At 38.3% G+C, this 57,671-nt stretch carries 45 protein-coding genes (1 of these 45 running past the window's edge); 17 read left to right on the plus strand and 28 right to left on the minus strand.

Translation table 11 applies throughout. The annotated features are described in order from the left end of the window. The first annotated feature begins 409 nt into the window (after positions 1-409). The 11 genes from HQN86_RS11290 (at position 410) to HQN86_RS11340 (ending at position 11,703) form a co-directional block, all read left to right on the plus strand. Entirely contained in the window at positions 410-778 is a 369-nt protein-coding gene (locus HQN86_RS11290) for a DUF5655 domain-containing protein (protein ID WP_172661097.1), read from the plus strand. Between the two features lie 87 nt (positions 779-865). Continuing rightward, entirely contained in the window at positions 866-1,804 is a 939-nt protein-coding gene (locus HQN86_RS11295; protein WP_172661098.1) for an outer membrane protein assembly factor BamD, read from the plus strand. Beyond that, on the plus strand, positions 1,804-2,130 hold the full coding sequence (locus tag HQN86_RS11300) for a DNA-directed RNA polymerase subunit omega (protein ID WP_172661099.1): 327 nt from the start codon (positions 1,804-1,806) through the stop codon (positions 2,128-2,130). The genes HQN86_RS11295 and HQN86_RS11300 overlap by 1 nt, the downstream gene beginning before the upstream one ends. 42 nt (positions 2,131-2,172) lie before the next feature. Beyond that, positions 2,173-3,366, plus strand: a complete 1,194-nt coding sequence (gene coaBC, locus HQN86_RS11305) for a bifunctional phosphopantothenoylcysteine decarboxylase/phosphopantothenate--cysteine ligase CoaBC (RefSeq protein WP_172661100.1) — start codon at positions 2,173-2,175, stop codon at positions 3,364-3,366. A gap of 2 nt (positions 3,367-3,368) precedes the next feature. Beyond that, a complete protein-coding gene (porD, locus tag HQN86_RS11310) occupies positions 3,369-4,310 on the plus strand; it encodes a type IX secretion system protein PorD (RefSeq protein WP_172661101.1) in 942 nt (313 codons plus the stop codon). A gap of 77 nt (positions 4,311-4,387) precedes the next feature. Further along, positions 4,388-4,768: a BlaI/MecI/CopY family transcriptional regulator gene (locus HQN86_RS11315; RefSeq protein ID WP_172661102.1), complete on the plus strand. Its 381-nt coding sequence runs from the start codon at positions 4,388-4,390 to the stop codon at positions 4,766-4,768. A 27-nt stretch (positions 4,769-4,795) separates the two neighbouring features. Then, positions 4,796-6,595, plus strand: a complete 1,800-nt coding sequence (locus HQN86_RS11320) for a M56 family metallopeptidase (protein WP_172661103.1) — start codon at positions 4,796-4,798, stop codon at positions 6,593-6,595. A gap of 153 nt (positions 6,596-6,748) precedes the next feature. Then, a complete protein-coding gene (gene recN, locus HQN86_RS11325) occupies positions 6,749-8,407 on the plus strand; it encodes a DNA repair protein RecN (protein ID WP_172661104.1) in 1,659 nt (552 codons plus the stop codon). 81 nt (positions 8,408-8,488) lie between these two features. Further along, positions 8,489-9,304 (plus strand): enoyl-ACP reductase FabI, encoded by an 816-nt coding sequence (locus HQN86_RS11330; RefSeq protein ID WP_172661105.1) that lies wholly within the window; start codon positions 8,489-8,491, stop codon positions 9,302-9,304. Positions 9,305-9,321: 17 nt separating this feature from the next. Further along, on the plus strand, positions 9,322-10,557 hold the full coding sequence (locus HQN86_RS11335) for a carboxypeptidase-like regulatory domain-containing protein (protein WP_172661106.1): 1,236 nt from the start codon (positions 9,322-9,324) through the stop codon (positions 10,555-10,557). Positions 10,558-10,629: 72 nt separating this feature from the next. Further along, positions 10,630-11,703, plus strand: coding sequence for a PA0069 family radical SAM protein (locus HQN86_RS11340; RefSeq protein ID WP_172661107.1), 1,074 nt, complete (start codon positions 10,630-10,632; stop codon positions 11,701-11,703). Between the two features lie 4 nt (positions 11,704-11,707). On the opposite strand, the gene HQN86_RS11345 is transcribed toward HQN86_RS11340, so the two are convergent. From HQN86_RS11345 to HQN86_RS11370, 6 genes are all read right to left on the minus strand, one after another. Then, positions 11,708-12,646: a hydroxypyruvate isomerase family protein gene (locus HQN86_RS11345; RefSeq protein WP_172661108.1), complete on the minus strand. Its 939-nt coding sequence runs from the start codon at positions 12,644-12,646 to the stop codon at positions 11,708-11,710. 39 nt (positions 12,647-12,685) lie between these two features. Continuing rightward, positions 12,686-13,693, minus strand: coding sequence for an FAD:protein FMN transferase (locus HQN86_RS11350; protein WP_172661109.1), 1,008 nt, complete (start codon positions 13,691-13,693; stop codon positions 12,686-12,688). Between the two features lie 14 nt (positions 13,694-13,707). Next, a complete protein-coding gene (locus tag HQN86_RS11355; protein ID WP_172661110.1) occupies positions 13,708-15,033 on the minus strand; it encodes a Gfo/Idh/MocA family protein in 1,326 nt (441 codons plus the stop codon). Positions 15,034-15,075: 42 nt separating this feature from the next. Continuing rightward, positions 15,076-16,044 (minus strand): formylglycine-generating enzyme family protein, encoded by a 969-nt coding sequence (locus HQN86_RS11360; RefSeq protein WP_172661111.1) that lies wholly within the window; start codon positions 16,042-16,044, stop codon positions 15,076-15,078. Between the two features lie 211 nt (positions 16,045-16,255). Beyond that, complete coding sequence (locus tag HQN86_RS11365; protein ID WP_048907160.1) at positions 16,256-18,796, minus strand: ATP-dependent Clp protease ATP-binding subunit; 2,541 nt, start codon at positions 18,794-18,796, stop codon at positions 16,256-16,258. Positions 18,797-19,162: 366 nt separating this feature from the next. Then, entirely contained in the window at positions 19,163-20,317 is a 1,155-nt protein-coding gene (locus HQN86_RS11370; protein WP_172661112.1) for a lactonase family protein, read from the minus strand. A gap of 157 nt (positions 20,318-20,474) precedes the next feature. Between HQN86_RS11370 and ettA the strand changes: the two genes are divergently transcribed. Beyond that, a complete protein-coding gene (gene ettA / locus HQN86_RS11375; RefSeq protein WP_172661113.1) occupies positions 20,475-22,154 on the plus strand; it encodes an energy-dependent translational throttle protein EttA in 1,680 nt (559 codons plus the stop codon). Between the two features lie 43 nt (positions 22,155-22,197). Here ettA and HQN86_RS11380 read toward each other — a convergent pair whose 3' ends face one another. From HQN86_RS11380 to HQN86_RS11405, 6 genes are all read right to left on the minus strand, one after another. Further along, positions 22,198-23,118: a TIM barrel protein gene (locus HQN86_RS11380; RefSeq protein WP_172661114.1), complete on the minus strand. Its 921-nt coding sequence runs from the start codon at positions 23,116-23,118 to the stop codon at positions 22,198-22,200. An 89-nt stretch (positions 23,119-23,207) separates the two neighbouring features. Continuing rightward, a complete protein-coding gene (locus HQN86_RS11385) occupies positions 23,208-24,026 on the minus strand; it encodes an alpha/beta hydrolase (RefSeq protein WP_172661115.1) in 819 nt (272 codons plus the stop codon). A 3-nt stretch (positions 24,027-24,029) separates the two neighbouring features. Continuing rightward, entirely contained in the window at positions 24,030-24,902 is an 873-nt protein-coding gene (locus tag HQN86_RS11390) for an ROK family protein (protein ID WP_172661116.1), read from the minus strand. Between the two features lie 152 nt (positions 24,903-25,054). Next, on the minus strand, positions 25,055-25,282 hold the full coding sequence (locus HQN86_RS11395) for a DUF1456 family protein (protein ID WP_048907167.1): 228 nt from the start codon (positions 25,280-25,282) through the stop codon (positions 25,055-25,057). A gap of 45 nt (positions 25,283-25,327) precedes the next feature. After that, positions 25,328-26,635 carry a DEAD/DEAH box helicase gene (locus HQN86_RS11400; RefSeq protein ID WP_172661117.1) on the minus strand — a complete coding sequence of 436 codons (1,308 nt, stop codon included), beginning with the start codon at positions 26,633-26,635 and terminating at the stop codon, positions 25,328-25,330. A 26-nt stretch (positions 26,636-26,661) separates the two neighbouring features. Further along, positions 26,662-26,880, minus strand: coding sequence for a hypothetical protein (locus tag HQN86_RS11405; RefSeq protein WP_172661118.1), 219 nt, complete (start codon positions 26,878-26,880; stop codon positions 26,662-26,664). 268 nt (positions 26,881-27,148) lie between these two features. Here HQN86_RS11405 and HQN86_RS11410 point away from each other — a divergent pair, with 268 nt between their 5' ends. Continuing rightward, on the plus strand, positions 27,149-27,622 hold the full coding sequence (locus HQN86_RS11410; protein WP_099436931.1) for a ribonuclease H-like YkuK family protein: 474 nt from the start codon (positions 27,149-27,151) through the stop codon (positions 27,620-27,622). 32 nt (positions 27,623-27,654) lie between these two features. Here HQN86_RS11410 and HQN86_RS11415 read toward each other — a convergent pair whose 3' ends face one another. The 14 genes from HQN86_RS11415 to HQN86_RS11475 all read right to left on the minus strand — a co-directional run bounded on the left by HQN86_RS11415 (position 27,655) and on the right by HQN86_RS11475 (position 52,417). Further along, positions 27,655-28,239, minus strand: a complete 585-nt coding sequence (locus tag HQN86_RS11415; RefSeq protein ID WP_172661119.1) for a hypothetical protein — start codon at positions 28,237-28,239, stop codon at positions 27,655-27,657. Positions 28,240-28,336: 97 nt separating this feature from the next. Next, positions 28,337-29,365 (minus strand): porin, encoded by a 1,029-nt coding sequence (locus tag HQN86_RS11420; protein WP_172661120.1) that lies wholly within the window; start codon positions 29,363-29,365, stop codon positions 28,337-28,339. Positions 29,366-29,408: 43 nt separating this feature from the next. Further along, the gene (locus HQN86_RS11425; RefSeq protein WP_172661121.1) at positions 29,409-30,776 is read right to left on the minus strand and encodes an ammonium transporter; all 1,368 of its coding nucleotides are present in this window, start codon (positions 30,774-30,776) and stop codon (positions 29,409-29,411) included. 545 nt (positions 30,777-31,321) lie between these two features. Then, positions 31,322-33,625: a family 20 glycosylhydrolase gene (locus tag HQN86_RS11430; RefSeq protein ID WP_172661122.1), complete on the minus strand. Its 2,304-nt coding sequence runs from the start codon at positions 33,623-33,625 to the stop codon at positions 31,322-31,324. A 15-nt stretch (positions 33,626-33,640) separates the two neighbouring features. Then, entirely contained in the window at positions 33,641-34,591 is a 951-nt protein-coding gene (locus tag HQN86_RS11435; RefSeq protein ID WP_172661123.1) for a TIGR01212 family radical SAM protein, read from the minus strand. A gap of 89 nt (positions 34,592-34,680) precedes the next feature. Further along, complete coding sequence (locus HQN86_RS11440; RefSeq protein ID WP_172661124.1) at positions 34,681-35,181, minus strand: hypothetical protein; 501 nt, start codon at positions 35,179-35,181, stop codon at positions 34,681-34,683. Further along, positions 35,174-36,442: a condensation domain-containing protein gene (locus HQN86_RS11445; RefSeq protein ID WP_172661125.1), complete on the minus strand. Its 1,269-nt coding sequence runs from the start codon at positions 36,440-36,442 to the stop codon at positions 35,174-35,176. Before HQN86_RS11445 ends, HQN86_RS11440 begins: the two co-directional genes overlap by 8 nt. Continuing rightward, positions 36,439-37,692 carry a condensation domain-containing protein gene (locus tag HQN86_RS11450; protein ID WP_172661126.1) on the minus strand — a complete coding sequence of 418 codons (1,254 nt, stop codon included), beginning with the start codon at positions 37,690-37,692 and terminating at the stop codon, positions 36,439-36,441. The genes HQN86_RS11445 and HQN86_RS11450 overlap by 4 nt, the downstream gene beginning before the upstream one ends. Then, positions 37,689-38,864 carry a glycosyltransferase gene (locus HQN86_RS26710; RefSeq protein ID WP_216854386.1) on the minus strand — a complete coding sequence of 392 codons (1,176 nt, stop codon included), beginning with the start codon at positions 38,862-38,864 and terminating at the stop codon, positions 37,689-37,691. The genes HQN86_RS11450 and HQN86_RS26710 overlap by 4 nt, the downstream gene beginning before the upstream one ends. A 9-nt stretch (positions 38,865-38,873) precedes the next feature. Beyond that, entirely contained in the window at positions 38,874-40,082 is a 1,209-nt protein-coding gene (locus HQN86_RS26715) for a glycosyltransferase (protein WP_216854387.1), read from the minus strand. Continuing rightward, complete coding sequence (locus tag HQN86_RS11460) at positions 40,075-40,839, minus strand: alpha/beta fold hydrolase (RefSeq protein WP_172661127.1); 765 nt, start codon at positions 40,837-40,839, stop codon at positions 40,075-40,077. Before HQN86_RS11460 ends, HQN86_RS26715 begins: the two co-directional genes overlap by 8 nt. After that, complete coding sequence (locus tag HQN86_RS11465; protein ID WP_048907178.1) at positions 40,830-41,129, minus strand: acyl carrier protein; 300 nt, start codon at positions 41,127-41,129, stop codon at positions 40,830-40,832. The genes HQN86_RS11460 and HQN86_RS11465 overlap by 10 nt, the downstream gene beginning before the upstream one ends. Continuing rightward, complete coding sequence (locus HQN86_RS11470) at positions 41,117-45,394, minus strand: type I polyketide synthase (RefSeq protein WP_172661128.1); 4,278 nt, start codon at positions 45,392-45,394, stop codon at positions 41,117-41,119. Before HQN86_RS11470 ends, HQN86_RS11465 begins: the two co-directional genes overlap by 13 nt. A gap of 12 nt (positions 45,395-45,406) precedes the next feature. Continuing rightward, a complete protein-coding gene (locus HQN86_RS11475; protein ID WP_172661129.1) occupies positions 45,407-52,417 on the minus strand; it encodes a type I polyketide synthase in 7,011 nt (2,336 codons plus the stop codon). Positions 52,418-52,965: 548 nt separating this feature from the next. Between HQN86_RS11475 and HQN86_RS11480 the strand changes: the two genes are divergently transcribed. Then, on the plus strand, positions 52,966-53,499 hold the full coding sequence (locus tag HQN86_RS11480; RefSeq protein WP_172661130.1) for an OmpA family protein: 534 nt from the start codon (positions 52,966-52,968) through the stop codon (positions 53,497-53,499). 40 nt (positions 53,500-53,539) lie between these two features. Here the strand turns inward: HQN86_RS11480 and HQN86_RS11485 are convergent, their stop codons facing one another. Together HQN86_RS11485 and HQN86_RS11490 are read right to left on the minus strand one after the other, a co-directional pair. Beyond that, positions 53,540-53,962 (minus strand): hypothetical protein, encoded by a 423-nt coding sequence (locus HQN86_RS11485; RefSeq protein ID WP_172661131.1) that lies wholly within the window; start codon positions 53,960-53,962, stop codon positions 53,540-53,542. Positions 53,963-54,023: 61 nt separating this feature from the next. Further along, complete coding sequence (locus HQN86_RS11490; RefSeq protein ID WP_172661132.1) at positions 54,024-54,581, minus strand: hypothetical protein; 558 nt, start codon at positions 54,579-54,581, stop codon at positions 54,024-54,026. A 137-nt stretch (positions 54,582-54,718) separates the two neighbouring features. On the opposite strand from HQN86_RS11490, the gene HQN86_RS11495 reads away from it, so the two are divergent. The 3 genes from HQN86_RS11495 to HQN86_RS11505 form a co-directional block, all read left to right on the plus strand. Beyond that, on the plus strand, positions 54,719-55,669 hold the full coding sequence (locus HQN86_RS11495) for a hypothetical protein (protein WP_172661133.1): 951 nt from the start codon (positions 54,719-54,721) through the stop codon (positions 55,667-55,669). Between the two features lie 94 nt (positions 55,670-55,763). Continuing rightward, a complete protein-coding gene (locus HQN86_RS11500) occupies positions 55,764-57,224 on the plus strand; it encodes a PP2C family protein-serine/threonine phosphatase (RefSeq protein ID WP_172661134.1) in 1,461 nt (486 codons plus the stop codon). A 1-nt stretch (position 57,225) separates the two neighbouring features. Continuing rightward, on the plus strand, positions 57,226-57,671 hold the start of the coding sequence (locus HQN86_RS11505) for an FtsW/RodA/SpoVE family cell cycle protein (RefSeq protein WP_172661135.1). It continues 3,580 nt past the right edge of the window; only the first 446 of its 4,026 coding nucleotides appear in the window; the start codon lies at positions 57,226-57,228; its stop codon lies beyond the right edge, outside the window.

Below are 57,671 nucleotides of genomic sequence, written 5' to 3' on the forward strand. Positions count from 1 at the left end.
TATCCCTAACTCGCTAAACCACAACCAGAAAAATTAACAGCAGGTTAAAATCAGGTTAATTCTTTATCTTAAAATACCACAGAAGGTAAAACAAGGCCGGCAAAAATGACTCCTCACATTATATATATACTATGTGCGTAATCACATCAAATTCTACACTATATATAGTATACATAACATTAGGTATAATACGCCATCGCCTGACACCTTACATCAAAAAGCCTTACAAACGACAAAATATCGTTCAGAGTCGTTTCAAAGTCGTTCAGAGTCATTGGAAGGTCGTTAAAAAATACACCTCAACTATTAAAATGTACTCCAATAAGCAAGAATCAAACAAGACAAATCAGAACCACGTAAACAGAAAATGAATTATCTTTATAGATTGGCACAAATACAATATGCTATTATGGATAACAACACATTGTCAGCATTCCTTCAAGGAAAATCACCTTCCTCGATTGAGCTTTTTAATCACTTGGTTTCATGTTACCAACAATTAGGCGAGGTGAAATTCCATACTACCAAAACAATGATAGCTTTCTCATCCCGCATCAACTTCGCGTACGTTATACAGTTTGGCAAAAACTTTATTGATGTTGTATTTCCATTTAAACAACCATATGAAGACAATATGTGTTTTCGAAAAATAAAACTTGTTCCAGGTAGCGATGATTACAATCACCACCTCCGAATATATTATAAAGAAGATATAAATGACGAGGTGTTAAAGTATATGTCTATGGCTTATAAAAATGGAAACGTTAAATTATGTTAAGCACTTGACAGGATGAATGCCTTTACATAGCTTAGCGTCCTATTATTTTTAATTGACGGTATCGTATTATTAACTTATCTTTGCAGAATGTTTAAAATTAAACACGTATTACTATTAAGTTTCACCATTATAGCCCTTACTATTGCTGGTTGTAAAAGTCAGTTTGAGAAGATCAGACTGAGCAACGACGTTGCAAAAAAGTACCAGGAGGCCATGAGGCTATATAACAAAAAGAATTATTCTAAGGCATTGATCTTATTCGAAGACTTGTCTCAAAAATACAGGGGAAGAGCTGAAGCCGAGGAACTGAATTATTATTACGCACTGACTCTCTTTAAACTAAGAGATTACACAACTGCAAGATATCAATTCAAATCGTTTGCAGATAGCTATCCAACTAGTAAATATGCTGAAGAGTGTAGATATATGAGCGCTTATTGCTATTATCTGGATTCTCCAAGACCTAGCTTAGATCAGGAAAATACCTATAAAGCTATTGATGCATTACAGCTCTTTATTAACTTCTATCCAAAAAGTGAACGTGCTGTAGAGGCTGCAAAATACATTGGTATTCTGCGTACTAAACTTGAAGACAAAGCGTATGCAAATGCAAAAATGTATTACGAAATAGGTGGCAATGGTGGTGAAGCATCTAACTACAGAGCAGCTGTTATAGCACTAAAAAATGCACAAATCGATTATCCTGATATTAAATATTCAGAGGAAATGGATTTATTAATGATCAAATCACAGTACGCTTTTGCTAAAAACAGTATTGAGGAGCGTCAGGAAGACCGCTTCACAGAAGCAATTACTTATGCCAATGAATTTGCAGAAGCGCATCCTGAAAGTAAATACTTAAAGGAAGCAAACGCCTTAAAGAAAGATAGTGAATCTGGAATAGAAAGTGCTAAACGCTTTATAGCTGAACGCCTTGCTAATTATGAAAAATATAAATCTCAATTAACAAAAGAAGCTAAAAGAGATAGTTCTGCAATTAATACAATTAAAACCCCCAACAGATAATGAGTACGAATAAACCCGCAATACCAAATACTACGGTTACTAGAAATGTTAATGATCTGGATCAAAAAACCGGAAACATCTATGAGTCTTTAGTAATTATTTCTAAAAGGGCTAATCAGATTTCTAATAACATGAAAGAAGAGCTTCATGGCAAATTAGCCGAGTTTGCATCTTCTAATGATAATCTTGAAGAGATTTTTGAGAACAGAGAGCAAATTGAGATCAGTAAGCATTATGAGCGTTTACCAAAACCTTCATTAATTGCTATTGATGAATTTCTGAACGACAAAATTTATTACAGAAATCCCGCTAAAGAGCAACAATAATATCACGCATAGGTATTAAATTGCATCAATGCATTATAAACCATGCTAAAAGATAAAAATATTATTCTAGGCGTTTGCGGCAGCATTGCAGCATACAAATCAGCAACCCTGGTAAGGCTACTGGTAAAGGCTGGCGCAAACGTCAAAGTAATTCTCACTGCAGATGCGGCAAACTTCATCACTCCGCTCACACTTGCAACACTATCAAAACATCCTGTTTACACTCAATACTTTGAAGAAGAAACCGGAGTTTGGAGTAATCATGTAGAATTAGGTCTCTGGGCGGATTACATGCTCGTTGCGCCCGCAAGCGCAAATACGTTAGCAAAAATGGCTACTGGATTGTGCGACAATCTACTAACTGCAGTTTACCTTTCAGCAAAGTGTCCTGTTTTAGTTGCACCGGCAATGGATTTGGATATGTGGAAGCATGAAACCACTCAAACCAATATAGATAAACTATTGTCATACGGCAATCTTCTCATTTCTCCTGGCAAAGGAGAATTAGCTAGCGGCCTATATGGTGAAGGCAGAATGGCTGAACCTGAGGAAATCGTTTCATTTCTATTAGAAACAATACGTAAAGATCTTCCATTGCTTGGGAAACAAGTGCTGGTAACAGCAGGACCTACTTATGAAGCTATAGATCCTGTACGCTTTATCGGAAATCATTCATCTGGCAAAATGGGTTTTGCTATTGCAGACCAGTTTTCTCGCTTAGGTGCTGACGTAACATTAATTACAGGACCAACAGCTGAAAAAAGCTCACAACAACTCAAAAGAATAGATGTTGTAAGCGCAGCTCAAATGCTAACTGCATGTCAAAAAGAATTCCCTACTGTACAAATTATGGTAATGAGTGCTGCCGTTGCTGATTATACACCAGTAACTACCGCTAGTCAGAAAATAAAAAAAACCAGCGGGGAGTTCAACCTGGAGTTAAAAAAGACAGAAGATATTCTGGCTACTTTAGGCAGACTAAAAACAGAAAATCAAATACTTGTTGGCTTTGCCCTTGAAACTGAAAATGAGGAAGAACATGCAAAGGACAAGCTTACAAGGAAAAATCTTGATCTCATTATCCTAAATTCCTTAAATGACAAAGGAGCAGGTTTTAAGATGGATACCAATAAAATAACTATCTTTAATAAAGCATTTGAGAAGACAGTTTTTGAAATGAAATCAAAAACTGAGGTTGCCAAAGACATTTGCAATGAAATTTTAAAGCTTGTTTAAGCATGAAAAAACGCTACTTACTTATCTTACTTTTCTTTTTTATTTGCCAAACCTTTGTTAATGCTCAGGAATTAAATGCAAGAGTTCAGGTACAGGCTCCTACTATCCCTAATATGGACAGAAGAAATCTGGAAGTTCTTGAAACTACCATAAGGGAATTCTTAAATAATAATAAGTGGAGTAACGAAAATTATAGCCCACAGGAGCGTATCGAATGCAATTTTGTAATCACTATAACTGATTGGGATGGCAGCGCTGCCTATAAAGCAGAGGCACAGCTTCAATCTAGCAGACCAGTTTACGCGTCGGCTTATAACAGTACGCTACTTAATCTAAGTGATAAAGATTTCGATTTCAACTATGCTGAGGGCCAATCATTAGATTTCTCCGATCAAACTTATATTTCCAATCTTAGTTCTTTACTAAGTTACTACGCTTATACCATTATTGGCTTAGATAAAGATAGTTTTAGTCACCTTGGCGGCACTCCTTTCTATAAGAGGGCCTCTACCATTCTAAACAATGCTCAGGTATCTGGAAATAAAGGCTGGAAAGCCTTTGATGGGTTACGCAACCGCTACTGGCTAAATGAAAATCTACTTAATAAAACCTTTGAAGAACTTAGAGTATTTATTTACGACTATCATTTTAACGGGCTTGATCGCTTGCAAGAAAATACCGGCCGTGGAGTAAAAAAAATGATAACCCTACTTAGTGGACTAAAACAAATGGACAAACAGAAATTAGGTTCTATTTTTCCCAACTTCTACTTTTCTACAAAAGCAGATGAGATTGTGAATGTCTTTTCTATTTCTACCGGAGATCAATCTGATCGTATAAAAGCATACAACCTGCTTGTCCAAATTGATCCCGCCAACATCAATAAATACGAAACGCTTAATCAGGCAATTGCCCCTCTTAATCAAGGTCTTAAAAACAATTAAAAAAAAATGTTAAAAATATTTTGTTTATACGAATACATTCGTACATTTGAATACGAAACAATTCGTATAAACAAAATATGGCAGCATCAATAAACCTTAAGCCTACAGAAAGTGAACTAGAGATCTTACAGATATTGTGGGAAAAGGGTAATTGTACGGTTAGAGACGTTCATGAGATTTTAGAGAAAAGCAAAGAGTCTGGTTATACCACTACGCTAAAACTAATGCAGATTATGCACGAGAAGGGACTTGTTAAACGCGACACGTCTTCTAAAACTCATATTTATACGGCACTTCTCAATCAACAAAAAACAGAACAGCATCTCGTAAATAAAATGATCGATAATGTTTTTAACGGATCGGCGGCGAGATTAGTAATGCAAGCACTTGGGAACCACACCGCAAGTAAAGATGAAATTGATTCGATAAAAAAATATCTTGACGAATTAAGTAAGTAATAAACCTAAAGAACCAACTATAAACACATGGAAGCAATAGTAAACAACCTCATTAAAGCTACCGGATGGAGCATCTTCCACTCTCTATGGCAAGGCGCCATCATTTATGGTATATTGGTAGCTGTTACAAGTGCATTTCCTAAAATTGATGCAAAAATCAAGCACAATATGGCCTATGGTGCATTGTGCCTTATATTTCTGGGGTTCTGCATCACATTCTTTACACTGTTTAAACTTCCGGTAAATAGTGTTGCGATTGCGTCTAATCAAATTTCCAATGTACAGCAATCCGAATACCTTATTCATTTGCCTCAGGATATGAGTAGCATAACAGAGAGCTTTTTCCCTTATCTGGTTAGCATATATAGCATTGGCATATTGTTTCAGCTATTTATCCTGGCTATTGGCTATAAGAAATTACTAGATTTAAAATGGGCTGACCGTACTCCCGTTCCAGCTTCATGGCGCCCGGTTTTTGAAACTATGGTGGCTAAATTAAATCTTCGTCAGAATATTGAATTCTATTTATCCTCAAGGGTAAATGTTCCACTGGTTATAGGTTATTTAAAACCAGTGGTATTATTTCCAATTGCTTTGGCATCTCAGCTTGATATAAAACAAGTTGAAGCAATATTAATTCATGAGCTTTCGCACATACGAAGAAACGATTATCTATTAAATTTAATAAAAACCGGTATTGAAACCATACTCTTCTTTAACCCATTTGTATGGCTGGGCGGCCGACTAATCAATATAGAACGTGAACATGCTTGTGATGATCTTGTTCTAAAATTTACTGGTAGCCCACTAACCTATGCACATGCACTTTTAAAACTTGAAATATTAAAAAACAAAACCACTCCTGCCCTCTCAATGGCAGCAACTGGAAAAGATCAACATTTGTATCAACGCATTAAAAGAATTACGGACATGAAAACCAATTATATGAATGCCAAACAGCAGATTTTGGCTATAACATTAACAATAGCGACTATAGTATCCTTAGCTTGGATTAGTCCTGCAAAAAAAGCTCCTGCTATAAATAAGGCCAATCAACATAACAAAAAGGTTGATATAGAAGGAATAGCTATAAAATCAAAAATACAGACACTATTAGCACCAGTTGCTAACGAGGACTGCGATAATGACCTTGTAAAAACAGATACCACAAAGAAAAAAAACAAGTTCAAAATTGTTACCGTTGACGCTAAAGGGAATAAAAAAGAATATAACTCGCTTAAAGAAATGCCTGATAGTTTAAGGCAGGAAGTAGTTAATGAATCATTTATGAATGATTTTAAGTTCGATTATAAGTTTAATCTTGACTCGGTAACAAAGGTAAGCATGGCTTACATAAAATCGCCTGAATTTCAGCAACAGATAAAAGATGTTCAAAAAAATGCCGCAGAAATGGCGAAGCATTTCGATTCTCCTGAATGGAAAAAACAACAGGCAGAGATTCAGCAAAAAGCCATTGAAATGAGCAATCAGATAAACTCAAAAGAGTTCAAGCAACAACAAGAAATGGCATTTAAAATTGCTCAGGATATGCGCAAGAAATTTGATTCGCCAGAATGGAAAAAGCAGCAAGCTGATATTCAGAAAAATGCTGCAGAAATGAGCAAAAAGTTTAATTCTGATGAATGGAAAAAACAACAGGCCGAGATGAAGAAAAACATTGATCTGATGCGTGAAAAGATAAATTCTCCTGAATTTAAAAAACATATTGAGGAGATGAAAGAGCTACAAAACTCACCTGAGTATAAAGAGCTGAAAAGAAAATTTGACAATGGAATTGATAGCATTAAAAAAGAAAAAAGGAATTAAAACAGATATAGACCTGAATTGATCAAACACAGATCACACAAATTATTAAACCACACAATAAAATTAGATTGAGGGCAGAAGAGAAATCTTCTGCTTTTTTGTTTGTAAGAATAAACATCCATTGATTAAGTTTTCATAATTTAGCAGAGTAATATGCTACAAAAACTTTCTATTCGTAACTATGCTTTAATAGATAGTGTTGATTTGGAACTTAATAAAGGTTTAAATATCATCACTGGCGAAACAGGTGCCGGTAAGTCTATCATGCTTGGCGCACTCTCCCTTATATTGGGTCAGCGTGCCGAAACTAAGTATTTCTTTAATCAGGACAAAAAATGTATTATCGAGGGGCAATTTCTGCTTAGCGACACTACATTACAATCTCTTTTCGAAGAAAACGATATTGACTTTTATAACGAAAGTATTTTAAGGAGGGAAATATCCACAGATGGAAAGTCTAGAGCATTTATAAACGATACTCCCGTTACGCTTACTGTAATGAAGCAAGTTGGCGAGAAACTCATTGACATACACTCTCAGCATGCTACACTAGAGGTAAACGACCCTGGCTTTCAGCTGCTAGTGGTAGATACCCTGGCAAATCATCAATCCTTGTTGGCTCAGTACCGTGAGCAGTATAAAGTTTATAAGAAAACACAGCAACAACTATCCATTTTACAGGAAGCTGCTGCAGAAGCCCGCAGTAGACAAGACTACGAACAGTTCCTTTTCAATGAATTGGAAACCGCGGCCTTAAAGTCCGGCGAGCAGGAACAGCTTGAAACTGAATTACAAATGCTTAGCAACGCTGAAAGCATCAAAAGAAGCCTTTTAAATAGTCAGAATATACTGAGTGAACAGGAAACAGCTGTGCTACCTCTATTAAAAGAGGTTATCAATCAGCTTCAAAGCATTGAGAAATTTAATCCTGATTATGCCACATTAAACGAACGCCTAAGGTCTTCACTTATAGAAATTAAAGACATTGCTCAGGAAACTGTAGCATTTGAAGAAGGAATTATTTTTAACCCTTCCAGAATTGAGGAAATTAACGCACGGTTAGACATCATTTATAATCTCCAGCAAAAACACAGGGTAAATACTATTGAAGAATTGCAGGCTATTGAAGCGCAATTATCCCAAAATCTAAGTGAGCTATTAAGCGGAGATGAAGAGATTGAACGACTTACAAAAGAAATAGCCTTGATGAAGGAAGATCTGGAACGCAAAGCGACCGAACTATCGGCAAACAGAAGCAAATCTATAACCAATACAGAAGATCAGGTAGCTAAGGTGCTTAGTCAGGTTGGCATGCCCAATGCTAAAATTAAAATTGAACAGAATGTACTTCCTGAATTGAATAAGGACGGAAAAGACAATATCACCTTACTATTCTCTGCCAATAGCGGGCAGGCGCCTGCTCCTGTGGGTAAAGTTGCCTCCGGAGGAGAGCTGTCCAGACTGATGCTGGCTATTAAGTCCATCATGGCCAAGCACACCTCACTACCTACCTTAATATTTGACGAAATCGATACAGGTATTTCAGGAGAGACAGCCGTTCGGGTAGGTAATGTAATTGGAGATCTGGAACAGAATATGCAGGTAATATGCATTACTCACCTACCTCAAATTGCAGCAAAAGGTGATGCTCATTATTTTGTTTATAAAAATGAAGAGACTGAGCGTACCACAACAGGCATTAGAAAATTAAAGCCTGAAGATAGAATAAGGGCAATTGCTGAAATGCTTAGTGGTAAAGACCCTGGTGCATCGGCCCTAAAAAATGCTCAGGAGCTGCTTGGTTTTAACTAATCTTTAACAATAACCGCCACACATATCTTTTAGATTTTTATTACTTTCGATAAATCATAAGAAGAACCAAAATAAAAAGATATGTATAACTTACTAAAAGGTAAACGTGGTATCATTACAGGAGCATTAGATCAAAATTCAATAGCATGGAAAGTTGCGGAAAAAGCACATGAAGAAGGTGCTGAATTTGTTTTAACCAATGCTCCTATTGCCATGAGAATGGGTGAGATTAATGCTTTGGCAGAAAAAACAGGTTCTCAGATCGTTCCTGCTGATGCGACCAATGTAGATGAACTTACAAATCTGTTTACCCAATCACAAGAAATATTAGGTGGTAAAATAGACTTTGTGCTCCATTCAATTGGCATGAGTGTAAACATTCGTAAAAAAATTCCTTACACAGAGTTAAACTACGATTATTATCAAAAAGGCATAGATGTTTCTGCACTTTCATTTCACAAAATGCTTGCTGTAGCCAAAAAACTTGATGCAATAAATGAAGGTGGCAGTGTTGTAGCTTTAACCTATATGGCAGCTCAGCGAACCTATCCGTTCTATACAGATATGGCAGACATTAAAGCAATGCTTGAATCAATTGCCCGCAGTTTTGGCTATCATTACGGCCTGGAGAAGAAAGTTCGCATCAATACAGTTTCTCAATCGCCAACTAAAACCACTGCCGGAGCAGGAATTAAAGGCTTTGGCGACTTCTACGATTATGCAAATGCCATAGCTCCATTGGGCAATGCCGATGCTGAATCATGCGCAGATTACTGTATTACTCTTTTCTCTGACTTAACCCGCATGGTTACCATGCAGAACCTGTTCCATGATGGTGGGTATTCATCAACAGGCGTTAGCGATATCGTTATGCAGAAAATGGGATTAGAAGAATAACCCGTTAGTTTATAATTATGATCCGTCGACTGTCATTAGCCATTTCCCTAATATGTTTTTCTATTACTGTTTATGCACAAAATTCATATTCAATTAGTGGTGTTGTCAGAGATCAGAAAGAAACTTTACCTGGTGCAGGTGTTTACATTAGTGGCTATAAAATAGCTACGGCAGCCGATAACAATGGCCGCTTTAAAATAAACAACCTGCAACCAGGGAATTACGATATCCTTGTTCAAATGGTAGGGTACCTGCCCTATTCCAAAAATGTTGTCATTTCCGATAAATCAGTAGAGGTAGAACTAACCCTTAAAGAGAATACAGTTCAGTTAAATGAAGTAGTAATTCGTGCAGATCCTAACAGGGCCAAATATATTGAGCAGTTTAAAGAGTTCTTTATTGGTAAATCGCCAAATGCTGCCCAGTGTAAAATACTAAATCCTCAGGTCCTTAATATAGATTATGATGTCAGCAAAAGCTTACTTACGGTAAAAACAGATGAGTTTTTAATAGTTGAAAATAAAGCTTTAGGATATCGCTTAAAATATATGCTTGATAATTTTGAGTACAACTCCAGAACACGCATAATTTATTACTCGGGGCATCCATTTTTTGAGGAACTAAGGGCTTCATCAGCAAGAAGAAAAAAATATACCATAAATCGCGAAATTGCATATTATGGCTCTTCCCAACACTTTTTTAAATCCCTCTATCAAAACAAAACTAAAGAAGAAGGCTTCATCATTAACAAAATGATTAAAGTTCCTAATCCTAACCGTTACCCAGATAAGGTAATAAATGAGAAATTAGCCAAACTGAGAACCATTCCACCAAAGACTGGTATCTTTAAAACCGCGGCTAAAATAGACACGGCACAAGTTAATTTTTGGCAAAAGCAGCAAGATATGCCTAAATATCTTGATAAACTTGACCGTACAGAAGTGCTTCCAGACACGCTGGTTCATTATTACAATCAGAATTTAAAGCTACTTGACTATACTGACGCGCTTTGTGTGATATACACAAAGGAAAAAGAATCCTTAGCTTATTCAAAAACCGGATTTTGGATTTTCCGACCATTGGATTTGCCAAGCTATGAAATCTCTGTAGCCAATTTAATGAACGGACCAGTTCGATTCTATGAGAACGGGGGTATTCACGATTCGAGATCCTTTTTATACGAAGGCTATTGGGCTTATGAGAAAATAGCGGATATGGTACCTATGGACTATATACCTCTAAAGCGCAAATAAAGATTACATCCCATCACAAAATAGTGAATAACTTCTTTTCAAAGATACTAATATTTTTAGTAATTTTAACTAATGATATTAGACAAAGAAACACCCGACAATTACCACAAAGGAAGAGGGGCTCAGTTTAACCCTCATAATCGTTTTGCTAAAAATGATTATGTAAAGGAACATGATGAAGGAATTGACGAATGGGAAGAGGAGGATCAAAAGACCACTTTCATTTTTGGCAAATCAAAATCTATTGTAAACAAAGTAGATAGTCCTGATGTAGGCATGCTATACTCTCTAAATCCGTATCAGGGCTGTGAACACGGTTGCACCTATTGCTATGCAAGAAACGCGCATGAGTATTGGGGATTTAGCGCTGGATTAGATTTTGAACGCAAAATCATAGTAAAAACAGACGCTCCTATCCTGTTCAAAAAGTTTTTGGAGCGTAAAGGATGGGATGCATCTACTATTTCATTATCTGGCAATACAGACTGCTATCAACCCGCAGAAAGACGCTTCAAAATAACGCGTCAGCTTTTAGAAATTGCTTTGACCTATAAGCAACCCATCGGGATGATTACAAAAAATGCGCTCATACTTCGTGACCTGGATATTCTGCAGGAAATGGCTAAACTTAATTTGTGCATGGTATATGTTTCGATTAATAGCTTAAATGAAAAGCTCCGTTCAAAAATGGAACCGAGAACAACTACTGCCAAACAACGATTAAAAATAGTGGAAGAGCTAAGCAAAGCAGGAATTCCAATGGGCGTTATGGTTGCCCCGCTCGTTCCAGGTCTAAGCGATCATGAAATCCCTGTTATTCTAAAAACTATTGCCAATTGTGGGGCAATATCAGCGGGTTATACTGTGGTACGACTTAATGGCGCTATTGGAGGGATATTTGAAGACTGGCTGCGCAAAAACTACCCTGATCGCTTTGAGAAGGTGTGGCATATGATTCAGTCCTGTCACGGTGGAAATGTAAACGATAGCAGATTTGGAGATAGAATGAGGGGCGATGGCAATATCGCTCAGTTAATTAGAGATAACTTTAAACTTCATTGTCGGCTGAACCACCTAAACGAGAAAAAGATTGAGTTGAACCCTGGTTTGTTTAAAATCCCCAAAGCTCAACTCGATCTATTTTAAAACACTAAGAAAGAAAGTTGTCTTCTTCTCTATATGCTTGTATTACTCTAAGTTCACCTTCTTTTCCTGGTTTTGAATTACCATGTTCCATACCCATAACGCCTTTATACCCTTTTTCATAAAGGTGTTTGAATAAGTTCTTATAGTTAATCTCACCGGTTGTTGGTTCATTTCTTCCAGGATTATCACCTATTTGAATGTAGGCAATCTCATCCCAGCATCTATCAATGTTAACTATTAACTGCCCTTCAGTTTTCTGCATATGATAAATGTCATAAAGAATTTTACATGAAGGACTCTGCACTGCCTTACAAACAGCATAGGTTTCATGCGTTTGTTGTAAAAATAACTCAGGGGTATCACTTAAGGTCTCCAGTACCATTATTAAACCATGGGGTTCAAAAATTTCGGCACCAGCCCTCATAGCATCAACAACATTTGCAAATTGATTTCCATAAGGTAATTTGCGTTCGTAAAATCCCGGAACAACTGTTAACCATTTTGCATTACATCTTTTTGCAGCTTCTACAGACTTTTTACAGGTCTCTACGAATTTATCTTTAAACTCTTTTTTGCCTGTTGTTAACGATGTTTTCCAGTTATCCCCTCCATCAACAACAAAAACACCCATTCTCATGCCCAATTTGGCAAGCAGGTCTCCTATTTTTGTTTGTTCATCAACTGATCTTCCTAAATAGCCATTGTCCTCAATAGAACGAAAACCCTGATCATGCATAAATCTAATCTGATCCAGAAAGCTATCACCGGCATTATTCTTAAACATTCCCTGATGAGGAGCATAATCTAGATTAAAAGTTTTACCAGCCAAGGCTGAGCCTTGCCCCGTAGTAGTTTTGTCTGCAGCAAGTCCATTTATTGAAGACCCGGCCACAAGCGCACCAGTGGCGACAAAGCTATTTCTTAAAAATTCTATTCTGTTCATATTTTTGGTTTTTGGTTAGGTACTTTTTTTAACAATGGATTAGTTTATTATCATTTTTTTAAATCCCGCCGTAAGTGTATCGGCAACGCTTCCGTCCTTTCGGTGATAAATAATATACGCTTCCATATTTTTTTTGGTTGCAAAATCAAGTGCTTCATTAACATTCATAGCCATTATGGGGCTATCATATCCATCGGCAGTAATAGCGTCCTTTGCATAAATTGTAACGCTTATCAATGCATTATCTAAAGGATAACCCGTTTTAGGGTCAATTAGGTGTGCAACCTTCCAGGAGCCTTTTTGCAAATATTTTCTATAATTACCCGCAGTAGTTATTGCTCCATCATTAATGCTGATAACATGCCTTACTTCAGGTTCGGCATTTGGTGAATTTGCAGGTCCTTCAATCCCTATATTCATTGATGTTCCATCAGGTTTCGGTCCTTTTATCCTTAGTTCGCCTCCTATTTCTACTACAAACGATGTGATTCCTTTGTTAATTAAATAATCAGCCACTACATCAACACTGTATCCCTGGGCAATTCCATTAAGATCTACATTTATACATGGCTTTTGTTTTTTAAGGAAATTACCTTTTAAACTAAGGTTATTCATGCCTACGCACTTCAGTAATTCCTTTACCCGAGCACTATCGGGGAATTTATCTATTGGCTTTGCACCAAAACCCCATGCTTGTACAAGAGGCTCAACAGTTACGTCAAATTTTCCTTTGGTAGCTTTATACACCTCAAAAGATTTTGCCATCACTTTAGCAAAATGTGGATCTAAAACAATCCCGTTCGAAGAAGCATTAAACTTATTGATCAAAGAATATGATTTGTATAGCGACATAGATGAATCGATAACCATAAGAATGCTATCTACATTACCCTTCGTTACAATGCTATCCCGAGCAAAATACTTAATGGAATAATCAGTTCCCTGAGCATAACCATGTATAGCATACTGTCGCAGATCTTCCTTCTTAAAAAGAAGAAAAATTTGCGACAGCAGCAATAAAATAAAAGCTTTATTTATAAAAAACATTACGTTAGTAACGTTTATATCACCTTAGTTTGCCCTGGTGTAGGAATTGGATACAATCCATTAGCATCAGGTAATAGTTTAGGTTTTGCAGTCCAGCTCAACTCATCAGGGAATAAACTGTTCTCTGCTTTTAAAGCATCATCCCATTTAATTGTTTTTCCAGAATAAGTTGCATAACGACCAATAATGGCTGTCATACAGCTTTTTGCACCACGTTCTGCATCCCAGAATTTATATTCACCCTTAGCAATAGCAGCAAAAAGCTCGTCGTGCTCAGTTTGATAAGGATTAGGGTTTACTTTTGAACTGTAGTTATAGATCAGTTTATTTTTAGTGTCATATAATCTTCCTTCATTACCTGCAGATAAGAAAACACGACCTTTAGTTCCATGGAAGCTTTCATCAACACGGTTATCAATACCTTCAAAGTGGCGGCACTGACTGTTAATTACAGAACCATCTGCATAAGTTAATTCTACAGAGTGGTTATCATAGATCTCACCATAATCTTTTCCAGTTCTCCAGGCACGGCTGCCAGTACCTTGAACAGAAACCGGATAAGCATTTTTAACCCAATTCGCAATATCAATATTGTGTACGTGTTGCTCAACTATATGATCACCACATAACCAGTTAAAATAGTACCAGTTACGCATTTGATATTCCATTTCAGTTTGGCTGGCTTCACGCGGTTTCACCCAAACGCCACCACTATTCCAATATACCTGACCACCAGTGATATCGCCTATAGCTCCATCCTGAATGCGTTTAATAACATCTCTATAGTTATTCTGATATCTGCGCTGCAGACCTACAACAACATTTAATTTTTTAGTTTTTGCAATTTCGGCAGCTGCTAAAACTTTACGGATACCTGGCGAGTCAACAGCCACTGGTTTTTCCATAAATATGTGCTTGCTCTGGTTAACTGCTTCTTCAAAGTGACTAGGTCTGAATCCTGGAGGAGTTGCTAACAAAACAACATCCGCCAGGGCTATTGCTTTTTTATAAGCATCAAAACCTACAAATCTACGTTCCTGAGGAACATCAACTTTGGCTCCAAATTTTTCAGAGATCTCTTTGTATGCACTTTCTAGTCTATCGCTAAAAGCATCAGCCATAGCTACCAACTTTAGGTTTTGCTTAGTACTTAATGCCTGAAAAGCGGCACCGGTACCACGACCGCCGCAACCAATTAATGCAATTTTGATGGTGTCATCTACAGATGAATGCGCTCCGCCGTTAGCAAAAGCAACTCCATTTAACATAACACCTCCGGCTACAAGAGCCGAAGTTTTTAAAAATTCGCGGCGTTTGTCGCGCAGTTCTTCATTGTTCATTGTAATTTAGGTTTATATATGGTTCTTAGTATGTTTGGTTTATTAGTAATCTTTAATAGGAGCCTTGCTATAATAAGCATCTATCTCTTCTTTTGATGGAGGTGTTACTGGTCTAACTAACCTCATTCCGACAAAAGGAGCTTCAGGAAACCACCAATTACTTTTTGGAATCTGAGGATCCAGCTGTTTCCAACTAGGGTCTGACGCTAATCGGGATGCAGAACGAGCATCTTTAGCTTCATCATTATATGCACCACCTCTAACTGCATTTGGATATAATTTTTCTGGAACAGCAACAGGATCATTTGACTTATCACCTTTTACTGATGCATAAAAATCCGGCAGATATTGATCATAGGTCCATTCTGCAACGTTTCCATACATATCGTATAATCCCCACGCATTTGGCTTTTTCTGACCAACAACATGAGTTTTACCATCGCTATTTCCATTAAACCATGCATAATCACCTAATTTTGAACCGTCGTTTCCGAAAGAATATTCGGTAACAGAACCTGCGCGGCAAGCGTATTCCCATTCCGCTTCAGTAGGAAGCCTGTAAAAAACGCCTGTCCTGGCATAAAGCCATTTACAATACTGAATAGCATTATAATGAGTCATAGCAAGTGCAGGTTGCCCCTCTTTACCCATTCCGAAAGTCATATCCAGATACGGTTTTGTAGGTCTTGTTATTGCATCAACATTTTTTGGAATTGGAGCAGTACTATGTGCTGCTTCGTAATCCTTATATAAAAATGGCTCATAATTATCCCAGATCACTTCGTAGGTACTCATCCAAAATGGGGCAACTTTCACTTTGTGAACCGGCTGTTCATCAGCATTCCCCTTTTTACTTCCCATCATAAATTCACCACCGGGAATAGCAACCATATCGAACGACAACTTTGTGCCTTCCAATTGTTGTTTATAAGATTCGGGTTTCTCCTGTGCCAGAGTAGTTTGAACAGCAAGAAATGCTAAGGGCACTAACAATGATAATTTCACTTTCATTTATAAAATTTTGATACAACAAATATTTTAACCTAACCTATTTATTCTCTAAAATAGAGGCAATAATTGATAAACCAAAATCTGCACCCATATAATTTCATAAAAAGTGTAATATAAACACTAAGTCAACCTCAGAAAATGAAAATCAGTGTAAAAGAAAACGCCTGTCAGATGTTCATCTAACAGGCGTTTTATAGTCACAGGTGGTAGTTTATTCTACACTTCCCTCTTCTTTTTTCTTTTTCTTACCCGGACTTTTATTTTCTACAACAATAACATCTCCTTCTTTATCATAATCGATTTCCAAAGTGTCTCCATCATGAATATCTCCTTTAAGGATTTCTTCAGCAATTGGATCTTCAAGATATTTTTGTATTGCACGTTTAAGAGGTCTGGCTCCAAAGGCAGAATCAAAACCTTTATCAGCGATAAACTCTTTCGCTTTCTCTGTTAATTTAACTTCGTAACCTAAATTATGTACGCGGCCAAATAATGATTTCAATTCTATATCAATGATTTTGAATATCTCTTCTTTTCCTAAAGAATTGAAAACAACCACATCATCAACACGGTTAAGAAACTCAGGAGCAAATGCACGTTTCAATGCAGTTTCGATAACCCCTCTTGAGTGCGCATCAACCTGGTTCACTTTAGCTGAAGTAGAGAAACCTACTCCTTGTCCGAAATCTTTTAGCTGACGGGCACCGATATTAGAAGTCATAATGATAATGGTATTTCTAAAATCCACTTTACGACCTAAACTATCTGTAAGCTGTCCTTCATCAAGCACCTGCAATAATATGTTGAACACATCAGGGTGAGCTTTTTCAATCTCATCCAAAAGAATTACGGCATAAGGTTTACGTCTAACTTTTTCAGTTAACTGACCACCTTCTTCATAACCCACATATCCCGGAGGCGCGCCCACTAAACGTGATACCGCAAATTTCTCCATGTACTCACTCATATCAATTTGAATTAGTGAATCATCACTATCAAACATAAAACGAGCAAGTTCCTTAGCTAATTCAGTTTTACCAACACCCGTTGGACCTAAGAAAATAAATGAACCAATTGGTTTTTTAGGATCTTTTAATCCGGCTCTGGTACGTTGAATTGCTTTAGTCAGTTTTTTAATGGCATCATCCTGACCAATAATTTTCTGTCCAACAGTCTCGTACATATTCAATAGCTTAACGCTATCAGTTTGTCCTACACGTTGTAACGGAATACCAGTCATCATAGAAACAACCTCAGCAACGTTATCTTCCGTAACGGTATAACGCTTAGTTTTAGTTTCATTCTCCCATTCAGCCTTAGCACGATCCAACTCCTCTAAAAGATTTTTTTCAGTATCTCTTAATTTAGCTGCTTCTTCGTATTTCTGACTTTTTACAACTTTATTTTTTTCAAGCTTGATCTCTTCAATCTTGTTTTCAATTTCGATGATGTTCTCTGGAACATGAATGTTCGTTAAGTGAACTCTTGAACCGGCCTCATCTAAAGCATCAATAGCTTTATCTGGTAAAAACCTATCAGTAATGTATCTTGATGTTAAGGCCACACAAGCATTAATTGCTTCGTCGGTATATGTTACACCGTGGTGATCTTCGTATTTTTCTTTAATACGGTTTAATATCTCGATAGTTTCATCAGGTGTAGCAGGCTCAATCATTACCTTTTGGAAACGACGATCCAATGCACCATCTTTTTCTATATACTGACGGTATTCATCAAGCGTTGTGGCACCAATACATTGTATTTCACCCCTGGCCAATGCAGGTTTAAACATATTCGATGCATCCAGTGAACCAGAAGCACCACCTGCACCTACAATTGTATGAATCTCATCAATAAACAAAATTACATCTGTAGATTTTTCAAGCTCGTTCATCACAGCTTTCATACGTTCTTCAAACTGCCCGCGGTATTTAGTACCTGCAACCAAAGACGCAAGGTCTAAAGTAACTACACGTTTGTTGAAAAGAACTCTTGATACCTTGCGTTGAACAATTCTCAAGGCCAATCCTTCGGCGATAGCTGATTTACCAACACCCGGCTCACCAATTAAAATTGGATTATTTTTTTTACGACGCGATAAGATCTGAGACACACGCTCAATTTCTTTTTCACGACCAACAATCGGGTCTAGTCTTCCTTCCTCAGCAGCTTTTGTTAAATCTCTTCCAAAATTATCCAAAACCGGGGTCTTAGATTTTATGTCAGAAACTTTTTTAGGGCTGCTAAAGCTCTCTTCCTCACGATAATCTTCATCACCGCCTGTTGATGCACTATTTTGAGTTTCGTCTTTGAATCCGTTTTTATTCACTTCAACCTCCTGTTTAAAGATTTCGTAATTAACGTTGTATTGTAATAAAATCTGCGACGCAATATTATCATCATCACGAAGGATAGACAACAATAAATGCTCGGTTCCTATCAAATCGCTTTTAAAGATTTTTGCCTCCAGATATGTTATCTTAAGAACCTTTTCAGCTTGTTTGGTTAAAGGAATGTTGCCCAGATTTACTGTTACACTTGAGGTACCTCTTACGGAATCCTCAATTGAGCGGCGAAGTTTTGAAGTATCAACTCCTAATGATTTCAATATCTTAATAGCCATACCATCGCCTTCGCGAATAAGGCCTAACAAAAGATGTTCTGCGCCTATGTAATCGTGACCTAATCTCAGGGCTTCTTCCCTGCTAAAAGAAATCACGTCTTTTACTTGTGGAGAAAATTTAGCTTCCATATATACCTTTCTAAAATCCGGAATGCTCTAAACTATAAAAATTGTTTAATAAAAAGCATCCCTGATTTTTTTATTTTATCAACAATTACGCCATTGACTATTAATTAGATGTTGGAACTGCCGTAATTTCATAAATGTTACCAATCTTTGACTAATTCATTTACGCATAATTTTCAATACTTCCACATATATCTATAGGCCAGAAACGCTTAATTAACTGTTTTAAACATATTCAGATCACTTTGTCGTATAAATGTAATGATTTTTATGGAATAATATCACCTGTCAAAACTGGATATTATCAATAAAAAAACTACCAAAATGGCAGACTTTTGCCAGATCAAATAAAATGACGGCCCAACCATCCTATTCAGCTGGAACCAACTTTAAGCATACAGGCTGCCCAACGTCTATTTTAACAGATGTTCCTGTCAATTTTCCGGTTGCTTTGTTTATTTTATAAACCGAAACATTATTGGCATCTTGGGCTGCAACCAGCATGAAATTGCCAGACGGAGTTATCACAAAGTTTCTTGGCGTCTTATCAACATTGTATCGTTCAACAAATGTTAACCTACCATTCTTTTTATTGATAGCATAAGCTACTATATTATTGGCATTACCTCTGTTTGATGCATACAAAAACAAGCCATTGGGCGATACATGTATATCTGCTGCACTATTTTCAGTAAAGGCTTCTGGCATCATATTAACACTTTGTAAAAACGTTAACTTCCCATTATTATAGCTGTATACATTAACAATCGCTGTCATTTCCTGCACAAGGTAAAGGTATTTTTGATCTGGAGAGAAATCCATATGACGAGGACCATTACCAGGTTGTACACTTTCAAAGGCAGGTTCAGCAGGCGTTAAAGGCATTTTTTTGCTACTATCGTAATTATAAATGTTTATCTTATCTGTTCCAAGGTCAGCATAAAACAGTATCTTCTCATTTTTTGACAATAGAGCCGAGTGTACATGCGGCCCCTCCTGTCTTAATTTATTGGCACTCCCTCCCTCATCCTGTATTGTTTGCGATGCCTGCGCTAAAGAGCCATCGCCATTTATGGGCAAAACAGTTAAACTACCACTCCCATAATTAGACACAAATACATTTTTACCATCCCTATCTATAGCAACATGGGCTGGCCCCACGCCTGAGGACGATTGCTTATTGATAAATTCCAGCTTACCAGTTGAACGATCAAATTTAAATGAACTTACCTCTCCTACTTTGCTCGAATTAACCGCATAAACAAACTTAAGATCATTGCTTACTGTTAAAAAAGCAGGATTTTCTACACCATCGATGTGGTTTAAATAGGTCATTTTACCACTTTCGTCATCAAATCGATAAACCAATATACCCTTGCTTTCATTAGTCCGGGTATAAGTACCAATCAGCAGATCAAATGTTTTAGAGGAAGTACCTTTTTTCTGAGAAAGGCCAATAAGAGGCAATAACAATATAACCAGGAAAGGGACAGCCTGTTTTCTGCATTTTTTGAAACAATTCATTTACTTAATTTTATTGCTACAGGTGAATTTAGCTATCTAAAAAATTGGTTAATGTAAACATAGAAAAAATCTTTGACAGACGTTTTCTTATCTTTGCTCTGAATAGGGCTCAAATGTGTCCTTTTTCCACTAAAAACTATACTAACAAGAAACAACGATGTCAGACGAGAAAATAATATTTTCAATGGCCGGGGTAAATAAGATTTACCCCCCTCAGAAACAGGTTTTAAAGAACATATACCTTTCCTTTTTTTATGGTGCAAAAATAGGTGTTATTGGTTTAAATGGATCGGGAAAATCATCGGTTTTGAAGATCATTGCTGGTATTGACAAAGCTTTTCAAGGCGAAGTTGTTTTCTCTCCGGGCTACACTGTAGGTTATCTTGCACAGGAGCCGGAACTAGATGAAAACAAAACAGTTAGAGAGGTTGTTGAAGAGGGCGTAGCTGAAATTACCGCTATCCTTAAAGAATACGAGTCTATTAATGAACAGTTTGGTTTGCCGGAAGTTTACGAAGATGCTGATGCAATGGATAAACTAATGGCCAAACAAGGTGAGCTTCAGGACAAAATTGATGCTGTAAATGCATGGGAGCTGGATAACAAATTAGAACGTGCAATGGATGCGCTTCGCTGCCCAGATCCGGATACAAAAATTTCAGTACTATCGGGTGGAGAAAGAAGACGTGTGGCGATGTGTCGTTTACTACTGCAGGAACCAGATGTTTTATTACTAGATGAACCTACGAATCACCTTGATGCTGAAAGTATTGATTGGTTAGAGCAGTTTTTAAAAGAATACAAAGGAACTGTAATTGCAGTAACCCACGATAGGTATTTCCTTGATAATGTTGCCGGATGGATTCTTGAGTTAGACCGAGGTGAAGGTATTCCATGGAAAGGAAACTATTCATCATGGTTAGATCAAAAGGCTAAACGTTTGGCACAGGAAGAAAAAACGGAGAGCAAACGTCAGAAAACTCTTGAAAGAGAGCTTGAGTGGGTACGTATGGCACCGAAAGCGCGTCATGCTAAATCTAAAGCTCGTCTATCAAACTATGACAAGCTGGCATCAGAGGATTCGAGAGAAAGAGAAGACAAATTGGAATTGTTTATTCCGCCTGGACCAAGATTGGGGAATGTAGTTATTGAGGCAAACAATGTTACCAAAGCTTATGGCGATAAATTGTTATTTGAGAATCTGAGTTTCTCTTTACCACCTGCCGGTATAGTAGGTATTATTGGCCCTAATGGTGCAGGTAAAACAACATTATTCCGCCTAATTACTGAACAGGAAACTCCAGATACCGGGACATTCCGTGTTGGAGAAACTGTTTCACTTGGTTATGTAGATCAGATGCACAATGACCTTGACCCTGCCAAAACGGTATATGAAAATATTACTGATGGCTTAGATAATATCCAATTGGGTAACAAAGCGGTAAATGGGCGTGCATATGTTTCTAAATTCAACTTTAATGGTGGTGATCAGCAAAAGAAAGTTGGCATTTTATCTGGCGGAGAGCGTAATCGGGTGCATTTAGCCATCACTTTAAAGAAAGGTGCAAACGTATTGTTACTGGATGAGCCAACCAATGATATCGACGTAAATACTTTACGTGCACTAGAAGAAGCCTTGGAAAACTTCGGTGGCTGTGCAGTTGTAATCAGTCACGATCGTTGGTTCCTAGACCGTATTTGTACACACATTTTAGCCTTTGAAGGAAACTCTCAGGTTTACTTCTTTGAAGGCAACTACAGTGATTACGAGGAAAACCGTAAAAAACGCCTGGGCGATGTAACTCCTCATCGCATTAGGTACAAAAAATTAGTATAGTACTCTTTAACAAAACAGGCCGGTAATACCGGCCTGTTTTGTTTTATTTATATTGCTTTTGTATTCTTAACAACAGCTCTTTCGTTTTTTTGATTCCCTCATCTTCCGACAAACCTTCGCCTTCATATTCAATACCCACAATACCACTCCATTTTGCATCCTTAATAATTTTAAACATGCGATCGTAGTCGATATCTTTTTCATCACCCTTTTCATTGAAATTAAAGGTTTTCGCGCTAATTCCTTTTGCAAATGGAACCAGATCAGTTACTCCCTGGTACATATCGTACACTCTATCTGCACTCACTCTAAAATTACCAAAATCAGGCAAGGTGCCACAATAAGGGCTATTAACCTGTTTCATAACATCCGACAACCATTTTCCATCAGAAGAATACCCTCCATGATTTTCAACTATAATGTTGATTTTATTTTGCTTACCATATTCAGTAAGTCTGCCTAAACCATCCACCACTGCAGTTTTCACATCCTGTTCAGATCCATTTCCTGCTGCATTTACCCGAATCGTTTTACAACCAAGCACTTTGGCCGCATCCACCCACTTATGGTGATTTTCAATAGCCTTTGAACGCGCTTTTTCATCAAGATTTCCCAATTCACCTTCTCCGTCAATCATGATTAAGTGATTTTGAATTCCCTCATTTTGAGTTATGCTTTTTAGTTCTTTCAGGTATGCCGGATCAGTTTCTTTTTTATTAAAAAATGGACTTACATACTCAACTATATCAATACCGAAATCTTTTTTAGCTTTTATAGGGAACTCAAGGTTTGTTAACTTACCGCCAAACAATGATTTATGCAATGACCACTGAGCTAAAGATATACTGAAAAATTCTTTTTTAGGGAGTGCCAGTGCGTCAAACGGAATTAAAGAAGAAAGTCCTGCAGCTGCAGATAACATTCCTAAATCTTTGAGAAAACTTCTGCGATCTGTTGTATTCATGTTCTTATTTATAAAGGGTAACTATCGGTTTTGTCCTTCTAAAATAGGAATAATTCCAGCAGATTTCTCTAGTTATTTATGAAAACGTATTATTTTTTGATGAATTGATTATTAAAGAACATCAGTTGAAATCCGATCGCGTTTTTCCAATAATCCCAGTTATGAGATCCCGGTCTGATGGTAAAATCATGCGGAATGTTATTGTATTGCAGTTTCTCGTGCAATTTGATATTCACATTGTAAAAAAAATCTTCAGAGCCACAATCGATAGTTAAAGCAAGTTTGTTAGGAACAAGTAGATAGGTTAAATCGATAACAGAATTTGCTTTCCAACGCTCAGGATATTTATCTTCAGGTCCAAGGCGCTTGGCGATGTCCCAGTTCAACGGGAAAGGTTTAATGTCTACACCACCACTCATACTACCAGCAGCGCCAAATATGTCCTGATGTTTAAAGGCCAAATATAGTGCACCATGGCCGCCCATACTTAAACCTGTAATTGCACGACCTTTTCTATCTTTTATGGTCTTATATTTTTGATCTATCCAATTAACCAGTTCAGTAGCTACATAAGTTTCATATTTCCAGGCGGGGTCTTCAGGACTATCAAAATACCAACTGGTAACATTTCCATCGGGGCATACAATGATCATCTGATAATGATCTGCATATTCCTTAATTGATGGCACCTTATTTACCCAACCAGAATAAGCATCTCCGGCTCCGTGCAGTAAATAAACTGTTGGATATGTCTTGCCTTCATTGTAACCCTCAGGAGTAATTACAACAGCCTTAATATTTTTCTTCATTGCAGCGCTATAGGTCGATACCGTATCAACCTTAGCTGCAAAAACTGATTCGGCACTAAAAAATGCAAAGATGCCGATGAGAAAACCCCATTTTTTCATTTTCTAATTACTTATCCAGGTACATGCAGCACCTACAAGAGCAGCGTCTTCCCACATCTCGCTTTGCTTTATTACCACGGTTTTATTAACTAACTTTTCCTGCAATTTAGTAATAAAATGATCCCATGTTTTGGCAATATTTCCACCAATTACCAACACCTGTGGATTTTCATCAGCAATAAAATCATTTAAGAAAGCCGCCAGGTTTGTAGAAAACTCTTCAAATAGTTGTTCCGTTACAGACTCATCTGCCGTAGCGAGCAATTCTTCAACATTTTTCGCTTCCTTTCCGGTTAACTCTTTATAGTGTTTCAAGAACCATCGGGTTGATATGTATTCTTCAGCAATACTGTCTTGAAAAGGAGCAAATGCTAAGTTCATATCCGTTACCCGACCATTGCAATTACTTGTTGAGCCAAGTCCTGTACCCAATGTTATTCCTATTGCTCTTTCAAAATCTGATGCAGCACCCGATGCAAGTTCACCTCTTAAAAATGCTTCTGCATCATTTATGAAAACAATATGCTCACCTGGAATGCCTAATTTTTCGGATAAAATAGTGCGGATATTTAATCCATATAATGAATCATATTTCTGCATACCTTTCATCAATGAAATACCTTCCTGATAATCGAAGGGTCCGGGCATGGCTATTCCAATTCTTATTGTCTCATCAGAAGATTTTAAAATTAGTGAAGAAAGTGCATCTACCCACGACTGGATAATTACTTCTGCACTGTCCATTGATGCCACGCGTAAACGTTGCATAGAACTATCAATAACTTTATATGTTGAGCAATCTACGTGTGCTGCTGTGATATGAGAGCCACCTATGTCGACCCCAATAAAGGGAAGTTTAGAGGTTTTAGTATTCATTTATTTAGGTCTATTTGGTTAACAATAGAATTGCTTTGATTCTACAACTCAAATAAAGACATTTAAACCGTTTTAGCAAAATTTATTTACATTTTTTTATTGCTTAAAAAGTGGCAGAATGCTAATAAATTGAAGATGGCAAAAAATATTATCTATTTCACTGGCCTTGGTCCACGTTTGTAGATAACCAACCCATTTAGGAAATTGCGAAGAATCTGATCGCCACAAGGTTTAAAATTTGGGTGGTCATCACTTCTAAAGAACGAGCCCAATTCACTCTTGGTGATCTTAAAGTTTACTAATTCCATGATCTTAATAATATCATCATTAGTTAGTTCAAGTGCTACACGCAACTTTTTAAAAATATCGTTATTGCTCATATGTTGAGTTTTATATAGTAAATCCTTTAGATGCTTTTGGTTCCATTACATTGCCACTTCGATCTTAACCTTTTTCCCTTTAATCTTCTCATTAGCCAAAGATTTCAGAATTCGGTTAATCATATTGCGCTTCACGGCAACGTATGAAGACTGATCTTTAACTTCAATCAATCCCACATCTTCCTTTTGTAAACCACCCTTTTTAAGTAACAAGCCAACGATATCAATTTTATTTACTTTGTCTTTTTTACCGGCAGCAATGTATAAGGTTTGCCATTCGCTATCGCCTGGCAATACAAAATTACCCTTTAAATTTTCAGTTTCTATGTCAGCTTTTAAAAATGGATACTTTTCATCATCAGCAACAATTAGATATGCAGTACCTTTAGCATTCATTCTGGCTGTACGCCCGTTACGATGTAAAAATGCATCTTCTGTATATGGCAACTGATAGTGAATGATACATTGCACTTCAGGAATATCTAAGCCTCGTGAAGCGAGGTCAGTAGTGATAAGGATCTTTATACTTCCATTTCTGAACTTCAATAAGGCCCTCTCCCTCTCATCCTGCTCCATTCCACCATGAAATATATCATGTGCCAGATCTTTGTCTATCAATAAATCGCTAATACGGTCAACCGTTTCTCTATGGTTACAAAAAATCAAAGTATTTTTATTCCCGATTTTGCAAATCAGTTTTAATAGGGTGTCTAACTTATCTTCGGCTGTAGTAAGTACTTTTTTAAGCTTTAAATCGGGAACAACTTTTACATCCTTTAAAAAGTTAATCTCTGTTGGCTTACTAACACCAGTAAAACCAGGAATCTCTTCCATAGCTGTAGCCGAAGTAAGTAAACGTTGCTTTAAAGAAAGTAGCTTATGAATAATGTACGACATGTCTTCCTGAAAACCAAATTCGAGCGCTTTATCGAATTCATCCAGTATAAGTGTACTTATCGTAGATTCATCAAAATTTTCGTGACGGAGGTGGTAAGCTATCCGACCTGGGGTGCCAATAAGTACTGCAGGAGGTTGCTCCAGATTATTTCGTTCCGTTCTTACCGGATGACCGCCATAACAGCAATTCACCTTAAAACCTGTAGCCATTTGTTTAAAAACAGTTTCAATTTGCAATGCAAGTTCCCGGGAAGGAACAAGCACTAAGGCCTGAACACCCTTAACTTCGGGTTTTAGGTTGTTTAGAATAGGTAATAAAAAACCAATTGTTTTACCTGAACCTGTTGGAGCAAGTAAAACTACATCACCACCCTTTTTCCATGCGGCAATAGATGCCTGCTGCATTTCATTTAGCGAAGCTATTTTTAAATTTTCCAATACCTTTTCTACCATCATGGCGCAAAGATAGCGGAATTAAGGCATTAAAACTTCAGATACTTCTTTCTTAAGTGTTTCATTGAGCTGTTTAGCCGAACCTCCATGTTCATAAGCATATGCCCTCTTTCACAGATCCATGTTGTCATTTTCCGATTTGCATGCTTAATTGGGGTATATACATTGTCGTTAAGCATTTCACTATAATCTACAGATGCCCTGCTTCTTTGCATCAAATAAAACTCATTTATCAATTCTGTCTTCATAATGATTTAATCTGATTAATTTATTATTGGTACATTTATATATATAATACTATCTAGTGCCGTTTTGTTTTAACGAATATTCCTTTTGCAATAGTATACCAAGCGTATATTAAAGATACCATAACCCACAACAAAACAGCACACTAAAGTGTTGACAACTAGCGAATTGTTAGCAATTAAACAATAAAGAATTAACTTCATTTTAATTTAATCCCCTTATTTTTAGGAAACCTGAATACGGGTTGTTTATGATAACACCAATTAGCGTATGATCTGGAAAAAATTTAGCGGCGAGGTAATCCACGCACCCATCTTAGAAGAAGTAGAAAAGGCCATCATCAGAGAAACTGAAAAAGGCTATCACCTTAAAGTTTGTATCGGTACAGATTCACAGGTCAAAGGAGCTTTAACTGATTTTGCGACTGTAATAGTCCTGTTAAGAGAGCACCATGGAGGTTTTATGTATATCCACCAGGAGAAAACACCTCAGCGCATGAGCATAAAGGAAAGAATGCTTATTGAAGTTCAAAAGTCTATTGAAACCGCTTACTCAATTTGCGATCTTTTAGATCTGTATGATGTAGATCTGGAGGTACATGCCGATATTAACACCAACCCAATGTTTAAATCAAACAAGGCTTTAAATGAAGCCATGGGCTATATCCTCAGCATGGGCTTTATTTTCAAAGCAAAACCCGAAGCTTTTGCCAGCTCAACCTGTGCTGATAAGATGGTGCATTAAATAAGGGCATATCTTTTAAAACTAATAGCCTATTACCACTTTGTTGTGGAAACGGTAGCAGGCTTCTTTGTTTCGGGCTGTGGGTCTTTAATGGTATTACTCATAGTAGCTTTTAGCTTATCCGCAATTTTTTTGGATTCTCGGGCAATAGATGCTACATTCTTTTCCCATTCAGCATTATTTAATTTGCCTGGGGATTTCTCAAGCGCTGTACTAACAGCCACCGGAACGAAATTACCATAACGGTCCCGCTCATAAGGAGTAAACATAAAGTCGGTAAGTATTAATCGATATTTACCATTACGCAGTTCCAATGAGATGTTATATTTAGCCTCACCTGTTGGATGACCTACTCCTACAAGGCTTTTATTTAAAACCATTTTCCCTTTTCCATAAAAAGCAGTATCTCCTTCTGAAGAATTCAGTTTAATAGCTTTTGAGTAGCCTTTGAAAAAGCGCTTAGCATTTGCAGACATCACTTCTTTTTTAACAAGCGGAAGTTCTGCAACCTCTAAAAAAGTATACTTCCCGCGCTCATCCATGGGTAATACATTTGTTTGAGAGAATGCACTGAGACTAAATACGAATAAGGATAGAACAAACATTATTTTTTTCATCGGTAAATAATTGATTTAAAGCTTAGAAAAGAGAATAAAAAACCGCCAGAAGTAATATTCTGGCGGCTTAAAATTAAAAAATATTTTGTACAAATCCCTAGAATGCGTAAACAGCAGCCAGAGAGAATTGCGAGGCTGATTTAGACAGAGCACCGCTCTTTTTCACAAATTCCTGAGAATAATCTTTATCGCTATCGAAACGTACTTCAGGAATAAAAGTTAATCCACCTGCTTTAATATTACCAGATAAAGTAATGGCTGCTATACTTGCATCAGGTAGCTCACCTATACCCTTGTAATTAAAATACTCGCCTCTTAAACCCAATGAAACGGCAGGAGTAAATGCATATTGCGGATACAATGCAACACCTGTATAACCACCATTATCATTAGAAACAGAATAATCAGCAGCATTTAAGCCTAACTTGAATTTATCAGTTACCTGATAAGCTGTTGTTAAATCAAAAATAGTTCCCGTACCTCCGGCACCAGCCGAATAACCAGACAAGAAGTTCAGGTAAGCAGACCAGCCTTCAACAGGAGCCACCATTAACTGAGCACCTATATGAGATACTCCATTAAGGTCCTGATAAACATTCCAGTCATTGAACAAACCAACCATTAAACTGGCTTTTTCTGAAAAGGCATAAGTTCCTTTGATACCCGCATTTTGAAAAGGGCCGGCACCAAAAAGGTAGGAAGTAGAATAGTTAAAGTTAGCCACCGGCGATATCACCTCATAACCGATAAACGTACCCATATAACCTGCAGTCATGCTAAATTTATCAGTAAATGCATAGTTAACGTACAAATTCTGGATATGGAAAGAGTTATCATCAGGTCCATTTGGAATAGATTGATATTGTCCTCTTGGTCCAAAAGATAATTCTCCAACAAATGAAGCTTTACCAGTAGTTTTCTTTAAAGCCAAATCGATCATCCCAATAGAAACCGAGTTTTGCTCTGAAGCAAAATAGGTTTTAATATTTGGAGCTTTCGCAAAATCATATTTAAAATATGTATCAACTGAACCCGAAATTTGCAATGGAGCTTCAGCGGCTTCCTGAGCGTAGGTAGCCGAAACAATAGATAGTAATGCTATAGTTAGTATTGATTTTAATTTCATAATTTTCGGTTTGAGGTTGATAATTCAGATAGTTTGTGGTTGGTTAAAATGTATTTTCTATTTCTGCCCCTGTTGAAGCAACAATCAAAGTACCTTGAGAATATTTCTCGTTATGTTGAGAAGCATCTAATCCTTCTTCTTCTTCTTCTGAAGTAACACGGATTGGCTGAACTACGTTGATTAATTTAAAGATGATGAAAGAAACTACGAAACTGAATATGATTACAATTACAGCTCCTTTAAGCTGAGTAAAGAAGAACTCTGGATTTCCATAAAACAACCCGTCTGCACCAGCGCTGTTAACAGTTTTAGTAGCAAATACACCGGTTAATAGCATACCAACAATACCACCTACACCGTGGCAAGGGAATACATCTAATGTATCATCTAAACTGGTTTTTTGTTTCCATGAAACAACAAGATTAGAAATAACAGCTGCAATTACACCAATAAAGATACTTGAAGGAATGCTTACGAAACCTGCACCTGGAGTAATGGCAACCAAACCCACTACAGCACCTATACAGAAGCCTAAAACAGAAGGTTTTTTACCTCTTGCCACATCAAAGAACATCCAGGCTAAACCAGCAGCACCAGCAGCAGTATTAGTAGTTAAGAAAGCTGAAACTGCTAAAGCATTAGCACCCAAAGCAGAACCTGCATTAAAGCCGAACCAACCGAACCAAAGTAAGCCAGTACCAATTAGTACGTAAGGGATATTAGCTGGTGGAACTTCCTGATGCTCAATATGAGATTTCCTGCGTTTTAGAACCAAAGCACCAGCCAGGGCAGCCATACCAGCAGAGATGTGTACAACAGTACCACCTGCAAAATCAAGTACACCCATTTTTAAAAGGAATCCATCAGGAGACCAGGTCCAGTGTGCTAAAGGAGAATAAACAAATAGGGCAAACAATACAATAAACAAAATGTAAGAGGTAAAACGAATACGTTCTGCAACCGCTCCAACAACTAAGCCAGGAGTAATGATAGCAAACATCAATTGGAATACCGCAAACAATGAAAGTGGAATAGTTCCCCATGCCGGACCAGAATTTACACCCTGGAAGAACAAGAATGTGGTTGGATTACCTATAAATCCACCAATTGTTTCTCCAAAAGCAAGGCTAAAGCCTACAACAATCCAAAGCACGGTAATTACACCTGCAGCCACCACACTTTTAATCATGGTAGAGAGAACATTTTTACGATGAACCATACCGCCATAGAAAAATGCGAGTCCTGGAGTCATCAAAAATACAAGAGCTGAAGCAATTAATACAAATGCAATATCAGGCGCACTGTATTTTCCCTCGTCAAAGTTAGGAAGTAAGGGAATAAAAAGAGCCAAAATTGCAATTATCAATAAAACTGCAAATGGACCCCACTGTTTAAATAAAACTTTTGCCATAAATGTTAGATTTTACTAGTTTATAATTATACTTTATCTGATTTTTTGATAAAACTAGACAAAATTTTCAATTATTCATATTTTTAATCAAACAAAAACAACACAAAACATTAAAATATTCAAAAATTATAGCCAAAAACATTAAAATTTAATAAAATCACTATCAAATTTTTAAATATTTCTCACATTCAACACAAAAACACCTTTATTTTTTAACAAAAACATAAAAATTAGCAAAAAACAAGATTTGCAAAGAAAAAAGCAAAAAACAGGATAAAACGGAATAAAAAAAGGGATTTCCCGCAATTTAGTACACTTTCAGACAAACAATAGGCGTATATCGGCTTATTTTCAAGCGGAAATTATAAATTTCAAAAAGAAAAAGACAGAATCCCTGGCCCAGCAATGGTTTTAAGGGGAACAAATTTTGGCATTACATCATTTATGGATTGCCAATGAGATTTTTCAGGCAGATTACCCAAAAAAAGAGCTATTTAAAGATTATCCGGAGATTTAGAAACAACCTCCGGATAAGAAACTACACCCTAATGAAAGAAAACAGATGCATCAACATCCTTAAGCTTACCAGAAGGTGTTTTATATTGTAGTTTTAATGTGTAACCTCCGCCACCTTCCAAAAACATAAGTTCAAATGGGTGGTACCCTTTCTCAAGAGCTATTTCAGCAGATTTTTCAATAGATGTGTGCATACCATCGCTATCAATAAATACTTTATCACCTAATTTCAACACACTTCCATCATCTGAGCGCAATGCGAACGAATAAATACCCGTTTCTTCTGCATAAAAGTAACCTTTATGACGGGTAGCAAAACTTTCCGCAGTTTTTGCCACAGGAATTTCAATTGCAGCGCTAATGCCTTCGTTGGTAAGATCTTTTTCGTCTATAGCGTTTACAGTCTTATAAAAGCGCGGATAATATGAAAACTTTAATCCCTTTGCTGGTGATGATAACTGTACAGGCTTCATATAATCCTGATGTACATAATTAATGGTATAAATATCCCCTCTGTTACCATTTGGTCTAAAACCTGCCACTTTAAATTCCACCGGCTTAGTTATGGTCAAATCTCCATTAAAAATTTTCGACTGCAAAGTAGGCAAGGTACCATCAGTAGTGTACCTTATTGTTAAACCTGCAAGTGGTTTATTTATATGTAATGTGCCCTTGTCAACAAATACACTCTGGGTAGTAAATCCATCCAGGTCCGGAAGCCGATAATTTATATTCATAGCATCCAGCAATGAAAAGTGCTTCTGTACACGATTTTCAAAATTATTCCAGTCTACACCCCCTTTAAACCATGCTACCTCCGCCATAGCCAACATTCTTGGAAACACCATATATTCCAATCTTCTCTCAGAAGGAATATATTCCGTCCATATATTGGCTTGTACTCCAATTACAAATTTCTTCTCGCTTTCTGAGATGTTAAATTTATATGGATCAAAAGAATATACCTTTTTTAATGAACCTCCATCTTGCTGAGCATCAAAATAACAAAACTCACCAGGAGTCATAATCACATCATTCCCTTTTTCCGCAGCGTGTTTAGGTGCTGTAGGTACCCATGTTCTCCAATACATCATTGTAGCTGTTGGCGATACACCTCCATCCAGAATTTCGTCCCAACCGATTAGCTTTTTACCTTTACTGTTAAAAAACCGCTCCATTCTCCGCACAAAATAGCTTTGCAGCTCATCCACACTTTTAAGTCCTTCCTTCTTCATTAGCGCTTCACATTCAGGCACATTTTTCCAGCTGCTTTTTTCAACTTCATCGGCACCCAGATGGATATATTTGCTTGGAAATAATGCAGCAATCTCAGTAAATACATTTTCGGCAAATTCAAAAGTTGTTTCTTTACATGGGCACAATGGCTCAGAGAAGTCCTTTGCCTGTCCGCCTTTGCCATGAGAAGTTAGCCAGGGCATAAGGTTTGTTGCAGCCATCATATGTCCCGGCATATCAATTTCAGGTATAATCTCTATTCCTTTCGAATCCGCATAAGCAATTAGCCCACGCATTTCATCTTGAGTATAAAAGCCTCCGTACATCTTCTTACCATCAATCATTTTGAAATGTTTTTCAGGAATAGCATAATCAGGATTTGTTTTAGCAAGTGCAATACAACTCGAGTCCTGGCCATTCATCTCTCGCCACGCGCCTTTTGATGTTAGCTCAGGGTATTTTTTGATTTCGATTCTCCAACCCTGATCATCTGTTAAATGCAAATGAAACTTATTGAATTTATAGTAAGACATTCTATCTATCATTGTTTGCAGATAAGCAAGATCAAAGAAATGACGGGAAACATCCAAATGAATACCTCTCCATGAGAAACGTGGTGCATCTTCAATTTTTACGCAAGGAATAGCGATTGCGCTCAGCAATGATTTTTGTAAAACCTGCTTGCGGCGTAATATCGCAGTTCCCATCAACTGTTTCAGGCTGGTTACAGCCCAAAAGGCACCTTGTATTGTGGCAGCTTTAATTACAATTGCATTTTTTTCAACTGATAATGTATAACCTTCATTTGCAATGGAAGGATCAAGACCTAAAGTAACTGTATTTGCGGCTGTCTTTCCTTGTTTAAGCAACGCAAAAGTAGCCTTTAATTCAGTTAAGGCTGGTGCCAGACTTTCCGAGTTTTCAGCCAACAGCAGTTTTGTAGCAGTTGTCCACTCAAAATTACCTGCAGCAGGAATGAGTTTCACAGGTTGTGGTATAATAGCATAACCTGCCTTTTCTTGCTGTGCGAATGTTGTAAGCACACAAAGAAACAAAACTAAGGTGATCTTAAGTTTCAAAGTAATAAAGTTATTCATAAAATGTCTGGTAATCTATTTAGCTAAGTATTCTGATCCTTGCACTACACCTCTGCGTTCAATTTCCTTATCAATATATGTTTGAATTGCAGATTTATTTAACCCCCAGTTAGGTGCTATTAACAAATCCCAATCTGATATCCCAAATAATCTTTGAATAACAATATCGGGCCTCAATAACGGAATTAATTTACAAAGCAGATCGGTATATTCTTCTAGCGAGAACAGCTTAAAGGGTTCCTTTTTATATTTTACTCCCATAATTGATCCTTCTACTATGTGAAGGTGATGGAATTTTACAAATTTGATTTGAGGGAACCGGTTAATCTCATGGATGTAACCCAGCATCATTTCTTCTGTTTCCCAAGGGAAGCCAAAAATAGTATGTACACAAAGGTCAAGCTTACTGTTTTCAAGTAATTTAACGGCCTCAACAAACTCGCCATGACTACATCCTCTATTGATCTGATTAAGCGTTTCGTCGTATATAGACTCCATGCCCATTTCCAAATCCACATCAAATCGATCAGCATAGCTTTCAAGTAAAGCAACCTTTTCTGCATCAATACAATCAGGGCGGGTACCCACAGAAAAGCCTACAACATCTTCTGTATTTATAGATAGTGCTTCATCGTACATCATTTTTAAATAATGTACAGGAGCATAAGTATTCGTATTAGGCTGGAAATAAACAATAAACTTATCGGCTTTATAAAAACCCTTACCTCTTTCCATACCCTGCTCTAATTGTTCGCGTATGGTTGGCAGCTTTCTGGAAAGCTCAGGGGTAAAAGAGTCTACATTACAGTAGGTACATCCTCCATAACCTTTACTCCCATCGCGGTTAGGACAAGTAAATCCACCATCAACTATTACTTTAAACACACGTTGCCCATTGTATTTCTCTTTGAGGTGTGTTCCGTAATTTCTATATCCTTTTATTCCTTGATCCAGTAAAGTTCCCAATTGCTTTTTTCTTGCAAAAATACAGCTTTTAATTTATTTCTGACAAAGAATGATTGTTAACCGCCAGGTAGTTGCTATCAGACCAGAAATTAAGCACTTTTTAACTCTTTAATTTTTTTAATGGGCCAGAGAGTAAAAACTATCGACAATGTACCGGCCAGGGCACCCAAAAGAATAGAAAGCAATTTCCCATTAAAACTATAATCTTTAGGGATACTAAGTTGGACCGCCAACATACAAAACAAAATAACAGATGAGGTAGTTACGCCGTTAATACCTGCCATTTTAAACATAAATTTATTCTTAGTAAAATTATCAGGCAGCACAAATCCTGCTTTACCCTCTTCAGAAAGTGCTATTGTTTTTTTTAAAATATCGAAAGTGATTATAAATGGAAGCAACAATGCCATAGGTAGCAGAAACCGCGCAATACAATACTCACCTTCAAATAAGTGAACCGCATTGAGATTTTTAAAGCTAAAATACGGGATAATAGTGTTAGCGATAACGTTGGGAATAAAGTAAAGCGGCAGGTTCCGCAGAACAAGCCTTTTCAATACCATGCCATCACTTTTTAAATCTTTAAGCATAACTTACCATCAACTCTTGCTGTAATAGTTCCAGCGCTTTATTTTTAATTGCTATTGCCTCACTTTCAGGTAAAAAAGCATCATTTGAGCAAAATGTGAAATCCATTTCTCCTTTAAAAGTACTTACAACCATGGTATTGGGATTTCGCCATGGGAAACCGACCGATGGACTATATATAGCTTCCACTTCAAAGGAATCGTAGTTTTCAGGAATTCCCAGTCTGCCCATATTTGAAAAAGTTACATCATGACTACCTTCAGTGGTCAATAAATACTTCACCATCTTCTTTACCGAGCCATGGAAATATTCACTCATGATCAATAGTTCATGAACATTCATAGCAGCAATTTTTGTATTCAGGTCTTCCTTTACTTTCTTTGCTTTTTCCCAAAAACCGGTAAGCTTATCATCAACCGATAGTTCGGCAATGGGTGCAAAAGCAAACATGGTATCCCCTTTTATTTCGCTGATAAATCGCCTCACATCAACCGGACAGATTACCTTACCACGAGCCTTACTCCCTTTAACAGATTGAAATGCTTTTAATAAAATAACACACAAAGCAGAATACACACTTACACCTGCTGTTTTACATTCAATAGCAAGTGCTGCCGTTTTCTCTGCATCCAGTCGCCAATGCAAAAAATAGTTCTGCCCCTCAGGCTTTTTACTTTTTGTAGATTTAAAAAGAAAAAACAACCTTGCAACTACTGAAAAAAACTTCGCTTTTAAAACCTTCCCTTTACTGACTTTAAATGATTGAGAAAGTAATCCTTCCATAGAATTAAATGGCAGGTAGCTGGATAGCTCCTTTTCCGGTTTATCCAGTACTTCTAATATCTCACTCATCAAAGCGACAAAAGTAGTACCGTCACAAATACAATGCGGACAAACTAGAATCAGATCCGAAACTTCGGCATCCTTAAGCCATACAACTCTTGCCAATGGCGCACTCTTTCCATCAAAAAGTTTTCTCCATTCAGCTTTAGATTGTGCTTTCCAATCGTCATCACTAACCCTTTCCCCAATTCTAACCGGAATTTCAGAAAGCTTATTACTCGAAACAAAATAAGGAACCCCCGCAGCATCTTCCTTTATACTTGCTCGCAATAAAGGATGTTTTTGCTGCACTTTATGTAATGCATTACGTAATCTTTCAAGCGTAAAACTCCCTCGAATAGTAATTGCAAATACACAATTTAAAGGAGTAGAAGCATCCACATACATGATTCTTTCTCCCATGATCAGCCGTCTTCTCATAGCTCATTAAGTATTTCCATCATTTTTTCTTTAATAGCCTGCGCTTCATTATACGGGATAAACCCTTCGCTGGCAATAAATGTAAAATCCATTTGCCCAAGATAGGTTGAGGTTACAAGTGTTGTCGTATTCCCCAACGGACCTATTACAGAGGGGCTAAAAATGGTTTCCACAGCAAAATTTTTATACAGATAAGGAATATCTACTCTGCCCAGATTAGAAAACATGCAATCGTTACTGGACTTGCCATACTTTAGAAAATTAGTAAAGTTATTTAATGATGAATGCGACTCTTCCATCATCATAATCGTTTCATACGGATCTAACTTTGTGGTTTTCTTGTCAATATCTTCCTGCATTCTTTTAGCGTCAGCAAAAAAGCCGAGGTCTTTATCTGCAGAAACCACCAGCATCAAACCAAACGCAAAAATGTTATCTCTCTTAATTTTTGGGGCAAACCTGCGAATATCAACAGGGAGTGAGATTTTGTTATGAAAGTTTTCTTTTCGAACTTCCTTAAATGCATTTAATACTGCCACACATAGTGCTGTATTAACCGTAACTCCTTCCGTTTTACACTTATGGATTAACCGGTCGCTTAATTCCTTTTCAAGCTTCCAGTGAATCATATAATCACGCTTTCTTTCAATCAATTTCTTTTTAACGGGAATCAGCCATAAAAACAGGATTGCTACACCTCCAATTAATTTGGCTTTAATGATCTTCTTCTTGTTATTAAGAACTGAAACCGGTATAATATCTTCAATCCTTAAAATCGGATCTTCCTTACCTATCTCTATTGAGCCATCATCTAGTAATAGTAAAAGTTCAGCCAAAATTGCCATAGCCGAGCCCCCGTCACAAAGGCAATGATGGATAACCATTATAAATTCAGAAAACTCCTCACCTTTTATCCACACCAGCCTCATTAAAGGCCCTGATCTGGTATCAAACAAGGTCGACCACTCATTCATTGACTCTGTTTTCCAGTCGTCATCAGTAGTCCGGGCTACAATCCTTAAAGGAATTTGAAGTTCAATTTTTTCACTAACCACAAACCAGGGCCTCGATTTCTGGTCATCCATTACAAAAGCATTCAAAAATGGGTGTTTTTCCTGAAGCCTCCGCAATGCATAGCGCAAGTTCTCTATTTCAAAACTCCCTTTTAACTTTATAGGGATCACGGCATTAAAGGGCGCTTCCCCATTTCCATGAAGCATTCTTTCGGCAAATAGAAGCTTTCTTTTCATACAAATTCTTCTAATAACTGTACTGCTTTATCATTTCCACCGGCAGCAATAAATGTTTCTTTAATTCTCAAAGAGGCGTTTCTGTATACCGGATTTTCAAGCAACTCAAATACTGCCCTCTTCATATCCTCGATGCGTAACCGCTTATAGCGGATCTTGATCCCACAACCGGCATTTTCGATAAGTTTAGCGGTATGAAAATGATCATAGGCAATTGGAGTGATCAACATTGGCAATCCATTAATGAAGGTATCGTTAACGGTATTAAAACCACCATGACAAATCACAGCATCCATTTTTGGCATCAGCTCAGCCTGTGGTACAAAACCATTAACAATAAAATTATCAGGCCATTGCTCAAAAATATCTGGATTGGTGGCTGCCACTATAGTTACCGGGGCATCTGCAAAAGCTTCGATCAACTTACCAAAAAACTCTTTTCTTATGTCAACCAGCAAAGTTCCTAACGAAACAAATACTTTAGGAGTAGTTGTTTTTTCTAACCTCTCCCAATCAAAGTCAGCATGATTTGGCCGACCTTTAACAGGCCCAACAAATTTCATATGAGGCATGGAGTCCTGAGCTCCGGCAAACTCTTCAGAAGTAAAAACGATGTTCATTTTATGTGAGTGAATTATAATCTCTTCACCATACACACCAAATTCCCGCTGTAATCCTTTAATCAGGTTTTCCTGCCATTCAAATATTTTAGGTGCGCTGTTCGCCGTATCTCCCATCACATCCGGTGGCACCGGTGTAGTCGTAACACAAGGAATTCCTTTAATGTAAGCACATAATGCCCCCGCAAAAGTGATGCAATCGTTAATAATTACATCTGGCTTCCATTCATCAACATACCTACCCAGGCCTTTCATCATAATGCGGGCAATAGGAACGTAAGTTTCTTCAAGTGCCAGTTTCATTACCTCAGGTCCAGAACAAGCCGGGCCATCATCCTGTCTCTTTAATATTTTTTGAAGTTCTTCCTGATGTTCAACCAAATCATCATGCGGATAGATGTACTCACCACCCTCAGGAATATGAGAATCCGAAAGCGGTATAACACCAAGCCATTTCACCTCATGACCTTTAGCGATAAGACTGGCTCCTACACTTAACGTTGGGCTTATATGACCAAAAAAAGGTGGCACAACGAACAAAAACTTTGACATAATTCTCTTTTAATTATTTAATACCTCAACATATCTTACCGCGCTTAACTGTACAAGCAAATCAGCAGCAGTTTCCGTCCCTCCAGCCTCTTCAAAAGACAAGCTCATCTGTCGTGCTGCCTTACCGAAAGATTCATTATTTAAAATTTCCTCAACAGCTTCCTTAAGATGTTTTGATTTGAACCGATTGAAATTTAACCTCAACCCGGCACCCACTCTGACCACCCTTCCGGCAACGTGCGACTGGTCGTACGCAATAGGCACAACTACCATTGGCAAACCATTAGTTAAAGTTTCACATACTGTATTATGACCTCCGTGACAAACAACTGCATCGAGATAAGGTAGCAGCTCCAGCTGTGGAACATTGCGCTGAACGATAAAATTCCCGGGCCATTCATCAAATAACGAAGGTTCAGAAACAACCACAACAGTTAAAGGTTCTTCAGCAAAAGCTTCAATCACCTTAGCAAAAAAACTCTTCTTATGTTCGTGATCAAACGTAGTTCCTATACTAACCAATATTTTTGGTTGCGGGGTCCTCCGTTCCAATCCTTCCCAATCAAAAGGCGTTTGCCCTTCTCGCTTATGGATAACAGGACCTACAAACTGATAATTAGAAGGCAATTCCATTTCACCAAAAAAAGCTTTAGATGTCAACACCATTGTTAACAGGTCCGAGCAGGCAATAGCATTTTCACTTTCAACACCCAAATCCTTTTGAAGTGCCACAATTTGGTTTACCTCCCATTCATGGATCTTAGGTAGTTCATCCATCACCTTAATTGCAGCCGGTGCAGTAACAGAAGTTGCATAAGGAATATTTCTATTAACTGCAGCAATAGCTCCGGCAAACATCTGATGATCTGTAATTATCAGATCTGGCTTAAACTTATCCAACAAACCCACAATACCTTCGTAACTGTGTTTGTTCAAAGGGATCAAAACTTCCTCGTAAAGGAATTTGATGCTATCGATACCATAAACGATCTTCTTTGTAATGATGTCAAGATATTTCTCGCTGTCCTGTTTTTGCTGATCATTTTCATCATACTCAATAAGCAGTAACTGCCCCCCTTTAGGGAGGCGCAAAGCCAAAGATTTATCCAGACTAATCCAGGCCACTTCGTGACCGCGATGCAATAAAACAGCACCAATACTTAATGTTGGGTTAATATGCCCTGTTAAAGGCGGAACTATGAATACGAATTTAGCCATTGTTAAAAAATGTTTCCATGATATTTCCAATACTTACCGGCTCCTGAATAGGAATATTATGGTCGCCGTTAACCTCAAGCAATGCTGCTCCTCTTATCTTATTTTTCAATTTCTTACCCGCTCCCAGGCAATTTGAATTTGCACCATATAGCAGTAAAGTATCTTGCTGTATATCCGAAATCTCAGCAGCGCTAAAAAACTCCTTCTCAAGAATCATATCACTCTTTATACTGGTTTCGTGAAAAAGATACTCGTACATACGGTGGTTACGTTCCATCTGTCGCTTTCCCATTTTCACCTTCGTGGTATCTGTAAAATTGGTTACATAATGCTCCAGAAACTCCCTGCTGTAATCATCTATAATATCTCTCGTTTTATCATCATTAGGATCTGGGGCTTCTATAACAGCAAGTTTTTTTATCTTTCGGGGAAAGCGCGCAGCCATTTTTAAAGCAATAAGTCCCCCAAAACTATATCCGGCCAGGTGCACCTTATCAATCCCCAAACTATCCAGTAAATTCACCAGATCATCGGTCATACTATTAAGGTCGTAGCCATTTTCTATTCTTTCACTTAAGCCATGGCTTTTAAGATCATACATAACCACATGAAAGTGTTTCGCTAAAATAGGCGCAATATTAAAATAGTAAATAGAAAGGTTGCTAAACATCCCGTGAACAAGCAGCACCGTTTCCGCAGCCCCTTTATTCAGTTCCTGTATATGCACTCCTCTGTTATTTACTTCTATTATTGGCATTCTTCTATGTAGTTTACAATCGTTCCTAAATTCAGATTGATAAGCTGATCAAGATCCATGTTAGACAACCATCCTGTAAAGTCTATCTGCTCACCAAAGTGTGCCTTAATTTTTTCAGAAAAGGATACAATTTCAATACTATCCATCTCAAGGTCTTTAGTGAAAGAGCTTTCCATCGTGATATCCATTTCTTCCACAAACTCTTCTCCTATCACCTCTGTAATAAATTGTTTCATAAGATCAAAGATCTCGTTGCTGTTCAGTTTTGCTGTCGATACTACTGCGTCCATCCGATTATATAATTTTTATGTTTTATTGTTTTTATGAATATGTCGTTAATCCTTAATTCTTCTCCTCTGATCTCCTGTATAGTATATGCTTTTGGATTTCCCTGCAGGCCTTTCCCGAGGTATTTCCCGTAAGCCTCCTTTGCCACCCAAAAACGGGTTGCCCATTCCGCTTTGTCTTTATCTGCTAGCAGTACCTTCTCTTCCTCAGAGAAAACGAGATCAGCAAACCCTTCACTTCGCTCCTCAATCCGTTCAATGTCAATACCAACAGATCTATCGTATTGTGCAATTCCAACAGCATCAGTCCCTTTATGGGCAATAGAAACATGTATATCCTCAGTCATATTGCCATATGGGTAGGGCTTTCTGAATTCGTCTGATCTGATTTCAAAAGCAATCGGAAAGTAGGCTTCTTGTTTAGTCTTCTTCAGTAAATTTCGAACAGCATCTTTTACTGCAACTCTACTGATCATCCATTCTTTTCGCTTATTTGGCAATAATGAATTATGATGTTTTTTCTCATCCTGATTGAAATAGCGTTTTAAAATAAAGTCCCACGAAACCACCCTGCTGTAAGCGTTGTGAAACATGAACACTCCCGGGGCAATCTCTTCTGAAAGTCTGTTATTTAATGGCGACATAGAAACGCTCCACAACGCATCATCAATTTCAAGTCTTCTGTTTTGCCAGCCTGATATTACCGCCCAGATCTTATTATCCCGCTTCATCACAAAATCTGCGGTAGCAAATTCATCATTCAACTCCGTGAGCACACAAGTACATTCAAAACTTCCTTTCTGATCTTTAAAATCACCAAAGAACTCTATTTCCTGTATTTTAACAGGGAAAGCGATGCGATCTTTTGTAAGTGTAAGCTGCAGCCATAAACCAAACAGCTGTCCGGCATTATCTAAAAGAGAACCCTTGCCAGTATCACCTTCAATGATACCGGTAATGCCTTTTTCACCAACAGCAATTAATTTCTTTATACCCTGATAGCCGGGTCCATGAAACATATGTCCATCATATATCTGCTCAGTTGTTCTGTCGATGTTCAAAATCTTACCCACATCAAAACTCCTCAAAGGAGCATCAGCAAGATTAGCGGCCAGCAATACTTCTGCATTTGCAAAGCGCTCCAGATTCAGATATACCAACTGGTGATCTTTCCACTCGCCTGTAACTGTTTCTACAAATGGTTTTGCAACATTCATCCATTGGAACACCTTTATGTTCATGATCTTTTGCACCTGCTCTTCGGGCGACTGATCAACTGCAATTTCAGCGAACAGTTCAAAAATCATTGTCATTGGAATTACGGGATCCATATCATCTAGGCAGTGCCATCCTTTGGGTTGTCTGAGCAATGAATGGTCTACCAGATACGGACAGTTTTCTAAACTAACATCCAGCTTTTTAGAAAATGGAACCCTCCGACCAGAGGCCCTCATAACCGGAGCGGGGGCGTTTGCAGTTTGATTAGCAGGAACTCCATTCTTAAATAACTGAAGTAATTCCGATTGAATATCAATCATCTCCTCAACATTCTCATTAAAAGCCTTCATTAGAGGATGTGAGGCAGCAGAGTCCTCCAGAACTGCCTCCCTCCGATATGCAGTCTTTTCTTGTTTTTGCGCCAGTGCTTTAATGCCTGCAATATTATTAATTATGGGTAAGCCAAGCTGAAGCACAATACCTTTTCTGGCAGCTACTTTTTTCTTATCATACCCCATGAATTGCATTCCGGCTTCCTTACCCTCAACAAACAATGCCGCTAGTACACGTTGCAACTGGGCAATACCAGAACGGATTGGTACGTTTGACGATACCGCACTATAATTTTTACCGCGTAAAGTATCATCAATAAAACCAATCAAACCACCCGATCCGATCTGCACAAACACCCTTGCACCTTCATCATAAAGTCGCTCAGTAAGTTCACGAAAGCGAACAGGCTTTATCAGGTGTTCTACACTTAACTGTCTTATTGCTTCAAAACCTTCCGGATAAAGCTCCAAAGTAGTTGCCGACCATAATGGGAACTTCGTTTTTCTAAACTGCATATCCTTCATGCCTTCCAGCATAACGTCCAGTTTATCTGCCACAAAAGGAGAATGGAATCCAGACTGAAAAGGAAGTATCTGATGAAAGATTTGCTTGGTCCTTAATATTGGCACCAGCTCATCAAGAGCCGTATTACTTCCGCAAAGAATAACCTGTTGCGGGCAATTATCATTTGAAAGATATAGTTGATCTATGTTTTCGATAATAGGCTGCAGCTTATCAATTCCACATCCTACGGCAATAAATTTGGAATCCTTTAACTCAAATGTTTCCGGGTTGAGGTAGTTAAGCAATTGCATTACCGATGATTCTTCTGCCAGCTCAGAAGATCTTGCCGCGAGCCATTCCCCTAAGCTATGTCCTGCATTCATATCAGGCAGTACACCTAATTGCTTAATGGCCGTATCAAGAATGCTGCTTTTCTCCAGAATTTTCAAAGCTTCATCTAATAAACCACCAGCTGTCGATACCTCCTTATGTGCAATATTGAAATGCTCAGCAACACTAAGTACCTCTCCACCTGCCAAACCATCAAGGCCTGGAAACACAAAAGCTACTTTCCCACCCTTGCTTAAAAGAGGCTCATTATTATACCATATATCTTGTTTATTGCGCCATGGAATATTTTTCCCCGCAATTTTAAGCGCTTTCTTTATTCGCTCGGGAGTTGGATCAAACACCGCAATGCGATATTTGCCTTCACCAGGATCTTTGTCATTGGTTTCCAAAGCATCCAACAAAGCTTCGTGGCTGTGGCGCGCTATTAACAATACCTGATCTGTCTGTGTACTCTTTAAAACAGAAGCAGGCTCCGGCTTATTAGCTTCATAACCTTCAAGTACCACATGTGCATTTATGCCTCCAAAACCAAAGGCATTTACACCCGCAATCCTTGGTAAACCTGAAGTTTCCCAATTCTGCGCATCTTGCACAGCACTAAATCTCGTTTCTTTTAATTGCGCTAGAGGAACATCACAATGCAATGTCGGCGGAATAATACCATGATACAATGCTAATGATGTCTTTATCAGTCCTGCAATACCCGAAGCAGGCATGGCATGACCGATATTAGATTTTACCGTTCCAATACCTGCCTTTGGCAATGAATTATCACTACCAAAAAATTGCAATAAAGTCTCTATCTCAGTTTTATCACCCAATGGCGTACCGGTACCATGAGCTTCAATGTATCCTATATCTTTTAAATCAACACCGGCATTTTCCCAGGCCTGGGCAATCGCTTTGATTTGTCCTTTTACCGAAGGGCTCATTACACTCGTGCCACTTCCATCACTACTAACACCAATACCTTTTAATACGGAATAAATTCTGTCGCCATCAGCAATTGCATCTTCAAGGCATTTTAACACTACAAACCCACAACCTTCTCCAATAAGTAATCCGTCGGCTCCCTCATCAAAAGGAGCAATCTTTCCTTTTCTGGATAAGGCACCCAGTTGAGTAAAAATACTCCAGAACGCAGCATTCTGGCCAACATGAACACCCCCTGCAATAACCATATTACAACGCTTACTATTCAACTCCTGCACCGCATGATCAATGGCAATAAGAGAGCTCGCACAGGCCGCATCTAAAGTATAAGCCACCCCGCCAAGATTTAACCTGTTGGCAACTAAAGAAGCCACAAGATTAGGAATAAGCCCCATTGCAGTATCAGCGCCAAAACGACCTTTACGAACCTGAAACTCTTTCTTTACCTTATCTATTTCTTCTTCACCCAAATGAGGTAAAAGATCTTTTAAAACACTGGCAATCTGCTCGCCTGTTCTCACTATTTCTATGGCGCGGGTAGCTCCCGGCCCGGCATAATTCCCTTTACCGATAATGATGCCCGTTTTATCAAGCGAAACATTCTTTTCAAACACCCCTGCATCTTCCAATGCTTTCTGAACCAGGTTAAGTGTTAACAAATGATCAGGTTCTGTACCTTCAACAGCTAATGGTAATATCCCAAAACCGGCAGGATCAAACTCCACTTCAGGGATAAAACCTCCACGGTTACAATAAAAACGATCGACTCCAGCAGAACCCTTTTCAAAATGTACCTGATCAATTCTATTGGCAGGAACAATCTGTGTAGAATCTACCTTGTTAATTATATTTTGCCAGAATGTCTCCACATCACCCGCACCGGGAAAAATGCAAGACATTCCTACTACAGCTACATCCGTTTTTTTCATAACGCCCCCTGGCTACCAGTTACTTCCTGCCATGATGAGTACCTGACTCTCATTTCCGTATTTAACTTCATTTACAAAGGTTTCCATACCATCCTGCAAGGGTATCATCGAAATTCCTCTGCGTTCATATTCTTTTTCCAGCGTAGACGAAACCATTCCCGCGCCTTTCCAGGGCCCCCAGTTTATCGCCATCACCTTACCATTTATCTTGGCTTTTAATGCCCAGGCGTACCTGTCCATTACGCTATTTGCTGCCGCATAATCTGTTTGTCCACGGTTTCCGTAAACCGAAGCTATGCTCGAGAAGAAGATTACGAATTGCGTTTCTGGTCTTAGCTGCTCTGCAAGCACACGTAAAGGAGTTACCTTGGTTTCAAAAACCCGTCTAAAAGATTCCACCGTTTTACCATGGAACAATTTATCCTCCAGCAAGCCTGCGCCATGAACCACCCCATCTATCCTTCCGTATTCTTCATAAACCTGACCAATAAATTTGCTTAAGCCTTCTTCGTCACGCAGATCAAGTGATGCATATGATACTATAGACCCTTCTGATTCAAGTGAGCCGATAGTTTCCAGAATCTGGTTGTTTTTATAGATTTTGTTTGTTTCCTGCTCTATTTCTAACGGTTTTTTAAGATTACCCTGTTTGATTAGATAAGCTCTGATCTCTTCTTTGGTTTTCATAAAAGTAAACTGGTCCAATCCATTGGCTCTGGGATCAGGAGAACGGCCAACTAAAATATATCTGCAAGGATAATCCTTTGCAAAATGTGTCATCAGCTTAGCGGTAATACCCTGGGCTCCGCCAAGAACCAGCACCACCGCTTCTTTATCCAGCTGAATATGGGAATCAGCCAATCCGGTTACCAGCTGCGAAGGAATAAGCTCAAGCGTTTGTCTGTTAATGCCATCATATATAACCTCAGAAGGCTCATCCGGATTCAGGATCTCATTCAAGGTGATTTTAGCAATTTCTGATGCTGCAGATTTTGTGGTTAAACTTACAACCCTGCATTTGGTATTTTCATATTCCTTATCTAAACTTTTAAACAAGCCTGAGTATCCCTGAAAGTGCCTTAACATGGCCGCATCAGATTCATTATCCATATAACCCTTGGTATCCGAAATTAGATATACCCATTTCATCTCCTCAAAATCCAGCTCCTTTATCATTGCAATATTGTCAATAATGGTAGCCTTATCTGGCGTACTGAACATGTTCAGCATGATCAAACCTTTATAACCTTTTAAACTATCTTTAGCAGAAACAACATCTACAATTGCTCCCTGAGCCTCAAATAGTTCTTTAATGGCCATGGCCTGCAAACCAGCATCGTCAGTTACCGCAAAACGAACTCCTTTTAATGATGAGGTATCTTTATTTAAAAGTTCCGAAGGGGTAAGCTCAAACCGAAGTCTTGACAATGACTCACCATAATTATCATTTACTGCGCTCTCTTCAATAATCTTTTTAGCCTCAGCAACGGTTTCGGTACCTTCAGATTCTATCTCCGAAATCCAATTTACCAGACCATTAAGCGTCTTAATCGCAGCAAGTTTTTCCATTAGATCATCGCCACTTTCCTCACCTTTACTAAAACCGATCTTTACCTTCAACTCGCCAATAATTTCCATGCGTTTAATTGAATCTATACTTAGATCCGCTTCGAGATCAAGATCCATCCCCAGCATATCCTGCGGATAACCGGTCTTATCACTTACAACTGAAAGAATTGCAGATTTAATATCTGCAAGCGTAAATTTCACACCAGTCACTTCCTCTGTAACCGGAACAGCCGAAGCAGTATTTTCATTGATCCAGTTTACCAAACCACTTAATGTTTTAATACCTGCAAGCTGCTCCATAAAAGCATCTTCATTTTTATCTGCATTACTAAAACCACCCAGTTCAGTGCGCAAGGAACCTATAATCTCCATACGTTTAATAGAATCAATACTTAAATCAGCCTCTAAGTCCATTTCCATCCCAAGCATCTCCTGAGGGTAACCAGTTTTATCACTTACAATACTCATTAAAACCGCTTTAGCATCAACTTTTAATGCTACAGGTTTTACAACGGTCGCCACTGGCTGAATCTCGGACACAGGTTGCCTGGTTGCAATCTGTACCGATGGCGCTGATTGCGTTACAACCGGTGCAGGAACATACATTTGCTGAGGCATTTGCATATTTGGCGATTGCTGAGCTAAAAACGTTAACATCACATCACGTTGTGCCTGAATCATCATTTTCATACTGTTCAGGTATTCCTGCATCATTTGTTCTGCCCCATTCGATGGGTTATTTATATATTCTGTTTTCACTTCTGTTCCTTTTAGTTTAAGTGGTTGCATTATCGGCAAAGCCCCGTTTGCAGGTAGTTTCCCTACCGATGGAATTGCATGCTGCCCATTTACATACCAAACTGTTTTACTCTTCTTGTACTGCTCTGGTTCATCCAGGTTTAAATGCCTGCCATTACGGCCTTCAAACAATTTCTCCAATTTAACATCACGCCCTGTGGCTATGTAAGTCGCAATTGTACAAAGCAAATGTGTTATCTTATTGTGGCTATTGTCCTCTGCATAAAGTAGCAACTCATCTCTGCCTAAGCATGCTTTCGCTAGAGCTGTTAATACTTTTCCAGGTCCAACTTCAATAAAGATTCTTGCTCCGTCCTGGTACATCTGTTTTACCTGTTCTACAAATTTCACAGGTTTCACCAGGTGATCGGTAAGTCTTTCCTTTACTGCTTCCGCCCCTGTCGGATATAATCCAGCGGTCGTGTTTGACCAAACAGGTAAGCTGAGATCTGTAAACTCAACCTTATCTAACACATCCTTATAAATCGCTTTCGATTTAGCCACCAGCGGACTGTGGAAAGCACAGGCAACTTCCAATTGTCTGAAAGAAATTTTAGCAGTTTTAAGTATTTCTGCAAGCTTTTTAATTGCAGGCGTTGTACCTGCAATTACCAATTGAGTTGGCGAATTATAGTTTACTGCATAAACATCCTTCATGCCATCAATCACCTTAAATATCTCATCCTCCTTACTGGTTACCGCAATCATAGCCCCCGTATCTCCATCTTCTACAGCATCGAGAATCGCTTTGGCCCTTTGTTCACTCAAAAACACCAGTTGATCATCATCAAAAGCACCGGCAAAACACAAAGCAGGTAACTCACCATAACTATGTCCTGCAACCATGTCAGGTTCAATACCCAAATCTTTAAGAAAATTAGCAATTGCCAGATCCACAATACCTAAAAGCGGCTGCGCCATACGGGTATCCTTAATTCTTTCTTTCTGAGCTTTTAAAGAAGCTTCATCAAATACCGCATTTGGGAAAAGGACTTGTTCATATTTACTCCTGTTGTTTAGCAGTTTCCGCATGGCGGGAAATATCACAAAAAGATCTCTTGCCATATTGATACGCTGACTACCCTGTCCGGGGAACATAAACGCTACCTTACCGGCTCTCTTCTTAGTGATATAGGTATCTTTACTTTCAACGCCCGATAAAGCCAGGTCAATCTTCATAATCAGGTCTTCAACTCTATCAGCTACAATACTCAGCTGTATCTGCTTAGTATTTCCCATGGCCAAGCTAAAGGCAATGTCCTTTAAATCTATATTGTCGTTTTCATCCAGTAAAGCCTTTACATTACTCAATTGTTTTTTGGCTTCCTCATAGGTATCGCCTCTAAAAACAAACAGTTCAGACGGCAATGAAGTTAATGCAGATGCCTGTTCAGAAACTTTATGATCGCTTTCAATAACCGCATGGAAATTAGTACCTCCAAAACCAAAAGCACTTACCCCTGCATAACGTTTATCTTCCATCCACAACCCGGCTTCGGTATGAAAAGCGAAAGGACTTGTACTACTGTTATAATAACTGTTAGGTTTTGTTAGGTTAATGGTTGGCGGTTTTACGCCATGATAAACAGATAAAGCAGCTTTTATTAAACCTGCTAAACCTGCCGCACATTTGGTATGGCCTATCTGGGTTTTCACTGATCCCAGATGGGTTTGATTTGCCCTCGCGCCTGATTCATTTAACATATCAGTTAAAGCACTAAGCTCTGTTCTGTCGCCAACTACGGTACCCGTTCCATGTGCCTCTACCAGTCCAAGAACTGATGGCGAGATGCCCGCCTGCCCATATGCACGTTCAAGCGCCCTAACCTGACCAGATTTACGCGGGGCTGTTAAACCAAGGCTCTTCCCGTCACTTGAACCACCAATACCCTGAATTACAGCGTAAACCCTATCACCGTCCCTCAAAGCATCTTCATACCTTTTCAGCACCACCATAGCTACACCTTCACCTAAGGCAATACCGTCAGCCTCAGCATCAAACGTTGCACATCTTCCCTTGCGGGATAAAGCATGAGTACTCGAGAACATCAGGTAATCATTGATACCGTTATGTAAATCCGCCCCACCAGCAAGTACCATATCCGACTTATCGAGGAACAATTCCTGACAAGCCAAATCGATAGCCGCTAAAGATGAAGCGCATGCCGCATCAACAGTATAATTGCGCCCACCAAGATTTAACCTGTTTGTAATACGTCCTGAAATTACATTGGCTAAAATTCCAGGAAAAGAATCCTCTGTTGTTTTCGGCAGCAGTTCGTCCAGTTCAGCCGGCATTTCGCCAAATACCTGTTTAAAGAAACCTCTGAAACTGTAGCTGTTGGCAAGGTCATTCCCACCTTCGGCTCCTATTATTACAGATACGTTCTCTGCATTAAAGTTACCCTCTCTATAACCGGCATTTTCCATTGCCTGTTTAGCTACCATAAGGCTCAATAACTGCGTTGGCTCAATTGCCGCTAACGATTGTGGGGGAATTCCATATTCCAATGGATCGAAATCAATCTTAGGGATAAAACCACCCCATTTAGAATGCGACATGTCATTCTCCGTTGATTCCGGATTATAGTATAGCTCTTTATTCCAGCGTTCATCCGGAACTTCCGTTACCGAATCGTTCCCCAGAATAATATTACGCCAATACTCTTCAATATTTTTTGCGCCCGGAAAAATACAGGCCATTCCTACAATGGCTACGTTTAGTGATTTTCCGTTAGCCTCAGGAAGTGCAGCCAATGCTGCGTTTTCAATATATTTATAGTTGCCTACAGCAACATCTTTATGCAAATCTAAAATAGAAACAACCTCATTACGCATTGCCGCTATTTGCCCAATCATGTACATACCCAGGTGCAACTGATCCTTTTCATCAATGGTTACCAGTTTATCACCTTTGCGTTCAATTCCTTTTGCTGCAATGCGCAGGCGACCAACATTTAAGCTTTCCAGCTTTGCCCAGATTTCCTTTTTATCTACACCTTCTTTCTGGAGCTTTTCTTTTTCTTCATTAAAGAATGCCGCAAACGGAGAATTTAAACATCTGGTTTCGTGACCTGGTGCTGTTTCCAATAATATCGTATCGTTAGACACCATTGCTTGTTCCTGGAATTTATCCTGAATAGCCCCCGTAGCTACTGCCTCTCTGGTATATAAATATGAAGTACCCATCAACACCCCAACCTTTACACCTTTTGCTGCTAAGGGCGCTGCCATTACAGCAATAAATGCGGTTGATAAAGCATCATGGATGCCACCAGCAAAAAACACACTGATCTGTTCCGGTTGATCTTCTTTTAATAAACGCTCAATCTGCTTCTCCCAAAGCACCATACTCGATAACGGCCCAACATGCCCGCCGCACTCTCGCCCTTCAAAAACAAAACGCCTGGCGCCTTCCTTTAAAAACATATCCAGGAGTGAAACCGATGGCACATGAAGAAAGGTTTTGATACCCAGTTTTTCAAGCGGTTTAGCTTGCGACGGTCTGCCACCCGCAATTAACACTACCGGAGGCATCTCTTGTTTTATATATTCCAGCTGCTCATCACGCAACTCCTGAGGAGCAAAACCCAATATGCCTACGCCCCAGGTTTTATTTCCCGCAAGTCTCTTAGTTTCACTGATCAGTTCCTTTGCTCGATCTCCCTTTAACAATGATAGTGCAACAAAAGGCAATGCCCCCGCTTCAGCTACAGCATTAGCAAAAGGTGCTACATCACTAACCCTTGTCATAGGCCCTTGTGCTATCGGATAGGTAATATTTAAATCTCTTGCCAATGCATTGTCAACGCTAATCACGTTGATTGATTTAGCCTGATTAAGATGTCCGTGAACAGCTTCCTGAATCCCAAATATTAACTTGTCTAATTTTCTGTACCGGTTTACAAGATCTGCTGAGATCGCAATATCCTGCCCCATTGGGAGGAACGAGCGCTCCAGATCAAACCCATTAAAATAAGGTTCAAGATCTTTGGCTGTGGCCTCTTCAGCAAGTACAGGTGAATTCGGTCGCACCAATACCCTGAAATCCCCAATCAGTCTGGTTTCGTTACCACTTAATTTTTCGCAGATTTGTTTTATGGGGTCTGGAACGCTGCATTCAGGGAACAATGCAAGTTGACTGTCCAATACAACTCCTGCTGCACCAGACGCAATTAAAGCAGCAGCAGTATGTATTCCAACACCACCCTGTACATATATGTTTATATTTTTAACCTCTTTAACAATGCGTTGAAATAGGATATATGATGACTCATAGGCTACCTTACCGGCACCTTCATTACCTTTTACTATAATCCCGTCAGCTCCTTCGGCCTGGGCTTTTTTGGCATCTTCAACATTGCAAACCTGATAAAACAGCTTAACCTGTTTTTTTCTGGTAATTTGTATTCCATACGGCAGAATAACCATAGTTACCTGTTCAGGAAAAACAACATCCTTAAGATCGTCCGAAATCAGGCACACGCCAAATCCTGTCGAACATTTTTCTGACAACTGCTCTAACGCATCGGCAGCTACGGCTTTATCTCTTCCGAGGTGAAGTACAGGAAACGCCTTCGCATTTGACACCGCACAGGCAAGATTTACATCAGGCCTTTCAAATGGAGTTATTCCAATAATAATGGGAGTTTTCATGTTGTTGAGGGATGATTAGGGTTCAACTTCGAGTATTCTTCGAATATCATTTAACATATTCTACAGAAGCAGGATTTTTATACAGAAAAGCACCATGATTTTATTCAAAGTAGCTCTATATCAAGAAAATTATGCGCTTTCAACTAAATATTTCAACAATATTTTAAAAAACACAATAAAAAGCAATAATCCTACGCTCTTGTATGCCCAAAATTACAACTATAAAGACTCAATACCTCCAAAAAGGCAAAAGTGAACAAAAAGAACAAACACAAAAAAGCCCAAATAAATGTGTTTGACGCAATAATTTAACAACCTATTAACATCAAACTAAAATCCGACAATAAAGGGGGCAAAAGTTCGTTCAATACGACTTGTTTAATCAGCGGATTTACATGAGCACAAACACTTCATTTTTTAAATAAATTTAGTAGAACACACGTTCTTAATATAACTGGCGTTATTAGTGTGTTATTTTATTTGCATTTTAAGATATAATTAATACCTTTTGTGCACATAACAAATGAACTAAATTTTATAAAACTCAAATGAAAATTACAAAAACAATTTCGCTCCTTGCAGTCATCGGACTTTTGTCAATCTCGATGTATTCGTGTAAAACAAAGAAAGTAGTAGCGAAACCAAATCCGGTTCCGGTTGAGAAACCAGCACCTGCGCCAGAGCCAGAAAAACCTGCACCAACTCCTGCGCCAGAGCCAGAAAAACCAGCTCCTGCACCTGAACCAGATTTTAACTTCAAAAACATTCAGTTTGAATTTAACTCTGACGTGTTAAAAACGGCTTCATTCCCAATTTTAGATAAAGCCGTTGCCGAAATTAAAAAGGACCCTACAGCTAAATTTGTCTTAAACGGACACTCTTCAGCAGAAGGTACACCGGAAAGAAACATGTCTTTGTCTGTTGACAGAGCGAATTCAGTTAAGTCTTATCTTGTTAATGCAGGTTTAAATGCATCTAACTTTACCGTTAAAGGTTTTGGCGAAAGTCAGCCAGTAACTTCAAATTCTACTGAAGAAGGAAGAATTTTAAATAGACGAGTAGAGATTAAAGCAGACAAATAAGATCTGCTAAAAGGAGGGAGTATTTTGCCGAACCAGCAAATTAATCAAACTTAATTTGCTCAGGCCCATCAATTTTTGATATATGGCAGGCACAATTCCCTCCTTTTACCTTTATAATTGCAGACTTGGTCTGTGCACTTTTGGTATACGTTCCGGTAACTTTAACACTATCTCCACTTTCTGAAAGTTTGCTGATATGGCGGTCGCTAGCCACAATATAAATACCAGTTTCAGAATTGATATCACTTGTCGCAACACTTAAAGTATCGCCCGTACGTTGGTTTACAGCACTATAATTATCAACAGCTACTCCTTCTCCGTTTTTATCTACAAACTTCACTACCAAAGTAGCAAAACTTTCATCGCAAATTTTATCCTGGCAATTTGAATTATCTGTTTTATCACATGCTGCCAGCAGTATTACCCCTACTCCGCAAACAAGCATCGCTATTTTCTTAAACATAAACATCCTTTTCATCACTAAACGTAAAATATATCAAAAACGCTACATGCCATCCACTTTCTTATTTGTCGATACTCATGGCCTCAATTTCCGCCATGTATTGAGTTAAAGCTTCGCCATAAGTAAGCTTAATATGTTCCGGCTTGCTTAGAAACACCTTAAAATCTTCAAGGTCATTACCCGTAAAACCCATTCTTACGAATAGCTCTTTATCTGTTTCCCATTCTTCCAGGCTTACCTTCTTCTTTTTTAGGTTTCTGTATAATACCATGCCTTCAGCAAAATCTTTATAGGATGCCGTCTCTCTAAAAACGGTCAACATCTCAATCAGCGTTCTGTAGGTAGCCGGTTTCCCCAATCTTACCTGATCCAGCATTAAAGCGCCTAATATCGGCCCCTTAAAAAACTCATTGTCAATGCTATCAAAATTACCGCAGTGTTTTAAAATCTCTATATCACGTTTCAGCATTACGTCTTGTTCTGCAGTTTTATGCTTAACAAAATAGGGTTCAGTATCAAGTACTTTAACGCAGTCAATTGCATCTTGCTGTGCAAAAACCGGAAACCCCGAAAACAAAAAGAATAAAGGGCTAAACAAACAGAAAATAGATAATTTCATAAGTTCCCGCAAAGTTAACCAACTCCTTCATACTCCCAACACAAAATCATCGTTGTAATTGTTAAATCTACGAAGGGCCATTTGGCAATGTTTTTTTTCCTTATCTTTCGATCTAATATTTACTACAGCAATTATAAATGAGTACAAAACCTTCTATTTGGCAACGCATGGGCATCCAGGACTGGTTCTTAACCAATAATGGATCCACATCATCGGGCAAGTCGAAACCGCTTACACCTAACCAGGTTTATAAATATATCATCGAAGAATTTCGGAAATCCATATCAGAATTGTCATTTGCGGAACGGGTGGTATTTTATCATGAGTTTATTATATGCCTTAATCCCGATGATTATCGTGAGTTTATAGATAACAAAAAAGGTATTCTTGGTTTAATATCTCAGGAATCTGTCGACAACTTTTATGAAATATTAAACAAACAGGTTGCAGATGGTAAAAAGGTAGAACCGTCAAGTAATAAATGGGTATTCAGATTTGTATCTCACCCGGATTATAAACCTGGTGATATTAGTTTTATAGGAAAATTATTGCCAGACAGCACACAAAAAGAAGAAAATCTTAGAGTTACCTTTATACCACGGCAAACAGGGCTGGCCCAAACATTCGACATAAACAATGATATTCTAAAAGACTTTATATTTTACAGCGAAGGATACTATGAGATCCCTTATGTAGATATACAGAAACCTGAAGAAAAGACAATAAATGATAGCCAAAGAGTGGTGTTGGCACGTTTTGAAACTACTATTCCAGATAAAGCTTACTCCGGACAAAAATTAGAATACCTGATGAAAGCAGATGATATAGTGGTTTCCGGAAACGAGGAAACAAGGGAAGAAAATCATATTTTCAGGATTCCGTCTGAGTGGGTAAATACGCCTCATCTTAAAATAAGATACAACAGACCAGAAGATAAGTTCTATGTAGCCTCTTTTGGTGAAAAGACCATTTTAAACGAGAATCTAATTGAAAGAAGTGACATTACCGGACCTAAATGGTCTGAACTACCTGTTAACTCTCGACTTATATTGAACGGAATTATTGGTGTTAACATATTTAAATCCTGATATATGTCGCATATCTTATCTATAGCGTTATTCATTATATGCATCATTTTATTGATCGCACATTTTAGAGACATTAAAAATTCGCCCAAATAAAATGGATAGAAATTACTTTGGACTAACCGATACAGGAAAAGTAAGAGATAATAATGAAGATACCTTTATTGCCGAAACTACGGCAGCTAACGATCTGGTTATTGCCTGTGTGATAGATGGGGTTGGGGGTTATTCTGGAGGCGAAATTGCTTCGGCGATTGCCAGACAGTCAATTTTACAACACCTGAACAGTCAGCGTAAAGACTTGCCTTCGCTGATGAAGGATGCTATTATTGCTGCCGATGGACAGATAATGGCCGAAAAACAAAAAGTTAAGGAACATGAAAACATGGCCTGTGTACTTACACTGGCAGTTATCGATCTTCAAAAAAACCTGCTCTATTACGCGCATGTTGGTGATACGCGGCTGTACTTACTTCGCGACGGATCATTGGTTAAAATATCAAAAGATCAATCTTTTGTAGGCTTCATGGAAGATAGCGGACGCCTTACCGAAGAACAGGCCATGAGCCATCCCAAACGTAACGAGATTAATAAAGCTTTGGGTTTTGGTGCAAAAATAGCAGCACAGGACGATTATATAGAAACCGGCCAATCCCCTTTCCTTCCTGGTGATTTGTTATTGCTTTGTAGTGATGGCCTTTCCGACATGGTTAACAGACAAGGCATTACAGACATTCTGACCAAAAAGACCACTTTACAGGAAAAAGGAGCTGAGCTTATACAAGCAGCTAACAATAATGGTGGACGCGACAATATAACTGTTGTTTTGGTTAAAAATGGTAAACAATCACTGGTACATGAGGTAACAAAACCTGCAGTAAAAGTAAAAAGCCCAAAATCTATTGTAAATCACCAGCCTTCAATAACCCATGCTGCCCCTAAAGAGGTTACGGTGCAAAAAGAGATTACTCCTGTTGCTATTCCTGTGGTACAAAAAAACAATAAGGGTTTGGTAACACTGTTGTCTGTACTCTGCATTGTTTTTCTGGCATTCGCACTTTATCTGCTATGGCAAAATAACGTCCGTTCAAATGCCATCAAGCAGCAAAAGCTGACAGCTTTGCAACCTGTCCGTAATGAGCAGGAAGCAAAACTTCAGGACACGATTAACAAATTGGTTGGGAACACGCTAATCATTTCCGATTCCCTGTTCAAATCGCCAATTATACTTAATGAGGATATACATTTTAATAAGGATACGCTTTTCATCATTGCTAAAACGCCTATTATCATCAGAAGTGATTCAGCATATAAAGGCAGTGCTGTGTCTATTAAACCAATCAGTAAGTATGTGTTTTTAGAGAACATCACATTTGAAAACTTCCATACGGCCATATTATCCCAAAACAATGTACTGCAGCTAAAAAATGTACGGTTCAACAACTGTGTTAATTCCATAGAAGCTACTTATAATTTGCCTCAGAACATGTATATCCAGGGAAAAATACCTGCCAGTTCTTTTAAAACAGATTCATTACCAACCACTGGAAGTCATTAGTATGGAGAGCAGGAAAATAGAACGTGCTTTTATTATACTGATAACCATCGTGTTAGGATCATTATTCTTTACACTTTTCAATACCTTACAGCGCAATTTTGCCGACGTGGGTTTCCGTTTGGACAATGGAACCATGATGAACCTGAATGCTAAAAATCCAGGTGAACTCATAAAAACCTTACTTGAAAAGGGGTACTATTTTGAAGACAAAAAAGACGTAAACCTAATAGAACAAACTGTTGCAAAAGGCGTTAAGTCTTTTAAAGAGCCGCTTGATAACGTTGGGGAGCTGAATAAAAGCAAATTCTTTGTTGAGGCGGATTATGCTTTTGCCTCTGGAGGACAAAATTTCAAAAAAAGAGCTAGCGACTCGCGCGCATTACTTGGGTATACCGGCGACGACTCTTTGCGTTTTACCCAGGAAAGAAACCGGCCTCCTCAGTTACC

The sequence above is a fragment of the Pedobacter panaciterrae genome, assembly GCF_013204795.1.
Lineage (GTDB): Bacteria > Bacteroidota > Bacteroidia > Sphingobacteriales > Sphingobacteriaceae > Pedobacter > Pedobacter panaciterrae.

Coding starts and splice junctions, on each gene's coding strand:
- HQN86_RS11290 (WP_172661097.1), top strand. CDS start 410: ATGGATAACAACACATTGTCAGCATTCCTTCAAGGAAAATCACCTTCC.
- HQN86_RS11295 (WP_172661098.1), top strand. CDS start 866: ATGTTTAAAATTAAACACGTATTACTATTAAGTTTCACCATTATAGCC.
- HQN86_RS11300 (WP_172661099.1), top strand. CDS start 1,804: ATGAGTACGAATAAACCCGCAATACCAAATACTACGGTTACTAGAAAT.
- coaBC (WP_172661100.1), top strand. CDS start 2,173: ATGCTAAAAGATAAAAATATTATTCTAGGCGTTTGCGGCAGCATTGCA.
- porD (WP_172661101.1), top strand. CDS start 3,369: ATGAAAAAACGCTACTTACTTATCTTACTTTTCTTTTTTATTTGCCAA.
- HQN86_RS11315 (WP_172661102.1), top strand. CDS start 4,388: ATGGCAGCATCAATAAACCTTAAGCCTACAGAAAGTGAACTAGAGATC.
- HQN86_RS11320 (WP_172661103.1), top strand. CDS start 4,796: ATGGAAGCAATAGTAAACAACCTCATTAAAGCTACCGGATGGAGCATC.
- recN (WP_172661104.1), top strand. CDS start 6,749: ATGCTACAAAAACTTTCTATTCGTAACTATGCTTTAATAGATAGTGTT.
- HQN86_RS11330 (WP_172661105.1), top strand. CDS start 8,489: ATGTATAACTTACTAAAAGGTAAACGTGGTATCATTACAGGAGCATTA.
- HQN86_RS11335 (WP_172661106.1), top strand. CDS start 9,322: ATGATCCGTCGACTGTCATTAGCCATTTCCCTAATATGTTTTTCTATT.
- HQN86_RS11340 (WP_172661107.1), top strand. CDS start 10,630: ATGATATTAGACAAAGAAACACCCGACAATTACCACAAAGGAAGAGGG.
- HQN86_RS11345 (WP_172661108.1), bottom strand. CDS start 12,646: ATGAACAGAATAGAATTTTTAAGAAATAGCTTTGTCGCCACTGGTGCG.
- HQN86_RS11350 (WP_172661109.1), bottom strand. CDS start 13,693: ATGTTTTTTATAAATAAAGCTTTTATTTTATTGCTGCTGTCGCAAATT.
- HQN86_RS11355 (WP_172661110.1), bottom strand. CDS start 15,033: ATGAACAATGAAGAACTGCGCGACAAACGCCGCGAATTTTTAAAAACT.
- HQN86_RS11360 (WP_172661111.1), bottom strand. CDS start 16,044: ATGAAAGTGAAATTATCATTGTTAGTGCCCTTAGCATTTCTTGCTGTT.
- HQN86_RS11365 (WP_048907160.1), bottom strand. CDS start 18,796: ATGGAAGCTAAATTTTCTCCACAAGTAAAAGACGTGATTTCTTTTAGC.
- HQN86_RS11370 (WP_172661112.1), bottom strand. CDS start 20,317: ATGAATTGTTTCAAAAAATGCAGAAAACAGGCTGTCCCTTTCCTGGTT.
- ettA (WP_172661113.1), top strand. CDS start 20,475: ATGTCAGACGAGAAAATAATATTTTCAATGGCCGGGGTAAATAAGATT.
- HQN86_RS11380 (WP_172661114.1), bottom strand. CDS start 23,118: ATGAATACAACAGATCGCAGAAGTTTTCTCAAAGATTTAGGAATGTTA.
- HQN86_RS11385 (WP_172661115.1), bottom strand. CDS start 24,026: ATGAAAAAATGGGGTTTTCTCATCGGCATCTTTGCATTTTTTAGTGCC.
- HQN86_RS11390 (WP_172661116.1), bottom strand. CDS start 24,902: ATGAATACTAAAACCTCTAAACTTCCCTTTATTGGGGTCGACATAGGT.
- HQN86_RS11395 (WP_048907167.1), bottom strand. CDS start 25,282: ATGAGCAATAACGATATTTTTAAAAAGTTGCGTGTAGCACTTGAACTA.
- HQN86_RS11400 (WP_172661117.1), bottom strand. CDS start 26,635: ATGATGGTAGAAAAGGTATTGGAAAATTTAAAAATAGCTTCGCTAAAT.
- HQN86_RS11405 (WP_172661118.1), bottom strand. CDS start 26,880: ATGAAGACAGAATTGATAAATGAGTTTTATTTGATGCAAAGAAGCAGG.
- HQN86_RS11410 (WP_099436931.1), top strand. CDS start 27,149: ATGATCTGGAAAAAATTTAGCGGCGAGGTAATCCACGCACCCATCTTA.
- HQN86_RS11415 (WP_172661119.1), bottom strand. CDS start 28,239: ATGAAAAAAATAATGTTTGTTCTATCCTTATTCGTATTTAGTCTCAGT.
- HQN86_RS11420 (WP_172661120.1), bottom strand. CDS start 29,365: ATGAAATTAAAATCAATACTAACTATAGCATTACTATCTATTGTTTCG.
- HQN86_RS11425 (WP_172661121.1), bottom strand. CDS start 30,776: ATGGCAAAAGTTTTATTTAAACAGTGGGGTCCATTTGCAGTTTTATTG.
- HQN86_RS11430 (WP_172661122.1), bottom strand. CDS start 33,625: ATGAATAACTTTATTACTTTGAAACTTAAGATCACCTTAGTTTTGTTT.
- HQN86_RS11440 (WP_172661124.1), bottom strand. CDS start 35,181: ATGCTTAAAGATTTAAAAAGTGATGGCATGGTATTGAAAAGGCTTGTT.
- HQN86_RS11445 (WP_172661125.1), bottom strand. CDS start 36,442: ATGAGAAGACGGCTGATCATGGGAGAAAGAATCATGTATGTGGATGCT.
- HQN86_RS11450 (WP_172661126.1), bottom strand. CDS start 37,692: ATGAAAAGAAAGCTTCTATTTGCCGAAAGAATGCTTCATGGAAATGGG.
- HQN86_RS26710 (WP_216854386.1), bottom strand. CDS start 38,864: ATGTCAAAGTTTTTGTTCGTTGTGCCACCTTTTTTTGGTCATATAAGC.
- HQN86_RS26715 (WP_216854387.1), bottom strand. CDS start 40,082: ATGGCTAAATTCGTATTCATAGTTCCGCCTTTAACAGGGCATATTAAC.
- HQN86_RS11460 (WP_172661127.1), bottom strand. CDS start 40,839: ATGCCAATAATAGAAGTAAATAACAGAGGAGTGCATATACAGGAACTG.
- HQN86_RS11465 (WP_048907178.1), bottom strand. CDS start 41,129: ATGGACGCAGTAGTATCGACAGCAAAACTGAACAGCAACGAGATCTTT.
- HQN86_RS11470 (WP_172661128.1), bottom strand. CDS start 45,394: ATGAAAAAAACGGATGTAGCTGTAGTAGGAATGTCTTGCATTTTTCCC.
- HQN86_RS11475 (WP_172661129.1), bottom strand. CDS start 52,417: ATGAAAACTCCCATTATTATTGGAATAACTCCATTTGAAAGGCCTGAT.
- HQN86_RS11480 (WP_172661130.1), top strand. CDS start 52,966: ATGAAAATTACAAAAACAATTTCGCTCCTTGCAGTCATCGGACTTTTG.
- HQN86_RS11485 (WP_172661131.1), bottom strand. CDS start 53,962: ATGTTTAAGAAAATAGCGATGCTTGTTTGCGGAGTAGGGGTAATACTG.
- HQN86_RS11490 (WP_172661132.1), bottom strand. CDS start 54,581: ATGAAATTATCTATTTTCTGTTTGTTTAGCCCTTTATTCTTTTTGTTT.
- HQN86_RS11495 (WP_172661133.1), top strand. CDS start 54,719: ATGAGTACAAAACCTTCTATTTGGCAACGCATGGGCATCCAGGACTGG.
- HQN86_RS11500 (WP_172661134.1), top strand. CDS start 55,764: ATGGATAGAAATTACTTTGGACTAACCGATACAGGAAAAGTAAGAGAT.